64 protein-coding genes, 1 tRNA gene and 1 pseudogene (2 of these 66 cut by a window edge) are annotated in these 55,294 nt (G+C 57.6%); 21 read left to right on the top strand and 45 right to left on the bottom strand.

The window, feature by feature from the left end:
• On the top strand, positions 1-489 hold the 3' portion of the coding sequence (locus tag ACZ5ZS_RS07615) for a GNAT family N-acetyltransferase (protein WP_229657595.1). Its footprint begins 165 nt before the window's first position; the window shows 489 of its 654 coding nt (coding positions 166-654); its start codon lies off the left edge, out of view; its stop codon occupies positions 487-489.
• Between the two features lie 52 nt (positions 490-541).
• Here the strand turns inward: ACZ5ZS_RS07615 and ACZ5ZS_RS07610 are convergent, their stop codons facing one another.
• Positions 542-703 (bottom strand): hypothetical protein, encoded by a 162-nt coding sequence (locus ACZ5ZS_RS07610; protein WP_188595488.1) that lies wholly within the window; start codon positions 701-703, stop codon positions 542-544.
• A 516-nt stretch (positions 704-1,219) separates the two neighbouring features.
• Between ACZ5ZS_RS07610 and ACZ5ZS_RS07605 the strand changes: the two genes are divergently transcribed.
• The 6 genes from ACZ5ZS_RS07605 (at position 1,220) to ACZ5ZS_RS07580 (ending at position 6,286) form a co-directional block, all read left to right on the top strand.
• Positions 1,220-2,362 (top strand): thiolase domain-containing protein, encoded by a 1,143-nt coding sequence (locus tag ACZ5ZS_RS07605; RefSeq protein ID WP_188595487.1) that lies wholly within the window; start codon positions 1,220-1,222, stop codon positions 2,360-2,362.
• 6 nt (positions 2,363-2,368) lie between these two features.
• Positions 2,369-3,556 (top strand): thiolase domain-containing protein, encoded by a 1,188-nt coding sequence (locus ACZ5ZS_RS07600; RefSeq protein ID WP_188595486.1) that lies wholly within the window; start codon positions 2,369-2,371, stop codon positions 3,554-3,556.
• An 11-nt stretch (positions 3,557-3,567) separates the two neighbouring features.
• The gene (locus tag ACZ5ZS_RS07595) at positions 3,568-4,095 is read left to right on the top strand and encodes a Zn-ribbon domain-containing OB-fold protein (RefSeq protein ID WP_188595485.1); all 528 of its coding nucleotides are present in this window, start codon (positions 3,568-3,570) and stop codon (positions 4,093-4,095) included.
• Entirely contained in the window at positions 4,092-4,523 is a 432-nt protein-coding gene (locus ACZ5ZS_RS07590; RefSeq protein WP_188595484.1) for a Zn-ribbon domain-containing OB-fold protein, read from the top strand. The genes ACZ5ZS_RS07595 and ACZ5ZS_RS07590 overlap by 4 nt, the downstream gene beginning before the upstream one ends.
• A gap of 167 nt (positions 4,524-4,690) precedes the next feature.
• A complete protein-coding gene (locus ACZ5ZS_RS07585; protein ID WP_188595483.1) occupies positions 4,691-5,896 on the top strand; it encodes an AAA family ATPase in 1,206 nt (401 codons plus the stop codon).
• Positions 5,897-5,899: 3 nt separating this feature from the next.
• A complete protein-coding gene (locus ACZ5ZS_RS07580; RefSeq protein ID WP_188595482.1) occupies positions 5,900-6,286 on the top strand; it encodes a hypothetical protein in 387 nt (128 codons plus the stop codon).
• On the opposite strand, the gene ACZ5ZS_RS07575 is transcribed toward ACZ5ZS_RS07580, so the two are convergent.
• Positions 6,287-6,754: a bifunctional nuclease family protein gene (locus ACZ5ZS_RS07575; RefSeq protein WP_229657594.1), complete on the bottom strand. Its 468-nt coding sequence runs from the start codon at positions 6,752-6,754 to the stop codon at positions 6,287-6,289.
• A gap of 116 nt (positions 6,755-6,870) precedes the next feature.
• Between ACZ5ZS_RS07575 and ACZ5ZS_RS07570 the strand changes: the two genes are divergently transcribed.
• Together ACZ5ZS_RS07570 and ACZ5ZS_RS07565 are read left to right on the top strand one after the other, a co-directional pair.
• The gene (locus ACZ5ZS_RS07570; protein ID WP_188595481.1) at positions 6,871-7,707 is read left to right on the top strand and encodes an ARMT1-like domain-containing protein; all 837 of its coding nucleotides are present in this window, start codon (positions 6,871-6,873) and stop codon (positions 7,705-7,707) included.
• A gap of 22 nt (positions 7,708-7,729) precedes the next feature.
• Complete coding sequence (locus ACZ5ZS_RS07565; RefSeq protein ID WP_188595480.1) at positions 7,730-8,926, top strand: MFS transporter; 1,197 nt, start codon at positions 7,730-7,732, stop codon at positions 8,924-8,926.
• Between the two features lie 32 nt (positions 8,927-8,958).
• On the opposite strand, the gene ACZ5ZS_RS07560 is transcribed toward ACZ5ZS_RS07565, so the two are convergent.
• From ACZ5ZS_RS07560 to ACZ5ZS_RS07460, 21 genes and pseudogenes are all read right to left on the bottom strand, one after another.
• Entirely contained in the window at positions 8,959-9,192 is a 234-nt protein-coding gene (locus ACZ5ZS_RS07560; protein ID WP_188595479.1) for a hypothetical protein, read from the bottom strand.
• Positions 9,193-9,263: 71 nt separating this feature from the next.
• Positions 9,264-9,953, bottom strand: coding sequence for a class I SAM-dependent methyltransferase (locus ACZ5ZS_RS07555; RefSeq protein WP_229657640.1), 690 nt, complete (start codon positions 9,951-9,953; stop codon positions 9,264-9,266).
• A gap of 31 nt (positions 9,954-9,984) precedes the next feature.
• On the bottom strand, positions 9,985-10,626 hold the full coding sequence (locus ACZ5ZS_RS07550; protein WP_188595477.1) for a type I 3-dehydroquinate dehydratase: 642 nt from the start codon (positions 10,624-10,626) through the stop codon (positions 9,985-9,987).
• The gene (aroA, locus tag ACZ5ZS_RS07545) at positions 10,611-11,852 is read right to left on the bottom strand and encodes a 3-phosphoshikimate 1-carboxyvinyltransferase (protein WP_188595476.1); all 1,242 of its coding nucleotides are present in this window, start codon (positions 11,850-11,852) and stop codon (positions 10,611-10,613) included. The genes ACZ5ZS_RS07550 and aroA overlap by 16 nt, the downstream gene beginning before the upstream one ends.
• The gene (locus ACZ5ZS_RS07540) at positions 11,853-12,653 is read right to left on the bottom strand and encodes a shikimate kinase (RefSeq protein WP_188595475.1); all 801 of its coding nucleotides are present in this window, start codon (positions 12,651-12,653) and stop codon (positions 11,853-11,855) included.
• A complete protein-coding gene (gene aroC, locus ACZ5ZS_RS07535; RefSeq protein ID WP_188595474.1) occupies positions 12,646-13,803 on the bottom strand; it encodes a chorismate synthase in 1,158 nt (385 codons plus the stop codon). Before aroC ends, ACZ5ZS_RS07540 begins: the two co-directional genes overlap by 8 nt.
• Positions 13,790-14,614, bottom strand: a complete 825-nt coding sequence (gene aroE / locus ACZ5ZS_RS07530; RefSeq protein ID WP_188595473.1) for a shikimate dehydrogenase — start codon at positions 14,612-14,614, stop codon at positions 13,790-13,792. The genes aroC and aroE overlap by 14 nt, the downstream gene beginning before the upstream one ends.
• A complete protein-coding gene (gene aroB, locus ACZ5ZS_RS07525) occupies positions 14,596-15,591 on the bottom strand; it encodes a 3-dehydroquinate synthase (RefSeq protein WP_188595472.1) in 996 nt (331 codons plus the stop codon). Before aroB ends, aroE begins: the two co-directional genes overlap by 19 nt.
• A gap of 38 nt (positions 15,592-15,629) precedes the next feature.
• Positions 15,630-16,571, bottom strand: coding sequence for a 3-deoxy-7-phosphoheptulonate synthase (gene aroF, locus ACZ5ZS_RS07520; protein WP_188595471.1), 942 nt, complete (start codon positions 16,569-16,571; stop codon positions 15,630-15,632).
• A gap of 29 nt (positions 16,572-16,600) precedes the next feature.
• Complete coding sequence (locus ACZ5ZS_RS07515; protein ID WP_188595470.1) at positions 16,601-17,584, bottom strand: chorismate mutase; 984 nt, start codon at positions 17,582-17,584, stop codon at positions 16,601-16,603.
• A 5-nt stretch (positions 17,585-17,589) separates the two neighbouring features.
• A complete protein-coding gene (locus tag ACZ5ZS_RS07510) occupies positions 17,590-18,504 on the bottom strand; it encodes a transketolase family protein (RefSeq protein ID WP_342766255.1) in 915 nt (304 codons plus the stop codon).
• 99 nt (positions 18,505-18,603) lie between these two features.
• Positions 18,604-19,200 (bottom strand): annotated as a pseudogene (locus tag ACZ5ZS_RS07505) (1-deoxy-D-xylulose-5-phosphate synthase N-terminal domain-containing protein); the annotation flags it as partial.
• A 121-nt stretch (positions 19,201-19,321) separates the two neighbouring features.
• Positions 19,322-20,068: an indole-3-glycerol-phosphate synthase gene (locus ACZ5ZS_RS07500; protein WP_188595468.1), complete on the bottom strand. Its 747-nt coding sequence runs from the start codon at positions 20,066-20,068 to the stop codon at positions 19,322-19,324.
• A gap of 3 nt (positions 20,069-20,071) precedes the next feature.
• Positions 20,072-20,650 (bottom strand): anthranilate synthase component II, encoded by a 579-nt coding sequence (locus ACZ5ZS_RS07495; protein ID WP_188595467.1) that lies wholly within the window; start codon positions 20,648-20,650, stop codon positions 20,072-20,074.
• The gene (locus tag ACZ5ZS_RS07490) at positions 20,641-21,882 is read right to left on the bottom strand and encodes an anthranilate synthase component I family protein (protein ID WP_188595466.1); all 1,242 of its coding nucleotides are present in this window, start codon (positions 21,880-21,882) and stop codon (positions 20,641-20,643) included. The genes ACZ5ZS_RS07495 and ACZ5ZS_RS07490 overlap by 10 nt, the downstream gene beginning before the upstream one ends.
• On the bottom strand, positions 21,879-22,505 hold the full coding sequence (locus ACZ5ZS_RS07485) for a phosphoribosylanthranilate isomerase (protein WP_188595465.1): 627 nt from the start codon (positions 22,503-22,505) through the stop codon (positions 21,879-21,881). Before ACZ5ZS_RS07485 ends, ACZ5ZS_RS07490 begins: the two co-directional genes overlap by 4 nt.
• Complete coding sequence (gene trpD / locus ACZ5ZS_RS07480) at positions 22,495-23,499, bottom strand: anthranilate phosphoribosyltransferase (protein ID WP_188595464.1); 1,005 nt, start codon at positions 23,497-23,499, stop codon at positions 22,495-22,497. The genes ACZ5ZS_RS07485 and trpD overlap by 11 nt, the downstream gene beginning before the upstream one ends.
• A complete protein-coding gene (locus ACZ5ZS_RS07475) occupies positions 23,496-24,734 on the bottom strand; it encodes a TrpB-like pyridoxal phosphate-dependent enzyme (protein ID WP_188595463.1) in 1,239 nt (412 codons plus the stop codon). The genes trpD and ACZ5ZS_RS07475 overlap by 4 nt, the downstream gene beginning before the upstream one ends.
• Positions 24,731-25,441 carry a tryptophan synthase subunit alpha gene (gene trpA, locus ACZ5ZS_RS07470; RefSeq protein WP_188595462.1) on the bottom strand — a complete coding sequence of 237 codons (711 nt, stop codon included), beginning with the start codon at positions 25,439-25,441 and terminating at the stop codon, positions 24,731-24,733. The genes ACZ5ZS_RS07475 and trpA overlap by 4 nt, the downstream gene beginning before the upstream one ends.
• Before the next feature lie 241 nt (positions 25,442-25,682).
• Positions 25,683-26,507 carry a sulfite exporter TauE/SafE family protein gene (locus ACZ5ZS_RS07465; RefSeq protein ID WP_188595461.1) on the bottom strand — a complete coding sequence of 275 codons (825 nt, stop codon included), beginning with the start codon at positions 26,505-26,507 and terminating at the stop codon, positions 25,683-25,685.
• A 28-nt stretch (positions 26,508-26,535) separates the two neighbouring features.
• Positions 26,536-27,867 (bottom strand): YeeE/YedE thiosulfate transporter family protein, encoded by a 1,332-nt coding sequence (locus ACZ5ZS_RS07460; protein ID WP_188595460.1) that lies wholly within the window; start codon positions 27,865-27,867, stop codon positions 26,536-26,538.
• Positions 27,868-28,013: 146 nt separating this feature from the next.
• Here ACZ5ZS_RS07460 and ACZ5ZS_RS07455 point away from each other — a divergent pair, with 146 nt between their 5' ends.
• The gene (locus tag ACZ5ZS_RS07455; RefSeq protein ID WP_188595459.1) at positions 28,014-28,661 is read left to right on the top strand and encodes a hypothetical protein; all 648 of its coding nucleotides are present in this window, start codon (positions 28,014-28,016) and stop codon (positions 28,659-28,661) included.
• A gap of 163 nt (positions 28,662-28,824) precedes the next feature.
• On the opposite strand, the gene ACZ5ZS_RS07450 is transcribed toward ACZ5ZS_RS07455, so the two are convergent.
• Complete coding sequence (locus ACZ5ZS_RS07450; RefSeq protein WP_188595458.1) at positions 28,825-29,274, bottom strand: chromate resistance protein ChrB domain-containing protein; 450 nt, start codon at positions 29,272-29,274, stop codon at positions 28,825-28,827.
• A 161-nt stretch (positions 29,275-29,435) separates the two neighbouring features.
• On the opposite strand from ACZ5ZS_RS07450, the gene ACZ5ZS_RS07445 reads away from it, so the two are divergent.
• Entirely contained in the window at positions 29,436-30,461 is a 1,026-nt protein-coding gene (locus ACZ5ZS_RS07445; protein ID WP_188595457.1) for an aldo/keto reductase, read from the top strand.
• Positions 30,462-30,555: 94 nt separating this feature from the next.
• Here ACZ5ZS_RS07445 and ACZ5ZS_RS07440 read toward each other — a convergent pair whose 3' ends face one another.
• Positions 30,556-30,801, bottom strand: coding sequence for a FaeA/PapI family transcriptional regulator (locus ACZ5ZS_RS07440; protein ID WP_464858204.1), 246 nt, complete (start codon positions 30,799-30,801; stop codon positions 30,556-30,558).
• Between the two features lie 138 nt (positions 30,802-30,939).
• Here ACZ5ZS_RS07440 and ACZ5ZS_RS07435 point away from each other — a divergent pair, with 138 nt between their 5' ends.
• Complete coding sequence (locus tag ACZ5ZS_RS07435) at positions 30,940-31,368, top strand: phosphate-starvation-inducible PsiE family protein (protein ID WP_188595455.1); 429 nt, start codon at positions 30,940-30,942, stop codon at positions 31,366-31,368.
• Here ACZ5ZS_RS07435 and ACZ5ZS_RS07430 read toward each other — a convergent pair.
• Genes ACZ5ZS_RS07430 through ACZ5ZS_RS07405 form a run of 6 tightly spaced genes read right to left on the bottom strand, consistent with a single transcriptional unit; the run spans position 31,365 to position 37,598 of the window.
• On the bottom strand, positions 31,365-32,066 hold the full coding sequence (locus tag ACZ5ZS_RS07430; protein WP_188595454.1) for a uroporphyrinogen-III synthase: 702 nt from the start codon (positions 32,064-32,066) through the stop codon (positions 31,365-31,367). The genes ACZ5ZS_RS07435 and ACZ5ZS_RS07430 overlap by 4 nt on opposite strands.
• A gap of 45 nt (positions 32,067-32,111) precedes the next feature.
• The gene (locus ACZ5ZS_RS07425; RefSeq protein WP_188595453.1) at positions 32,112-33,410 is read right to left on the bottom strand and encodes a proton-conducting transporter transmembrane domain-containing protein; all 1,299 of its coding nucleotides are present in this window, start codon (positions 33,408-33,410) and stop codon (positions 32,112-32,114) included.
• Positions 33,403-35,361, bottom strand: coding sequence for an NADH-quinone oxidoreductase subunit 5 family protein (locus tag ACZ5ZS_RS07420; protein WP_188595452.1), 1,959 nt, complete (start codon positions 35,359-35,361; stop codon positions 33,403-33,405). The genes ACZ5ZS_RS07425 and ACZ5ZS_RS07420 overlap by 8 nt, the downstream gene beginning before the upstream one ends.
• Positions 35,354-36,820: a complex I subunit 5 family protein gene (locus tag ACZ5ZS_RS07415; protein ID WP_188595451.1), complete on the bottom strand. Its 1,467-nt coding sequence runs from the start codon at positions 36,818-36,820 to the stop codon at positions 35,354-35,356. The genes ACZ5ZS_RS07420 and ACZ5ZS_RS07415 overlap by 8 nt, the downstream gene beginning before the upstream one ends.
• Complete coding sequence (locus ACZ5ZS_RS07410) at positions 36,817-37,122, bottom strand: NADH-quinone oxidoreductase subunit K (RefSeq protein WP_188595450.1); 306 nt, start codon at positions 37,120-37,122, stop codon at positions 36,817-36,819. Before ACZ5ZS_RS07410 ends, ACZ5ZS_RS07415 begins: the two co-directional genes overlap by 4 nt.
• Positions 37,119-37,598, bottom strand: a complete 480-nt coding sequence (locus ACZ5ZS_RS07405) for a hypothetical protein (RefSeq protein ID WP_075060007.1) — start codon at positions 37,596-37,598, stop codon at positions 37,119-37,121. The genes ACZ5ZS_RS07410 and ACZ5ZS_RS07405 overlap by 4 nt, the downstream gene beginning before the upstream one ends.
• Before the next feature lie 311 nt (positions 37,599-37,909).
• On the opposite strand from ACZ5ZS_RS07405, the gene ACZ5ZS_RS07400 reads away from it, so the two are divergent.
• The gene (locus ACZ5ZS_RS07400) at positions 37,910-40,150 is read left to right on the top strand and encodes a sodium-translocating pyrophosphatase (protein ID WP_188595449.1); all 2,241 of its coding nucleotides are present in this window, start codon (positions 37,910-37,912) and stop codon (positions 40,148-40,150) included.
• A 183-nt stretch (positions 40,151-40,333) separates the two neighbouring features.
• Here ACZ5ZS_RS07400 and ACZ5ZS_RS07395 read toward each other — a convergent pair whose 3' ends face one another.
• A complete protein-coding gene (locus tag ACZ5ZS_RS07395; protein WP_188595448.1) occupies positions 40,334-40,666 on the bottom strand; it encodes a hypothetical protein in 333 nt (110 codons plus the stop codon).
• A gap of 213 nt (positions 40,667-40,879) precedes the next feature.
• On the opposite strand from ACZ5ZS_RS07395, the gene ACZ5ZS_RS07390 reads away from it, so the two are divergent.
• Positions 40,880-41,581: a hypothetical protein gene (locus ACZ5ZS_RS07390; RefSeq protein ID WP_188595447.1), complete on the top strand. Its 702-nt coding sequence runs from the start codon at positions 40,880-40,882 to the stop codon at positions 41,579-41,581.
• 67 nt (positions 41,582-41,648) lie between these two features.
• Here the strand turns inward: ACZ5ZS_RS07390 and speD are convergent, their stop codons facing one another.
• From speD to ACZ5ZS_RS07375, 3 genes are all read right to left on the bottom strand, one after another.
• Positions 41,649-42,056, bottom strand: coding sequence for an adenosylmethionine decarboxylase (gene speD / locus ACZ5ZS_RS07385; RefSeq protein WP_188595446.1), 408 nt, complete (start codon positions 42,054-42,056; stop codon positions 41,649-41,651).
• 255 nt (positions 42,057-42,311) lie between these two features.
• Positions 42,312-43,337 carry a pelota family protein gene (locus ACZ5ZS_RS07380; RefSeq protein ID WP_188595445.1) on the bottom strand — a complete coding sequence of 342 codons (1,026 nt, stop codon included), beginning with the start codon at positions 43,335-43,337 and terminating at the stop codon, positions 42,312-42,314.
• The gene (locus tag ACZ5ZS_RS07375; RefSeq protein ID WP_188595444.1) at positions 43,334-44,329 is read right to left on the bottom strand and encodes an agmatinase family protein; all 996 of its coding nucleotides are present in this window, start codon (positions 44,327-44,329) and stop codon (positions 43,334-43,336) included. The genes ACZ5ZS_RS07380 and ACZ5ZS_RS07375 overlap by 4 nt, the downstream gene beginning before the upstream one ends.
• A gap of 159 nt (positions 44,330-44,488) precedes the next feature.
• Here ACZ5ZS_RS07375 and ACZ5ZS_RS07370 point away from each other — a divergent pair, with 159 nt between their 5' ends.
• From ACZ5ZS_RS07370 to ACZ5ZS_RS07360, 3 genes are read left to right on the top strand one after another with little or no spacing between them, the layout of a single operon-like run.
• The gene (locus ACZ5ZS_RS07370) at positions 44,489-45,295 is read left to right on the top strand and encodes a cupredoxin domain-containing protein (protein WP_188595443.1); all 807 of its coding nucleotides are present in this window, start codon (positions 44,489-44,491) and stop codon (positions 45,293-45,295) included.
• 5 nt (positions 45,296-45,300) lie between these two features.
• On the top strand, positions 45,301-45,468 hold the full coding sequence (locus ACZ5ZS_RS07365) for a hypothetical protein (protein WP_188595442.1): 168 nt from the start codon (positions 45,301-45,303) through the stop codon (positions 45,466-45,468).
• Positions 45,458-45,661 carry a hypothetical protein gene (locus ACZ5ZS_RS07360; protein WP_188595441.1) on the top strand — a complete coding sequence of 68 codons (204 nt, stop codon included), beginning with the start codon at positions 45,458-45,460 and terminating at the stop codon, positions 45,659-45,661. The genes ACZ5ZS_RS07365 and ACZ5ZS_RS07360 overlap by 11 nt, the downstream gene beginning before the upstream one ends.
• Positions 45,662-45,696: 35 nt before the next feature.
• Here ACZ5ZS_RS07360 and ACZ5ZS_RS07355 read toward each other — a convergent pair whose 3' ends face one another.
• On the bottom strand, positions 45,697-46,197 hold the full coding sequence (locus ACZ5ZS_RS07355) for a helix-turn-helix transcriptional regulator (RefSeq protein WP_188595440.1): 501 nt from the start codon (positions 46,195-46,197) through the stop codon (positions 45,697-45,699).
• A 161-nt stretch (positions 46,198-46,358) separates the two neighbouring features.
• Here ACZ5ZS_RS07355 and ACZ5ZS_RS07350 point away from each other — a divergent pair, with 161 nt between their 5' ends.
• Positions 46,359-46,772 (top strand): metal-dependent transcriptional regulator, encoded by a 414-nt coding sequence (locus tag ACZ5ZS_RS07350; RefSeq protein ID WP_188595439.1) that lies wholly within the window; start codon positions 46,359-46,361, stop codon positions 46,770-46,772.
• Between the two features lie 13 nt (positions 46,773-46,785).
• Here the strand turns inward: ACZ5ZS_RS07350 and ACZ5ZS_RS07345 are convergent, their stop codons facing one another.
• A complete protein-coding gene (locus ACZ5ZS_RS07345) occupies positions 46,786-47,136 on the bottom strand; it encodes a DNA-binding protein (protein WP_188595438.1) in 351 nt (116 codons plus the stop codon).
• Positions 47,137-47,381: 245 nt separating this feature from the next.
• On the opposite strand from ACZ5ZS_RS07345, the gene ACZ5ZS_RS07340 reads away from it, so the two are divergent.
• The 3 genes from ACZ5ZS_RS07340 to ACZ5ZS_RS07330 all read left to right on the top strand — a co-directional run bounded on the left by ACZ5ZS_RS07340 (position 47,382) and on the right by ACZ5ZS_RS07330 (position 50,459).
• On the top strand, positions 47,382-48,797 hold the full coding sequence (locus ACZ5ZS_RS07340) for a hypothetical protein (RefSeq protein ID WP_229657592.1): 1,416 nt from the start codon (positions 47,382-47,384) through the stop codon (positions 48,795-48,797).
• Between the two features lie 204 nt (positions 48,798-49,001).
• The gene (locus ACZ5ZS_RS07335) at positions 49,002-49,817 is read left to right on the top strand and encodes a hypothetical protein (protein ID WP_188595437.1); all 816 of its coding nucleotides are present in this window, start codon (positions 49,002-49,004) and stop codon (positions 49,815-49,817) included.
• 6 nt (positions 49,818-49,823) lie between these two features.
• Positions 49,824-50,459: a hypothetical protein gene (locus ACZ5ZS_RS07330; RefSeq protein WP_188595436.1), complete on the top strand. Its 636-nt coding sequence runs from the start codon at positions 49,824-49,826 to the stop codon at positions 50,457-50,459.
• Positions 50,460-50,730: 271 nt separating this feature from the next.
• Here the strand turns inward: ACZ5ZS_RS07330 and ACZ5ZS_RS07325 are convergent, their stop codons facing one another.
• From ACZ5ZS_RS07325 to ACZ5ZS_RS07290, 8 genes are all read right to left on the bottom strand, one after another.
• Positions 50,731-51,183: a hypothetical protein gene (locus tag ACZ5ZS_RS07325; RefSeq protein ID WP_464858196.1), complete on the bottom strand. Its 453-nt coding sequence runs from the start codon at positions 51,181-51,183 to the stop codon at positions 50,731-50,733.
• A complete protein-coding gene (locus tag ACZ5ZS_RS07320) occupies positions 51,152-51,682 on the bottom strand; it encodes a hypothetical protein (protein ID WP_464858194.1) in 531 nt (176 codons plus the stop codon). Before ACZ5ZS_RS07320 ends, ACZ5ZS_RS07325 begins: the two co-directional genes overlap by 32 nt.
• Before the next feature lie 335 nt (positions 51,683-52,017).
• A tRNA-Leu gene (locus ACZ5ZS_RS07315) sits at positions 52,018-52,105 on the bottom strand.
• Between the two features lie 56 nt (positions 52,106-52,161).
• On the bottom strand, positions 52,162-52,788 hold the full coding sequence (gene rnhB, locus ACZ5ZS_RS07310) for a ribonuclease HII (protein ID WP_229657742.1): 627 nt from the start codon (positions 52,786-52,788) through the stop codon (positions 52,162-52,164).
• Positions 52,749-53,495, bottom strand: a complete 747-nt coding sequence (locus ACZ5ZS_RS07305) for a DUF4129 domain-containing protein (RefSeq protein ID WP_188596916.1) — start codon at positions 53,493-53,495, stop codon at positions 52,749-52,751. Before ACZ5ZS_RS07305 ends, rnhB begins: the two co-directional genes overlap by 40 nt.
• Positions 53,496-53,625: 130 nt before the next feature.
• Positions 53,626-53,832, bottom strand: coding sequence for a DNA-directed RNA polymerase subunit N (locus ACZ5ZS_RS07300; RefSeq protein WP_075059828.1), 207 nt, complete (start codon positions 53,830-53,832; stop codon positions 53,626-53,628).
• A gap of 46 nt (positions 53,833-53,878) precedes the next feature.
• A complete protein-coding gene (locus tag ACZ5ZS_RS07295) occupies positions 53,879-54,499 on the bottom strand; it encodes a DUF1641 domain-containing protein (RefSeq protein ID WP_188596915.1) in 621 nt (206 codons plus the stop codon).
• A gap of 5 nt (positions 54,500-54,504) precedes the next feature.
• Positions 54,505-55,294: the 3' portion of an NAD(P)/FAD-dependent oxidoreductase gene (locus ACZ5ZS_RS07290; RefSeq protein WP_188596914.1), read on the bottom strand. Its footprint extends 392 nt past the window's final position; 790 of the gene's 1,182 nt are visible here — the last part of the coding sequence; its start codon lies off the right edge, out of view; it ends in the stop codon at positions 54,505-54,507.

Raw genomic sequence — 55,294 nt, 5'->3', positions numbered from 1 at the left:
GGCTATATAATATCCTGCGTGGACGCGCCGGGGCAGGGGCACGTGGTGGCCGTCGGCCTCCTGAGGGAGTATAGGGGGAGGGGGTTGGGGCGGCAACTCATGTGCGCATCCATGTGCAGCCTGAGCAACGTGGAGAGGCTTGTGCTGGAGGTTAGGGTGAGCAACGAGGTGGCTCAATCCCTTTACAGGAGCCTGGGGTTCCACGTGGCGGATCAGTTGAAGTCCTACTACAGCGACGGGGAGGACGCGTATTACATGGTTATGGAGGACGAGGCGCGGCGGAGGGCGTTGAAGGCGTGCGGGTGCGGGGAGGAGGGGGGATTGGAGGGGTTGGGCAAAGGTAAGGATGGGGGTAAGGAGGGCAGTCGAGTAGGCAGTAAAGAGGGGAGGAGCTGGTGGAGGAGGGGAGCGAGGGAGGAAAGGGGAGGGGAAGATGAATGGGAGGGAGAAGGAGATGAGGGGGAGGGAGGGGTTGGGCGTAATATTTAAGTGAGGGAGTTAATGGGTTTCCGCGTGATTAGGGCTGATGGTGCTGCTGAATCTACGTGATGAATTGAACCCGGTATGATAATAGCTCCCTCAACTCATCCTCAAGCACCTTATTTACGCATTCATCCAGGTCCGGGACGCCCATCTCGCCGCACCTAGCCACCAGCGCGGCGAACTCCTGAGGGGTCAGCCTCACCTTAATGGTTCTCCGCATGGATTACCCGTTCAATTAAACTATATAAGGATACCTGATAAAATAGATACGAAAAAACCATGCCGAGCACCGGGACGCGGGTCAAGTGGACGGCGGGTGGATCACGGGGATTGAAGCCGGCGACGAAAAGATAATGAGGGGGAGGGAGTCCTCGACTCAACCCACGCGGCTATGAACCCGCTCACGCTGTTTCCGGGGGCGCGTAGGGCGGTGAATCCAGGTAACCACCCCATGGCGTCAACGATTGTCGCGGCTATGCCGGCTCCAGCCTAAGGGATGCGGCTTTCCATGCATTCACGTTTTATCTGTAATGTCTTGAGGGGGAGTTGGTTTTTTCATGGTTATGAACTGCGTGTCCAATTATTGGTAACGCATATATAAATATTTCTACAGTGATCACAGACTTATTTTTCAGTCAACGTATTTGTCTAATTAATCATTATTATTTGTCTTACATCAACGGTAGAATTATTAATGATACGAAATGCTTTAAAATAAATATGGATGCAGGAGGTTATGCCTAGAGTAGGTATTGTGGGCGTGGGTTGGTTCGGCTTCCAGCCCGAGACGCCCGCTCACTCCTTTAGGGAAATGGTGTATAAAGCCGCAAATAGAGCGTACGTGGACGCGGGGGGACTGGATCCTCGACGGGACGTCGATGCATTCGTGAGCTGCCAGGAGGATTTCTGGGAGGGGATCTCAATATCCGACGAGTTCGCCCCGGATCAATTGGGGGGAGCCATGAGACCCGTCTACACGGTGGCCGGGGATGGATTGCAGGGACTGGCGTCGGCGTTCATGATGATAAGGAGCGGCCAGTTCGACGTTGTGGTGGTTGAGTCCCACGCCAAGCCCAGCGACGTGGAGACTCTCGGGGACATAGTTAATATGGCCATGGACCCCATAACCATGGCCCCCCTACGGCTTGAGAACCCCCACGCCCTGGCCGCCCTGGAGGCGAGGCTCTACATGCATAGGACCGGCGCCACGGAGGAGGACTTAGCGGCCGTGGTGGTGAGGGCGAAGAGGAACGCCATGAGGAATCCAAGGGCATCGTTCGCAATGAACGTGGGGGTGGATGATTACCTGGCCGCCGGGAAGGTCCTGGACCCGCTTAGGAGGCTCGACGTGGCCCCGCTGGTGGACGCCGCCGTGGTGGTCGTGCTGGCCAGCGAGGAGGAGGCGCGGAGGCTCACGGACTCCCCGGTGTGGGTGAGGGGGGTTGGGTGGTCAACGGAGACATCGCAGTGGGAGCTGCACGACATGGAGTACCCCAGGCACGCCGCGGAGGCGGCCCGCATGGCTTACAGGATGGCCGGGATAGATGATCCGGGAAAGGCCATTCAGTTCGCGGAGGTGGATAATAGGTACTCCTTCAAGGAGCTTCAATTCATTGAAGCCCTCGGCCTGGCGGGGAGGGGCGAGGCCGTGAAGATGCTGAGGGAGGGCGCGTTCGAGCCCGGGGGGAGGCTCCCCGTCAACGCCAGCGGCGGCGCCCTGGGGGAGGGCGTGCCGTTCGAGGCCCACGGCCTTGCCAGGCTGTTATACGCCGTGGAGGCGTTGAGGGGGATGCATGGGCCTGACGGCGAGACGGCCCTCGTCCACGGGTGGAGGGGCGTGCCCACCACGACGAGCGCCGCGGTGGTGCTGGGGAGGTGATGGGGGATGAAGATGAATATAGAGTTGAAGCAGAGGGTCGCGGTTGTCGGCGCCGGCCTCACACTCTTCAGGCGCAGGATGCTGGACACGCCCAAGGAGTTGGCGTGGGCGGCCGCGAGGCAGGCCCTGGACGACGCTGGGTTGACGTTGAGGGACGTGGATGCCGTCGTGATCGGCTCGGCGCCCGATGCCTTCGACGGGGTTCACCTGAAGGGGGAGTACTTGAGCGAGGGGGCGGGGGGCATCGATAAGCCAACCATGAGGGTGTACGTGGGCGGCGCCACCGGCGTCTTCACCCCCATAGCTGGGTGGTGGCACGTGGCCAGCGGGTTGTTCGACACGGTCCTCGTCGTGGCGGAGGAGAAGATGAGCAGCGCGGCGAGGCCCCACCCGCAGTACGTGTTCCGCTACATATGGGACCCCATAGTGGAGAAGCCCCTCGACCCCAACCTCATCTGGATATTCGCCATGGAGATGCACAGATACATGAATAAGTACGGCGTGAAGAAGGAGGACATAGCCCTCGTCTCCGTCAAGAACAAGAGGAACGCCGTGGATCACCCCGCCGCCCAATTGCCTGACCCCGACATAACCGTGGAGAAGGTGCTGAGCAGCGAGACGCTTGTGTGGCCAGTGCAGCAGCTCGATATAAGCCCAGTGAGCGACGGCGCGGCCGCGTTGGTGTTGGCGAGCGAGAAGGTGGCGAGGCGCGTCACGGATAACCCGGTCTGGATAGACGGCGTCGGCTTCACGCTGGACACGACTCACTGGACCAACAGGGAGCTGGCGTTCCCCGCCTACGTGAGGAGGGCTGGGGAGATGGCGTACAAGATGGCGGGGGTGAACAACCCGAGGAGGGAGATAGACGTGGCGGAGGTGTACGATCCATTCGACTACAAGGAGCTGCACCACATGGAGGGGCTGGGCCTGGCGGGGAGGGGCGAGGCGCCAAGGCTCACCAGGGAGGGGGTCACTCAGAGGGATGGGGACCTGCCCGTAAACCCATCCGGCGGGCTCCTGGGGGTGGGGAACCCAATAGCCGCGGCCGGCCTCATGAAGGTGGCGGAGATATATTACCAACTCTCCGGTAAGGCCGGTAAGAGGCAAGTAAAGAAGCCGGTATACACGGGGCTCGCCCAGGCGTGGGGGGACTTAATGCAGGCGGGCACGGTGGTGGTGATGAGGAACACGTGAGGTGATGGGCTATGGGTAAGTACCTAGGCACTTCCCTGTCCGAGAGGGACTTCGAGGCGGTCGTGAAGGAGTCGGCGAGGCCCAACGCCAAGTACAGGTACACCACGGGCATCGCCCTGGGCAGGTTCCTGGAGGAGTTGAGGAACGGGAGGATAATAGGGACCGTGTGCCCCCACTGCCGCAGGGTGTACGTGCCGCCCAGGATATACTGCAGCCACTGCTTCCGCGAGTTGAACGAGTGGGTCTACGTTAGGGATGAGGGGACCGTCCAGACGGCCGTCCTCACCTACATATCGACCACCAGGGAGAAGATGGAGAAGCCCCTCGTGGTGGGCGTGATAAGGCTCGACCTCCCCCAGGGACTCGAGGATTACGCCGTGGACGAGACGTTCTACCCAGGCATTATGCACTACATATGCGGGGCGACGGAGGACGACGTGAAGAGCCGCAGGGTGTTCGGGAGGAGGGTTAAGGCGCGGTGGAGAAGCGAGAGGACGGGCTCGGTAAGGGACATCGAGTGCTTCGAGGTGATTCCATGAGCGACACGAAGTACTTCCGCGAGGTAATGGAGATAGAGGAGTACGAGTACACGGCGGGCCCCATCGGCACGAAGTTCCTGGAGGGGCTCAGGAACGGCAAGCTAGTGGCGGGCAGGTGCGGCAAGTGCGGCGCAATCCACATCCCGCCCAAGGGCTTCTGCCCGGTCGATTTCCAGCAGGTGACTGAGACCGTGGAGATAGAGCCCATGGGGATAGTCAAGACGTTCGCCGTGATTAGGGAGGACTTCAACGGCAACTCGCTGAGGGAACCCGTCGTCCTAGCATTCATAGAGTTCCCAGGCGTGTCGGGCGGGTTGCTTCACTACCTGAAAGCGGAGAGGCCGAGCATTGGGATGAAGGTTAAGCCCAAGTGGAGGGCGGAGAGGCGGGGCAGCATAAACGACATTGAGTACTTCGAGCCCCTCTGATTAATTTAAGGGAGGAATTGCCCTTCCTGCAATTCATCGCCTATTTCCAGCGAAATAATCATTGCCTCTCCATCAACGTGGCAACACATGGCTCATTTCGGTCGATAAACCGCTTCACTGGATTCCAACGCAGGAAAAGATTTTAAACTTTGATGCATATCTTGATTGTGAATTTATTTGCCGTTGAGAACATAGGCCCCATAGGTAATGCCGTTATCGAGTTCGGCGACAAGGTAGTTATAGTGGGGAGTAACTCCTCGGGCAAGACTATCTTGTCCACCGCGTTTTATATAATGCTGACCCTGGGCAGGGCAGTGATTGCGCCCACCATGAAATTAGGCAGCGAATTGACCGACGAGATTAGACGGTTGGAGGAGAAGGGAGAGATACGCATGGACTTAGAAATAGATGCCGCCAAATTAATTAATGATAATAAACAGGCAATAGAGGAGAGCTTGCGTAATTACATTGCGTCGGTATTCGGTGTGAATAGTGTTGGGGAATTAATAAGGTTTGGGAATGGCGCTGGCAGAATTAAGTTGAATGGGGTCTCGCTCTATCTTGATGGCGACCATGTATCTATGACTGTGGACAATAAATCGTTAAAGGTACTCATTCCGTTGGAATTCATAAAGGTGAAAGATATGCCTGGCTGTACGTCATCATATACAAATGGAAAGATTGTGGCGGTTGGAAGGGATACGAACTGCTTGGGTGGGTTAATCGCGGCCATCGCCGTATCCAACGCCGTGAACGCGCCGGAGGGGTGGAGGAACACGGCCTTCATAAGCACGGAGAGGGTTGCCATGGGAAGCCTATTGCCAACTATATCGGATTTATTCGTGCCTCCCAGAGCTCCGAGGGTATTGAAGCCACTGGCATTGGATTATCTTAGATACATAATGCCAATCAAGTATAAGGTGGAAGCAATACAGGGAGAGAACATAAGGGATCTTCAAATAGAGATCAATTATTCATCAGCCACTATGCTCAAGGCATATTTGATGGGTAGGGAAGTGAGCCCAGCAATGATATCGACAGGGGTCTATCAAGCAGCGGTTATAGATGCCGTGTCCAAGAATCCAGCCATCGATTCCATGATAGTAGAGGAACCCGAGATAAATCTTCACATCGATATGCAACTGCAGATCGCCAACTACCTAGCCAAACTAAGCAAGAGACTGCTAATAACCACCCACAGCGAGTGGATTGCAATGGCCATGGCCCACCTACTCAAGAGAGAACTAAAGATATACGAGATATACAATGGCGAGTTGAGGGAGGTTAACATAAATGAGGATGGCACCATAGCACAGCTGAAAACAGTGGCGCCGCACGAGAGGAAATTCATCGAGGAAACCCTCGGCGATTAAACCATGTCATGCATGTCTAGGCTATGCTGCACCAACGATCATTACTGCTGCATAAAATTAGATGAAATAATAAAAATGGATAAATCAGTCGACGCGTTATGCATTGATAAAAGCAACAACAAATACTTGGTGGAGATAAAGAGGGGCAAGGCTAATCAGAAAAATATATCCAAATCGCTCAAGCAAATATCATCCTCAATGCAAATCGTCAAAGTCAAGGTTAAGGAAGCCGTTATATTTTTTGAGGATGATCCTGATCCTTATACCCAGAACTTATCTAGTTACGAGAATCAAATAGCTAAGGAATTCAATATTAAAATCGAAAAGGAGGTGATTCCTCCCTCAAGCAAATTCAAGGAGTTGTACGACGCCGCGAACTCGCTGTTTTGATCACTCCATGTCCAGGTCGATGTTGGATGCATCCATCTCGGCGATTATGGCGTCCTTGGGCTTGGTGTATTGGTACAGGTGGGAGGCGACGTATATTGGGGCGTCGGCCCTCACCGCTATCGCCACCGCGTCGCTTGGCCTCGCGTCTATGTAGTGCACCTTGCCGTTCCTGTCCCTCAGGTAGATCGTGGCCGTGTAGGTGTGCCCAAGCAGCGCGTCTATGGTTATCCTCTCCACCGAGCCGCTCAACGCCTCTATCACCTCCACCACCAAGTCCTGCGTCAACGGCCTGGGGAACTGGGCCTGGCCCAGCGCCTTCTTTATGCTGAACGCCTCCATTATCCCTATCCAGATGGGCAGCACGTTGCTTCCCCACTCATCGCTTCCTATGAGCATTATGGCGTCCTCATTGCTGGCAAGCAAGTCATCCAGCTCCGCCTTAACGTACTTCACGTCCTTGCTATCCACGCGCAAGCCGGGCCTCCCCCGTATTAATCTCTTTCCTCGAAGCAGCGTCGAGGGGCACGGTAGCCCGGGGTCAGTGCGCCAATAATCTTTATAATTCAACCGGGGAAGGGCGCGGCGTGTGGTACTTGGATCGCCACGAGTGCGCCCTATGCGCGCTCTCCTCTAGGTTGATGGAGCTTAGGAAGTTCGGCGACAATGAGCCGGCCCACATAACCGCAATTATAAGGGCGGTTCAGGAGAACTACGGCATGGGCAGGTCCAGGCTCTTCGCCGCCACTTTCGAGGAGGAGACCAAGCTGCTTGGCTCTGGGGATCCGTACAGCAAGTTGAAGGCGGAGGTGGAGGAGGCAATGGAGAGGGCCATCGCTGAGGCGAACCCATCCCTGCCCCAGCTCATCAAGATGGCCGCTGCGGCGAACTCGGTGGACGCCCCCATGAAGGACTACGCCTTCGACGTTAGGGGGATGATTGAGAGGCTGGGGGAGGAGCCGCTGCTCCTAGGCGTGGAGCCGCGGGACTTGGAGGCCGTGCCGAGGGCCCGCAGCATAGCCTACGTGACGGATAACGCGGGGGAGTTCGCCGTGGACGCAGCGCTCATAAGGGCGCTGTCCAAGTCGTCCAGGGTCACTGTGATCAGCAGGAGCCTGCCCTACGAGACCGACGTCGTGGCGAGCTACGTTAGGGGGAAGGTGCCTGGAGTGGAGGTGCTGGAGACGGGGGGGAGGCTGCCGGCTTTCCTCAGCGATGGGGTCAGGGAGGCCTTGGTGGGCAGCGAGCTGGTGATCTCCAAGGGGGTGGGCAATCTTGAGGCGTACATGGAGTCCGGCATGAAGCTGGGGAACGCTCTCTTCCTGCTCAGGGTGAAGTGCAAGCCCTTCGTGAGGCTGTTGGGGGTACCCATGGGCAGGCCCATCATAATCTCCTCCCGAAAAATTAACGAGTTAAGTTTTTAAAACAAGAAGACTGGGCCCGGCCATGAATAATGCCAGGAAGCTGGCGCTCACGTCGCTGGGCCACTTCATAAACGACGGCAACATGGCCATACTTCCCTACCTCATATTCCCAATAATAAGCAAGCCCCCCTACCAAGTCTCCCCCATACAGCTCGGCGTAATGTACTCCCTAATGGGGCTGCTGGGGGCGCTGGCGAGCCCGCTGGTCCCCATAACGATAAGAGCGCTCGGCGGCGCGATGAGGAGCATGGCGCTGGGCATGATGCTGTGGACCACAGGCCTCGCAACGCTCGCCGCCTCCTTCGCTGCGGGCCCCTACTTCCTCCCCACCATCTACCTATCCGTGGTGTTGATGGGCATCTCCAGCACCTTCTACCACCCCACCGGCGCGGCCGTGCTATCCGAGGCCTACGGAGGCAACGCGGGGGCCGCTCTAGGCATAAACGGAGCGTTTGGAAGCGTGGGGAGGGCGGCGTACCCATACCTGGCCTCGCTGGCGATATTCGCCGGCGCGGCGATACGCCCCAGCAACATCTGGGTATTCGCCGCCGTCTCCCTCGCGGTGGGCGCGGCCGCGTTCGCCGCCAGCGGGGGAAGGAGGGGGGAGGGAGGGGGAGGGCAGGGAAGGAGGGGGGAGCCCATGGGCGGGAAGCTGTTGGCGCTCGTGGCGATCCTCACGGCGATAACCATGATGAGGAACGCGTTCGTGCAGGGAACCAACGGCTTCATATCCATATACCTCAACCAGTACCTCAACGTGGGGCTGGGCAGCATTGGCGCCACGATGGCCGTGGTGCTGTCCTCCGCCATAATAGGCCAACCCCTCCTGGGCTGGCTCAGCGATAGGGCGGGGAGGAGGCTAATGGCCGCGATCACGTCGGTGGGGGCCTCCCTCTCATTCATTGGCCTGGTCTACACCAAGAACCTGGGCCTGGCCTTCCTCTTCGAGTTCTTCGCCCTCAGCAACTTCCCCGTGATCCTATCCATAGTGGGCGACCTATTCCCCCAGAACCAGGTCGGCAGCGCGAACAGCATCGTGTGGAACGTGGGGATCACGGGCGGCAACGTGATAGGGCCGGCCCTGGCTGGCCTCCTCTCAACGTACGTTGGCCTGGTGAGCGGGCTGGAGATGATGGCGGCGCTGGGCCTCGCCTCCGGGGTAATGTGGGTGGCCGTGCCGAGGCCCCCCAAGAGGAGGAGAGTTCCCCTCTTCATGTGACCCCCTTCCCCCCCTCCCCGCGCCGGGAACAGTCAACCCGACCCCAGCGTCTCGGCCACGTCAGCCATTAGGGAGGACACGTGCTCGTAATCCCTCAACCGCCTAGCCTTGGCGAACCTGGCCTTCAAGGATGGATTCAGCGCCAACACGCTCCTCGCTATTACCTTGAGCAGCGTCATGCCCTCGCTATTCAACAATCCATTCGAGTAGTACGGGGAGTATGGATCCATCAATTCCCGGACGTACCTCGACACCGCATCATCCATTGAATCCCCAGGAAGGCGCGGGGTAAAATCCTTTCCCACCGGTTAAGCGAGGAGCCATCACGGGAGGCGGGTCACGCCTTGATCCCCACGTACTCGAACACCGTGCCGAGCCCCCTCGACGTCCACCTAACCGTCCTGAACCTGGACTCCATCAACTCCCTCAACTTTGAGTTGGGGGGCATCGAGTCGTATATGGTGTTTATCTCCCTGAAGTACGACGCATTGCGCCTCCCCGCCACCAGGAAGGCGAGGAAGGGGATCACGTACAGGGTGTACAAGTGGCCCAGCCAACCCATCACAGCGCCGTCGGGGTGGCCTATGTTTATGCTGCCCAGAACTCCTCCCGGCCTCAACACCCTCCACAATGCATTCACGGCCGTGGCCAGGTCGTGGGAGGCGTGGAGGGAGAAGCCCATGATGACCGCGTCCACCGATGAGTCCCTCAGCGGGGGCTCCTCGAACGAAGCCACGACCCTATCCAAGTCGCGGGGGGCCATCCTTATCATGTCGATGGATTGATCGATCAAGAGCAAGTCAACGTCCCTCCTCATGGAGAGGAGGAGAACGCTCATGGTGCCGGGCCCCGCCCCCGCGTCGAGCACCCTGGACCCGGGGGGCACCATCCTGGCCACCTCCCTGGCCATCGACCTGCGCCAACCATCTATTAAGAACAGCGTCACCACCCTGCTCGTCCTATCATAGACGCCGGCTATCTTCCCGTAAATGGGGTAGAGACGGCGCCACCTATAGCCAATGCCCATCACGAAGCCCCGCCCACCGATCCTTTATATTTTACCTCAAGCCCCGCATGAATTCGACGAGCCCCAAGCACTCCCCCAGCGATAATTGCCCAGCGGCCGTGGGCTCCCCAACGCTGCAGTACAGCAACGCGGAGCCAAGCATGGCCAGGGCCGCGCGGGCCGCCTTGCTTCCCAGCACCATTGCAGCCACGCGAGTCCCACCTACCCGGCCCCCGCCGGCCATTAGGAGGAGGCGGGAGAGGAGGGGCACGTCGCCCTCCCCAGCCGCCGCCTTATATATGGGGTAGCCGAGCGACGAGGCTCGAGCGTAATCCCCGCCCAGGACGCGCCAGGAGGCGCGGCGACCCAGCACGTGCCTGGACGCTATGACTCCCCCGGGCCCCAGGGGGTGCCTGGAGAGGAACTCCATCTCCGCGTCAACCATGAAGCCCAGCCCCAGGGCCCTCTCCAGCAACGCCGCCTTCTCCTCCTCAGCCAGGGGGTGGACGCCGCCCTCGCGGGGGTCCCTTATGGTGACCACGGCGGGGAGCCCCCTGCTCTCCATTATGGCCTCCAAATGCCCGCTCCTCAAGTAATCCAGCCTCAACTCCATTAAGTCGCACCCATCCACCGCCTCCACGGGGTGGGAGGGGCTCCTCACCGGCACTGGGCAGACTATTAACGGTGCATCCACACCCCAACACCCAGGGAAGCCAAGTCCCTCCAATAGCTCGGGTTGCTCTTGGCGACGCACTCCGCCCCATCCACGTCGGCCCCCCACGCTGCCCCCAGCATCCCGCCCAGCATGGCTATCCTGTGATCCCCGCCGCACGCCACGAAGCCCCTGCGAGGCGGGGCCGGCCTCACCTCCAGGTAATCCGCGCCGCTCGAGACCACGGCGCCGAACGCGCGGAGGGCCTCGGCCACGGTCACCAACCTATTGCTCTCCTTGAAGGCCAAGTGGCCCAGCCCCGTCAACCTAGCCCCTCCCCCAACCGCGGCCACCCCGGCCAGGACGGGGGCCAGGTCCGGGGCGTCGTCCAGCCTAAGCTCAACGAAGCCGCTGGGCCTCCCCTCGACCACCCACCCAGCCCCAGTGATCCTGCTGCTCACCCCCATGGAGCCCATGTGCTCCACCACCACCGAGTCGCCGCGCCAAGGCGGTGGGGGCGGGAGGCGGGTCACGGTCACGGAGCCGCCCGACGCTGCCGCCGCGCCGCCGTAGAAGGCAGCCAAGGCGTAGTCCCCCGGCACGTCGAGGCGGGAGGGGCGTGGATTACATGGTGGGGACTCTATGAAGTCGCCCTCCACGGTGGGCCTGCACCCGAAGGCCGTCAAGGCGTCCGCCGTCATGTGTATGTAGGGGCGGGAGACGAGGGGGCCGGCCACCTCCACCTCGACGCCCTCCTCGGAGGCCGCGCCGGCAATCATGAGGGAGGAGATGAATTGGCTGGATATGTCCCCCCTAATCCTCACCCTGCCTCCCCTCAACCCACCCCTCACCCTCACGGGCAGGGAGTCGCCCTCTATCTCCGCGCCCAGGGACCTCAATGCATCGATCAACTCCTTCAGGGGGCGCGCCCTCAGCGTGGGGTCCCCATCCAAGACGAGGCCGCCGCGGATCGATGCGAGGGCGAGGCCCATCCTGAGCGTCGAGCCGCTGCCCCCCAGGTCCACCACGGCGCCGCCGCCATGCCTCAACGGGCCCCTCACCACGGCGGAGCCGCCTCTCCGCTCCGCGAACGCCATGGCCCCCACCAACCGCAGCGCTGCCAACGCGTCCCCCGACTCCGGGTAATTGCCTATCACTGACTCGCCCGCCGCCATGGAGGCAATCAAGGCGAACCGAATCGCCCAACTCTTTGACGGCGGGGCCTCCACGGAGCCCGAGGCGCGGGACGGGTGAACGGAGACCCTCACTCAACCCACCTCGTTAACTGGCCTCACCAGCATCGCCGATCCATCGAACTCGCCCAGCCAGTTCAAGTACTCCCTCGGGGAGTCCCTGAACACCGCGGCCAGGGCAGGCCCGTTCCCCGTTATGCCGGCGGCCACCGCGCCCATGGAGAGGGCCGCCCAAGCAATGGGAGCCAGGCCGTAGCCCAGCGCGGCGTCTATCGCCAAGCCATTCATCAACATGGCCGTCCAGTACATCCCACGCATGGCCAGCTCGAACAATGACTCGTGGTAGGCCCTCAACAGCCTGAGCCGATTCACGTCGACCCTCTTTGGGATCCTCGGCACGTATATGACCACGGCCACGCTGGGCGCCTCGTCCCGCCTCACCAACCTCATGCTTAGGTTATCCGTGAAGGTAATGCCCCCCAGGGCCGCGGCGGTCGCGTCGTCCAAGGCGCCCGTTATGGATCGACCCAGCGCCAGCGTCGCCCGCGCCGCCGCCACCGCGGCCTCCAGCCTCCCCCAGCGATTGCCGGCGAGGCGAGACGCCTCCAGCATCAACGCGGTCGCCACGGCGCTGTTGCTCTTCAACCCGCTGCCGGGCGGTATTGAGCTCCTCACCTCCACGCAGAGGGGGCCGAGCCCCAGCGCTTTCCTGGCCTCCTCGGCGAGCGCGAGCACGTACTCATCATCCATGCTCCTCGCCTCGCTCCTGGGGCACTCCCACGCCCTCACGTCGACCGCCAGGTCGACCGCCATGACGGAGCCCACCCCCGCCGGCACCGCGTTAACGATGCTGACCCCCCCGTATGCCCTAGCCACTGCACATCGCCCTGTACCTGGACCACCCCTCCTCTATGGCCCCCGCCTCCCCCGGCTCCAGCCTCACGGGGCTGACCGCGCCGCTCCTAAGCATGTGGTCCGCCACCACCAAGGCCACCATCGACTCCGCCACGGCCACCCCCCTCACCGCGACGGCGGGGTCGTGCCTGCCCAACACGCTGATCTCCGCGGGCTCCCCCGTCCTCAAGTCCACGGTCCTGGATGGTTTTCGTATGGAGCTCGTCGGCTTGAACGCGACCCTAACCACTATGGGCTCCCCAACGCTTATCCCCCCAAGCATTCCCCCGGCCCTATTGGTCTCCAGCCCCGGCCTTCCTCCCCTCATCACTATGTTATCCTTATGCTCGCTGCCCCTAACCCTGGCCGCGGCGAATCCCTGCCCCACCTCGAACCCCATGGCCGCCGGGATGCTCATCAATGCCTTCGCGAGGTCGGCCTTCAACTTATCGAACACGGGCTCCCCGAGGCCGGGGGGCGGGTTCATCACTATGACCTCCGCGACTCCCCCCCAACTATCCCCCTCCTGGAGCGCCTCCTTGATTAGCTCGGCGTACCTCGCCTCCGTGGCTGGGTCCGGCGCCTTGAGGGGGGAGTACTTGGCGCACGCAGCCTCCTCCCAACTCGGCCTGCGGGAGTCCACGGGGCCGAGGGACGCGAGGTACCCCGCCACCATGGTTCCACGGGCCAGCATGAGCTTCTTAGCGATGGCCCCCGCCGCGACCCGCGCCACGGTCTCCCGCGCGCTCGCCCTCCCCCCGCCCCTGTAGTCCCAATTATCCAGGCCGTACTTCAATACGTAGCTCAAATCCGCGTGGCCCGGGCGGGGCTTGTACCTGAACTCCTCGTAGGGAGCTGATTGAACATCCACGTTCCTGACAAGAATAGCCACGGGGGACCCAGTGGTCCTCCCGGAGAACACGCCGCTCAGTATCTCCGGCTCATCGGGTTCCCGCCTGGATGACACGAACCTCCCCCCAGGCCTCCTGAACTGCAGCTCGAACCTCACGTCGTCCTCCGAGAGCGGTAGGCCCGCCGGCACCCCATCCACCACGGCGCCCACTGCCTTCCCGTGCGACTCGCCGAAGGTCGTGACCCTAAGCGCTTTACCGATGGAGTTACCTCCCCCCACCGCCCACCACCGCCCTCCTAATGTCCTCGTCCGCCACGCCGACCAATCCCCGCCCCAGCCACAGCTCCTCTGACTTTATGGCCTGCCTTATCAACACGTCCAGTCCATCCACGACGGGTAGGCCCGCGGCCCTCGCCGCCCTGCTCAGCCTAGTCCCCTCCCTGGCGTACGCCAAGTCAATCACCGCGGGGCCCCCCACGGCCAGGGCGCTGGGGTCCAGGGGATCCTCGTCCACGTACATGCCGAGCGGGGTCGCGTTTATGACTAGATCCACGCGGGCCGCCGCGGACCCCCTCTCAGCGAACCCAATCGCCTCGACGGCAATGCCCAGGGACCGAGCGAGCGCCTCCATCGCCTCCCCCCTCTCCCTGCTCCTATCCGCCACCACGACGGAGGAGCACCTGCCCCTCAACGCGAAGAGGGCCGCCCGCGCGGCGCCGCCCGCGCCGATTATCAACGCGGAGCCGCACTTGATGCCGCGCTCATCGATTAGCTCGGCTATGGCTGGCGCGTCAGTGTTGTGCCCCACCGCCTCCCCGTTCCTCACCGCCACGGCGTTGACGGCCCCTATTAGCTTGGCCTCCTCATCCACCGAGTCCAGGTAATCAATTACGGCGGCCTTGTACGGTATGGTCACGTTAAACCCATTCAGGGCCTCCCTGGCCACCTCCACGGCGTGCATCAACCTCTTGGGGCTGACCTGCAGGGGGACGTAGAACGCCTCCAGCCCCAGCCTTGAGTATATGAAGTTATGAATGGCCGGGGACAAGCTCGAGGACACGGGGTTCCCCATCAACGCGTGGACAAGCACCTAATCACCTCCCTCCTCACCTCATCCACGCCCAGCTCGGCGAGCTCCCATGACCCCACGGACTTGACGAGTGGGATGGATATGAACCCGCCCCTCCTCTTCTTGTCGGCGAACACCAGCTCCGCCGCCGCTGAGGGATTCACCCGCGGCTCACCGCAAAGCCCCAGCGATCGGCACAGGGCCAGGTATCTCTCCAGCGCGGCTGGGTCCGTTACGCCCAGCTTCACCCCCATCTCCAGCTCGCACTTCATGCCCACGGCGACCGCCTCCCCGTGAGTCAACGAGAAGTTGGACGCCCCCTCCACCGCGTGCCCCACAGTGTGCCCGAAGTTAAGCACGACGCGCCTACCCGCCTCCTCCCTCTCGTCCTCCTCCACCACCCTCGCCTTCAGCTCCGCGGACCTAGCCACCACGCGCCACAACGCCTCGCGGGACCGGGAGAGGAGGAGGGGGGCGGAGGACTCCAGGAAGCTGAACAGGCCCGCGTCCAGCGTGATGCCGTACTTAACCACCTCGGCGAGCCCCGACGCGTAGTTCCTGGCATCCAGAGCCTCGGCCAGCGATGGATCGATCAACACGAGGCGGGGCTGGTGGAAGGAGCCTATCACGTTCTTGACCCGCCCGTGATCCACGCCCGTCTTCCCCCCTATCGATGCATCAACCATGGCGAGCAGCGTGGTGGGCACGTTCACGTAATCCACGCCCCTCTTGTATATGGAGGCGGCGAAGCCGGCCGTGTCGAGGAGGGAGCCGCCGCCTATGGCTATCAAGGCATCCCACCTATCCGCGCCCAGCCTCAACAGTTCCTCCACTATGAAGAGCGCCGTCTCCAGCTTCTTGGCGTTCTCCCCGTCATCGACGAGCGTGGCCGAGCCGCGGAAAACCCCGGAGAGGCTCCTCGCCATGAAGGGGAACCGCCTATCCCCAACGCCCAGCCTCCCCGCCGCGTCGACCACGGCATCAACGCTCCTCTCCAAGCGCCCTATCACTATCCTGGAGGAGCCGCACCGCCCCCTCAGGTCGATCTCGATGCCCTGAATACCGCGGTCACCTTCCGCATGAAGTCGAGGAACATGGATGGAGTCAATTGCTGCTCCGAGTCCGACAGGGCGCGGCCCGGGTCCGGGTGCACCTCCACCAGCAGCATGTCCGCGCCGGCGGCCACCCCCGCCAACGCGAGCGGCTCCACGTACTCCCGCCGCCCCGCGGGGTGGCTTGGATCGACGCAGACGGGCAGGTGGGAGAGCCTCTTGACGGCCGCCACGGCACCCACGTCAAGCGTGAAGCGAAGCGTGTGGTCGAAGGTGCGTATCCCCCTCTCGCAAAGTATGACGTTCTCGTTCCCCCCCAGCAGCACGTAGTCAGCCGCGGACAGCCACTCCTCCACCGTCTCCCCGAAGCCCCTCTTCAGTATGACGGGCTTATCCGTCTCCCCCAACGCCCTCAACAACTCGAAGTTCTGGGCGTTCCTGGCCCCCACCTGAAACGCGTCCACGTACTTGTAAGCCGCCTCCACCTGCCTCGGATCCGTCACCTCGCTCACGACGGGGAGCCCAAGCTCGCCTCCCACCTTCCTAAGCAGCTCCAGCCCCCTCTCCCCCAGTCCCTGGAAGGAGTAGGGACTGGTCCTCGGCTTGAATGCGCCGCCCCTCAACAGCTTCGCGCCGGCAGCCTTAACGGCGGCAGCCGCCGCCCTCAACTGATCCTCCCCCTCCACGGCGCACGGCCCCGCCGCCACGACAAGATCGCCGCCCCCCACCTCCACTCCCCCCACCCTCACCACGCTGGACCTGCGCCACTTGGAGCTGCTCAACTGGTAGTGGCCGCCGGGGATAACCACGTCCCCGCTCCCCAGCCCCAGCGACGATGGATCCACGTCGGGCCAGGCCACCACCAAGTCAACGCCGTAGAGCCTCAACCTCTTGTGCTGAACCCCCAGCTCCTCCAGCCGACTCATTAAGGGCTCGGGATTCCTGGGAATTATTATCAAGACGCACCACCCAGCTCCTCGGCCGCCTCCTTCATCGCCTCCACCCCCAACCTCCTCGCGATCGCCGCGTAGCGATTTGTGGACTGTATCTCCCTCACCACCTCCGGTTGACGCATGATTCTCTCCGCTACGGCCAGGGTTGATTTAAGGCTGTGGGTCACGAAGCGGGTGTAATCAACGCCCAACTCCCTGGACGCCCTCTCCAGCGCACGCATTAGCGCCGCCAGGTATAGGTGGTGAATGACTTGGGCCACGGCCATGGCCCTATCGTGGTAATCGGCGTCGCTCGTGACCACCCTGAACCCCAATCCCTCCCACAGCCTCACCACCCTGCCCAACGCGTCGCCGCTGGTGGCGGAGGGCACCACCACCATCACCTCCTCCCACGGGTCGACCGCGCCCGAGAAGAGGGGGTGGAGGCTCACGTAATTGAAGCCCACGGATTGGGAGAGGGACTCCAACTCCTTGAAGGCGCTGCCCTTAGCGGAGAACACGTCGCTGACCACCTTGCCGGAGGCGCAGCGAAGGGACTCGCGGAACGCCGCGCTGCCCAGCACTGAGGGGCGAGTCGCTATTATTATGTACTCGCTGGAAGAGAACGCGTCGCACGGCTTCAGCCCGGGCTCCCCGAAGAAGTCAGTCGACACTGCGCTGCTGCCCAGCACTGAGAGGAGGGCGGCGGCCATCCTGCCGCTCCCCACGACCGCTATGGACTCCCTCGGCGGCCTCAGCTGTGACCTAATGGATTCCCTCAACACCAGGGACAGCAATCCCTCCGCCAAGGAGGCTGGAACGCCGAGGCGGGCGGCTGACTCCAGCCACTTGCCCCTCACAACCGCCTCCCTAGCCTCGTCGCGGAGAGGGGCCTCCCCCCGGGCCTTTGCCTCCCCTATTCTCCTGGCCACCTCCATCCGCTTGGAGAGCAGCAGGAGCAGCTGCTCGTCGAGCCTATCTATCTCGGTCCTCAACTCGTCAAGCACTTGCATCACCTCGCCCTCAGCAACTCCATGGCCTCGCTCATTATAGTCCTGTAATTGATCCCGGAGTGCATCAGCAGGTCCCTCACCGCCCTCGCGGATCGACCGAAGGAGCGGGCTCCTATCATCCTCACCGGAACGGAGTACTTGGCGGAGAGCAGCTCGGACACGCTTGATCCCAGCCCGCCGGCCACCATGTGCTCCTCAACCGTTATTATGGCCCCGGTCCTCTTGGCGTACTTCAGCACCAAGTCCTCATCCATGGGCTTCACGCTGGCCATGTCTATCACGGAGACGGAGACCCCCCTCTTTCCAAGCTCCTTCGCAGCCATGACCGCGTCCCACAACACGGGGCCCGCGCCTATCACGGCAACGTCGCTGCCGTCCTGAAGCACCACGCCGCGGCCCAGCTTGAACTCGTACTCCAAGTCATCGGTTATGGAGGGGGAGTAATCCCGCCCCACCCTGTAGTACAGCGGCCCCTCGTGCCTCAACGCCTCGGGCAGGCTGCGCTTCACCTCGGCCGCGTCGGCTGGAACCACCACGGAGAAGTTGGGGAGGACCCTCATCAATGCAATGTCCTCCAGCGATTGGTGTGAGGAGCCGTCGGATATGTCGGAGAAGCCAGCGTGGGTGCCCACCAGCTTCACGTTCAGGTTCATCCTGGCCACGGTATTCCTGGCCTGCTCCCAAGCCCTCATCAAAAACATGGCGAACGCCACGGCCACGGGCCTCAGCCCCGCGGCGGCCAGCCCGGCGGCCGCGCTCACCAGCTCCTGCTCGGATATGCCGACGTCTATGTACCTGCCGCTCCTCCTCGCCATCGACGCCCTGGTGGGTCCCCCCACGTCGGCGGTCAGCACCACCAGGTCCTCCATCTCGTCCACGGCGGCCGCCAACGCCTCGCCCAGGGAGTCCCTCATGGAGGAGAGCGGGCGGGGAGGCGGGTCCAGCCTCTGCAGGTGGGTGTTCTCTATTGATGGCGCTCCGCGGCCGTGGATCGTGCGGGCTATCAATGCCTTGGGCCTCCCCCTCACATTGATCAACCTGATCACCTCGCTCACCAATTGATCCACGTCGTGGCCGTCGACGTACGATACCTCCATTCCGAGGGCCTCCATCGCCTTGAAGACGCGCTCCTTCACTGGCCTCACTGCCCCGTCCAGCTGGAAGCCGTTGGCGTCCACCACCATTAACAAGTTATCCAAGCCCCTGTTGACGGCGTCCATGAACGCCTCCCACACCTGCCCCTCGTCCAGCTCCCCATCGCCGAGCACGACGAAGACGTTGCCCTCCCTGCCTCTCAGCTTCAGGGCGGTTGCCAGCCCCACGGCGAAGCCCAGGCCCTGGCCCAGGCTGCCCGTGCTGGCGTCCACCCCCGGCAGGATGACCTCGGGGTGGCCCTGGAGCCTGCTGTGTATGTCCTGTATGGTGGGAAGCTCGCCCCGCTCGATCATTCCCAGCTCCGCCAGCACGGCGTATAGGGCGGGCGCGGCGTGGCCCTTGGAGAGGATGACCCAATCCCCCCCGTTGACCACCTTCCCGATGTAGTAGAGGGCCGCTATTATTTCGACGCTGCTGAGGGAGGAGCCGAGGTGGATGGAGTCGTGCCGGCTCATCTCCATCAACAGCTCGCGGGATTCTTGGGAGATCTTTTTGATGTCCCCCGATATTATAGATATTCCAGTTGCATCTCGACCCTTCTCTATATCATATTTATAAGCATTGCCCCGAGCCGCATCACCCATGAATCCTCACCCCCAACTCCCCCGCCAGGGATGGATTCCTCATCAACGCCGTCCCCACCAGCACCGCGTTGGCGCCGGCCGAGGCAAGCCTCTCGGCGTCCCCCCTGCCCGACACTCCGCTCTCCGCGATTATCAAGTCTGCCCGCCCCCTCACTTGCCTGATGGCATCGACGACGCCGTCCAGCGACACGGATAAGTCATCCAAGTTCCTGGAGTTGATGCCAAGCAATGCATTGGGGAACTCGTCCACCGCCGCCAAGGCATCGGCCGCATTATCGACCTCGAGCAGCACTTGGAGGCCCTTCTTCCCGGCGTAATCCACCAAGTCGCCCCGCTCCGCAGGGCCCAGGGCCTTGTATATTATCAAGACGGCCGACGCCCCCAGCTCCCCCGCGGCGTCCACCTGTCTCCTGTCCACCACGAAGTCCTTGAACAGGACGGGGCGGCCTGTGGCGGCGGCGATCTTGACGAACAGGTAATTCCCCGCGAAGAAGATGGGCTCCGTCAACACGCTGAACCCAACCACCCTGTCCCGGAGGGAGTTGAAGTAACTCCATGGATCCACGCCGAGATTCACCGCGCCAGTGGGGCTCATCCTCTTGTACTCCGCTATGACGCCGAGCCTCCCATCGGAGTTGGCCCTAATTATCTCCCCCCTCAAGTCCCCCGCGCAGGCCTTGGAGGACTCCGCCTCGACCCTCATCCTCGTCAACCTCACTATGTCTTCCAGGAACCCCATGCCCTACACCCCGTTCAAGAAATTGGATAAAATCCTCATCCCCACCCGAGTCCCCACGCTCTCCGGGTGGAACTGCACGCCGAATATTGGGTGCTCAACGTGGTGAATGCCCATCACCTCGTTATCATCCATGGAAACGGCGTCCACCACCAAATCCTCGGGCACGTCATCTATCGCCAAGCTGTGGTACCTCATGGCCTTGAACTCCCCGGGCAGCCCCAAGTAGAGCGGCGAGTCCATTCTCCTGATCAGGCTGGCCTTGCCGTGCCTAACCGTCCTCGCGCGCCTAATCCTGGCCCCAAACACCACCCCAATCAATTGATGGCCGAGGCAGATGCCGAGCACAGGTATGCGGCCGCCGAAGCGGAGCACGGCCTCCCGCGACACGCCCACGTCCCTCTCGTTGAGGGGGGAGCCGGGGCCTGGGGATATTATCAATCTATCCGGCCTCATCCTCTCCAGCGCCTTGACGGATACCTCGTCGTTCCTAACCACCACGGGGCGGCTTCCCAGCTCCCCCACGTACTGAGCCACGTTGTATACGAACGAGTCGTAATTATCTATTATTATTGTTAGGTCCACGACTTCATCACCCTCCTCAAGCTTCCCAACTTGTGCTCCGTCTCCTCATACTCCAGGCGAGGCACTGAATCGAACACCACCCCCGCGCCCGCCTGCAGCCGCGCGACGCCGCCCGAGGCGAAGAGGCTCCTTATGGTTATTGCGAACTCACCCCCATTCCCATGGAGGAAGCCCACCGCCCCGGCATACGGCCCGCGGGGCTCTCCCTCGTACTTGGCTATCAACTCCATGGCGCGCGGCTTAGGCGCGCCGCTGACGGTGCCGGCGGGGAAGGTGGCGAACAAGGCATCAACGACGTCGCTCCCCCTCTCCAGCACGCCCTCCACCGTCGACACTATGTGCTGAACGCTCTCGTACTTCTCCACCGAGTACATCTCCCTAACCCTCACCGTGCCGAACCTGCACACCCTACCCAAGTCATTGCGGGCCAGGTCGACCAGCATTGTGTGCTCCGCCAGCTCCTTCTCGCTGCTCAACAAGTCCTCCTCCAGCCTCAAGTCCTCCCTTGGATCCAAGCCCCTGGGCCTGGTGCCCGCTATGGGCTTGGTAACTGCCCTGCCGCCGTCCACCTCTATCAGCATCTCGGGGCTGGAGCCCAGTAGGACGCGGGGCCCCATCCTCAAGTAGAACATGTATGGGGAGGGGTTAAGGTCCGCGAGCGCGCTGTAGAGGGGGAATAGGTTGCCGCTGAAGCCGTACTCCTCGAACCTGGACAGCACTATCTGGAACGCCTCGCCGCTCCTTATGTCCTCTATCGCCTCGCCGACCCACCTCTCATAATCCTCCCTCCTGGTTCCCCTAACCATCTCGCCCAGCCTCAGCGAGTGATCCCCGTGGCCCAGGTCCTCCAGCTTCGCGTTTACGTAGGCCCTCCTCAGCGCGTTGTCGTACACCACCACGTTGCTGGGCACCACGAACTCGCCGAGGGGCCACCCGGGGAGGGGCTTCATGAAGCTCCGCGCGTAGTCCTCCATTAAAAGCACGGCCTCGTAGGATAGGTAGCCTATGGCGATCCTCCCATCCTCCAACCCCCCCAACCTCCTAACCATTCGCTTCAAGTCATCGTATAGGGAATCCGTCGCCTCCAATCTATCATCCATCCCCCAAGCCACCACGGAGAACCTGGACTTCTCCCCGCTTCCCTCCAACAGCATCACGGGATCCTCCCCAGCATCCACGAGCTTGTCCGCCAACTCCCTGGGGGGCGGGAGCTCGTTGAGGGGCACCTTCATCCCTTCACCACCCTCAACACCTCATCTATCTTGCCTGGATCCTTCACGCCGGGGCTGGACTCGACTCCAGAGCTAATGTCGATCAGGAACGGGCCGCGCGACGCCACGGCACCCACGTTGCCAGGCCCTATGCCGCCCGCCACCCCAGCCCTCAAGCCCCTCAACTCATCCACCAAGGAGAGGGGGAACTTGAGGCCCAGCTCGTACGTGGAGAAGCCGCGCTTCGGCGCGTCTATCAGGACGTACTCCAGGAGACTCCCGAAGAGCTTCAACAGCCTAGCCGCCCTGACCGCTGCATCGCTGGATACGTAAACCACGGGCGCCAACTTCACCCCGGGAACCGCGGCGGCCACGCGATTAATGGCCTCCTCGCCGGCCAGGGCGGGGTGTTGAAGCACGGCTCCCAGCTCGCTTGCCATGCGAGCGGCGGCTAGGAGATCCATCCCAGCGAACACGGCCACGGGCTTGGATCTCGAGAGCGAGGCGGCTATTGCTCGGGCGGTGGCTGGATCCACGCTCCTCGCCCCGGCGGAGGGATCCGGTATGAAGCCCACGTAATCCGCCTTGCCGTCAAGGTACTCGGCGTCCTCCCTCCTAGTGACCCCGCATATCTTAAGCAGCATTCCTGCTCGCCTCCGCCGCCCTCGCTATGAAGTCGACCACCCCGCCTCCCTCTATTGCCTGAATTGCCTGCTCCACGCCGTCCCTCACGTCCCGCGCCCGACCGCCCACGATTAGGGCTAGGGCGGTGTTCAAGGCTATGAAGTCCCTCACAGCCTCGTTCCTATTGGTTAATCCATCCATGACCTTCCTAACGCTATCGCTCGGGCCGGCGGCGAGCAGCTCCTCCAGCCTCCTCGTCGGCAGGCCAGCGTCGCTTGGGCTTATCTCGTACCTCTCCACGCTGCCTCCCCTCACCTCCACTATGGTCGTCCTGCCCACCACGGACGCCTCATCCATGCCCGGCTCGCCGTGGACCAGTAGGAGGCGATCGTATCCGAGCAGCACTGCGGCGCCTGCTATCTCATCCAGCAGGCCGGGGGACGCCACGCCCATCACTTGCCGCCTCACCATTCCGGGATTGGAGAGGGGACCCACCAAGTTGAATATCGTCCTGACCCCCAGCTTCTTCCGTATGGGCGCGACCGCCTTCATGGCTGGATGAAAGAGCTGGGCGAAGGCGAACCCGAAGTTGATCTTGTTCACCATGTCCGCCACGGCCCCCGGCGATAGGCTTATCTTGAATCCAAGCCCCTCAAGGAAGTCCGCGCTGCCCGAGGAGGATGAGACGCTTCTGTTGCCGTGCTTCAACACCTTAACCCCCATGTAGGCGGCCAGTAGGGCGGAGGCTGTGGATACGTTGACGGTGCCCATGCCATCCCCGCCCGTGCCCGCAGTGTCTATGGCGTCCACGTCGAGGGGCACCTTGACGCACATGTGCCTCAAGGCCTTCGAGAACCCCGCTATCTCCTCCGACTTCTCCCCCCTCACCCTCATGCCCATGAGCAGGGCGGCCGTCTCCGCCTCCCCTGGGTTGACCAGCATCTCCATTGCCGCCTCGAATGCCTCGTCCTGGTTGAGCGGGCGGCCGTCCGCTATCTTCTCGAGCAGCTTCATGGCATCAACACCCTCTCATACGCATCGGCGTCCAACAGTCCGTGGCCCGATAAATTGAACAATATGGTGCCGCCGTTCATGCGCTTGGCCTCGTCTATGACTGCCCGTATGGCGTGAGCTGACTCCGGCGCCGGCAGTATGGCCTCGGACTTGGCGAATAGGCGAGCCGCCTCCATTACCTCCCCCTGGCCGTAGGACCTGGTCTCCACGTATCCATCCTTGACCAGCAGCGAGAGGCTGGGGGCCGCGCCGTGGTACCTAAGCCCGGCGGCGTGTATGGGCGGCGGGACGTAGTCGTGCCCCAACGTGTACATGCGTATCATGGGAAGAGTGCCGGCGGTGTCTGGGTAATCATACATGTACGAGCCGCGGGTCAGCTTGGGGGCGGCGTTCGACTCCACGGCCAGGAACCTGGTTCTCTCAAACCCCTTGCCCATCAGCTTGGCCCCTATGAATGGAAAAGAAAGCCCGCTGAAGTTGCTTCCCCCGCCCACGCATCCCACTACTAAGTCGGGCTCCTCCGGCATCTGCTGCATGGCTTCCTGCCCTATCACCGTCTGATGCAGCAACACGAACTCCAACACGCTGCCGGGTATGTACTTCCTGCCCTCGCCGCCGACAGCGTACTCTATGGCCTCCGATATGGCCACCCCGAGGCTGCCGGGGTGGTTCGGGTCCTTGGCCAGGGTCTTCTTGCCGAACTCAGTCAAATCGCTCGGGCTTGGGCTCACGTCGGCCCCGAACACCCTCATGAAGAGCACCCTCTGCTTCTTGTTCATGTACGAGTTCTTGGTCATGAACACCTTGGCGTTTATTCCGATCAGGGCAGAGGCTATGGCGACGGCCAAGCCCCACTGACCCGCCCCTGTCTCCGTGACAACCTCCCTAGCCCCGTCCATCGACGCGTAGTATACCTGGGCCACGGCCGTGTTCAATTTATGGCTGCCGCCCGGCAAGGCGCCCTCGAACTTATAGTATATCTTAGCCTTAGTCCCAATAGCCCTCTCCAGCCCGCGCGCCCTGCGGAGCGGCGTGGGCCTTCCTATCCTCTCGTATAGTTCCTGCACCTTCTCCGGTATGGGGACGTATCTCTCCGCCGTGAATTCCTGGTCTATCAAGTCGCTGGGCAGTATCCTGGTCAGCAGCGCTATCCTAGAGTCGCCCTCGTAGGGATCCATGGGGGGCGGCAATGGCCGCGGAAGGTCCGCCGATATGTTGTACCAACTGGTTATCATAGTCCCTCCCTCAACCCCCTCAGGAACTCCATCGCGTCGTCCAGATTTCCCATTCTCTCTATGAATGCTGTTCCCACCACAACTCCGTTGGCTCCCGCCTCTATCAGCGCCCTAACCATGCCGGCATCCCTCACCGCGAAGCCCGTGACCAGGTATGTGTCACCCACCAACTTCCTCACTATCGACACGTTCCTCTCTATGTAGACGGGCAGCTTCGTCCCCGTGGACGCATACAGCCCCAGATATATGAAGAGGGGCTCCAGGGACGCCACCCTCTCAATTATCTTGTGGGGGGTCTTGCTGGAAACGAAGAAGGCCGTGTCCAATCCATGGCTGCGCATAGCCTTTACATAATCATCCAGCCTATCGAAGTGATCGAACAATAGGTCCGGGAACAGTATTGCAGATGCGCCGACCTGGGCGGCTATCTCGGCAACCGCGTCCAGGGAGTTCACGTAATCATCTATGTATCCCATCAAGATGGATTTCTCGTAGTTGGCGACCTTAACGGCCTCAAGCCCCTTCAACTGCGACTTGAAGTGAGTCATTCTTATTATCGGGCCGTCATATTTTGGGTTATTGGTGGGTATTCCGATCTCGTAGAAGTCCACGATGCCCCGCGTCCTATTGAGGACGTTCTTGAACGTCGTTGAGTCGGGGTACGTGGCGGTTATATATAGGCCCAACGAGGGCCTACTTATCTCCATTGGAGTTTCGTCGTCACCATCATACCCTCCCAGCCACGGCTCAGTTTTAAGCTTTATGCAGAAGATCGCGGATTCAAATCAGCGGGCGCGGCCAACATAATATAATATATAGTTATAAAACCCTCGCCGCCTCTCGGCATCGTGGGCGAAGCCCAACCTCCTGTAATGATTAGCCGTACCGCTGAATTGAGCAAAGAATGAAAAATGAAAAAGGGAGTTATTCTGGAAAACTCAGCCTCGTTTAAAGTACTCCCAGCTTGAACAGCATGTATATTCCCACAAGGACTATTATAGCTCCGTAGGCCACCCTAAGTATGTTCCTAGGCGCCTTGACCGCCAAGCTCGTGCCCGCGTACCCGCCCAGGGCACCGCCCACCACGTATAGCAGGGATACCAGTATCAAGACGTCGCCGTACGCTGCGTACTCCGCCCCGCTGGCCACGCCGAACGTGCCCACGCTGAGGAGGCTAGTCCCTATCGCCCTCGTTATGCATAGGCCGGCGGAGAACATCAATGACGGCACTATTAGGAAACCGCCTCCAATGCCGAAGTAACCGCTGATCAATCCAACGACGAACCCCGCGCCGCCCACCTTGGCGATCGTCGATGGAGTTAGCTTGGGGCACTTCTTGAGGGACTCCATTAGCCTGGGAACCTCATCGCTCGTGCCCGGCTTCGTGGACTCCCTCCTGACCGCCATGTACACCCCCAGCACTATCATGGCTATCGAGAAATATATCAACAAACTCGTCCCAGGCGTTATATGCCCCAAGTAGGCCCCCAGCAGCGACCCTATCAATCCAACGCCCGCGAACACCGAGCCAACCCTAGCCGATACGTTGTGCTTCTTTAGATGCATGTATGAGTTGATGTAGGCGTTGAGGCCCACCGCGAGCGCCGTGGAGCCTATGGCCACGTGAGCCGCGTCGGGCAGCGAGTCGAGTCCGACGAAGTAGAGGAATAAGGGGACGGCCAGTATGGATCCCCCACCCCCTATCAACCCCAGCGAGAAGCCGACCAGTACTCCCGACACCACCGCCAAGATGTATTGGATAAGCGTTATCATTTTAACGCGCACCCACACCGAGATTTAATTAGTTAGCGGTCCACGGCCTCAAGCCGTACACCAGGTACGCGGTCACTATAGCGCCGGCCAGCACCGCCATGAAGAATGCGAAGCTGCTGACAGCCATCTGAAGGTTACCGCTCAGTATGTGGCCGCTCGCGCAGCCATTCGCCATCCTGGCCCCGAACAACACAAGGAAGGCTCCCACAAATGAGGCGAGGGGCCTCAGCTTTCCAGTGCCGAACCTATTGGTCCATATGTGCGGCGTCCACTGCCTGAACCCCATGAACCTCCTCGTGATGAACACCGAGGATATCAAGCCGCCCAGGAAGGTGCCCAAGTCGGAGAGGGGCTCCCAGCCTATCTCGCTGAACGGCTTGTCTATGGGAATCCCATTTACTATCTTGAGCCCGCCGAATAGCTGGAAGTACGGTAGGCTGGCGGCGAAGTGCGGATTCGCGGCGAAGAGCAGTTGAGCCCATATCCATGAGTAGGTGGTCGACTCCCCGAATATCTGCCTCAGAACTATGACTGCGACCGCAACTAGCGCGAAGTCGAACGCCAAGGCGAATATCACCCTAGAGGAGGAGGGCTGCTGGACGGATACCGCCTCTATCACGTAGTCAGGTATCTTCTTGTAGTCCTGCTTGAATTCCTTTATCTCATCGTCGAGGGCCATTGACTCGTTGGACCTGCCCGTCAAGTGCAGCACGCATGCCTTCCCGCCCTGCCTCCTCGGCACGAAGAGCCACATGCTTATCATCAATAACCCGAACACTATGGCTACCATGAATTCATCGAATTTACTGGTCAATCCGAACAAGGTCGGCCAAGTTATGGGGCCGAAGTTCAGGGTCTCCCAGAAGAACGGCTTGGCTGGTCCGAAGATCAGCGACCAAGCCAAGGCGCCCAGCAATCCCCCTATCACGGCATACACGGCATCGCGCCTCCCCTGGCCGAGGGCTATCCATATAGTGCCTGGGAAGTAGCCCGCCACAGCCACTCCAACGCCGAATATGAGCCCGCCTATCACGACTCCGGGCACGAAGAAAGCCTTTATTCCCCAGTGAAGCATTGGGACGAATAGGTTCAATCCATAGAGCAGGATTGCTCCGACACCTATGACTAGGCCGAAGCAGACCATGAGCAGCCTATCCTTTAACGTTATTGCCCTTATTATCACGTCGGGGTTGGGGAAGTCCCATATCTCCAGCGGTATTGAGAGCAGAATGCCAGCGAACACCCCCACCCATAGCGGCGCCGTGTATATATGGAGGAGGGCCTGCATTGCGACGCCGCCCACGAGCATTATCAGTGCCCCCACCAACAAGATGGAGGCCACGATCCACATCGGCCTCATGTTTGGATTTTTCACCTCTATCTGAATTTTTGATTTATCTGCCGTAGTGGTCGGAAACCTCTGTCAGTAATTAGTATATAAATCTTATTATGTCCAAAATTTGACTAAAGAGGAAAGTATTTGAACAGATACCGGAATACATATCAATGCAGGAGCAACCCATAAGCAGGCTGGTGGAGACAATAGTGTCCGAGAACCCCCTATACATGATGATGATAAGCACGGGAATAGCCAACCTATCCGCGTTAGCCAAGGAAGTGCTGCCCCTGATAATGTCCACCACGGACCGCCCAGTGAAGCTCGGCACAATAATCAAGGCGCTGGAGCGAATGGAGGCCAAGAATAAAGTTACCATGCCCAATATGTTTCAATTAATGAGTGAGGCGGAAATAATGGTGCACAGCGGAATAGGGGAGGCGGAAATAATGGTAGGAGACGTCAAGCCGGAACTGCTCAACGAGCTGGGCCACGACGCGGCCATAATAATAAGCGACGGAACTAGACTCAAGCTAATAGCCCCCCTAAAGATATTCAGCAGGCTCGGCCTCTCCCTAACCGCCGAGTACAGCCTGATCAGAATAGTGCTGGCAGAGAAGGCGCCGGTTGGCTTCGTGACCACCTTGATTCAATTAATGAGATCCAACAAAATCTCCGTGAAGCACGTCCTCAGGTACGATAATGACGTCTACATAGTGGTGGATCGCCAAGACGCGGCCAAGCTCATGGAGATGCTGGAACGATTAAGAAGCCAAGCAAGGAATAATGAAACGCAATCCAAAGCAAGCCCCACTTAAGAAACGACCCCATCTCACCATGTAGGACTCAAGGATGCAGCGCCCAAGCCGGACCAATACAGTTCAGGTCATGCATACCCAATCCAGCGAAAAAGCAGGTAATCGGGGGCCTGAAACCAAGCTTTGAGGCTCCATCTGCGAAACCACAGTGCTCTGGCGGAAACTATCTATTTTCAGCGCCAACCTTCATCTTACAGTAAGCATAGAGAGCATCGTATACGGGGAATTGCAGCCGCATGTTCTCGAAATCATCTCTAGAAATGGCCCTGAACCCCTGCGCCACTGCCTTCAGGCCATAGCTTTCCGGCGGCGGGTTTGGTATCTTGGCATCAGCTCCCCTAACTATCTTAGCTAGCTCCAGCAACGCTGGATCCTTCAAGTTATATTTCTTTATTATTGCATCGAAGCTCACGTATTCATTGCCTCCCTCGCGGTAATGCGTTAACTCGACACCCTCTACGTCGAAGGGTATCGCGTTTAATTCCCTTGCCTTTGTAAGGACGTCCTGAGCCGGAACGAATATGAATTCTGCGTTCGGGTCAATGAATTTCTTTATTAGCCATGGACAAGCAATCCTATCCACCATGGCCTTCTCCCGAGTAATCCATTTCACGAAGTACGTGCGATGCTTAGATTTATATAATCTTTGTTTATCCTTTCAGGGATACCCGGAACAAAACGATTTTGAGAGGAAGGAAATAGTTACAAGACCCCCGTTAAGCCCGAAGACGCTGCGCGAAACCCCTAAAATAGACAGACTCGCCGCGGGATCGCGTGAGGTATAGGAAGGCGGGAAGCAGTGGAATGGAGGTCTCCGAGGTCGGCGTGGGCGTTTGGTCCTTGGTGACGGATTGGTGGGGAAGACCGGAGAAGGCGGAGGATGTCCTAATGCACGCGATTGAGGCCGGCGTAAATTTCTTCGACACGGCTGATAGCTACGGTAATGGAAAGGGAGAGGAGTTACTGGGGAAAGTGCTGGGGCAGAGGCGGGAGGCAGTCATCCTAACCAAGATAGGCTACGACATGTATCACCACGAGGCGGGGCAGAGGGAGATACCCCAGGACTTCAGCCGGGATTACTTGGATAAAGCATTGAGGAATAGCCTGCGGAGACTCAATAGGGACTACGTTGACATACTGATGCTCCACAATCCAAGGATGCACGTCATAATTGATGAGGAGGTCATGGACTGGATGAGGGGGGTCAAGCGGGATGGGTACGCGAAGTCCATAGGCGTATCCCTGGGGCCCACGCTTGGTTGGGGAGAGGAGGGGTTGGCCGCAATGGCCAAGGGGTACGAGGCGTTGGAGTACATATACAACATAATAGAGCAAATGCCGGGAAGGGAGTTCCTATCCGCTCCCGGCGCGGAGAGGGTGGGGCACTTCATACGCGTCCCCCACGCATCCGATGCATTGGATGAGGATAAGTGGCCCATAAGGAGCTCCGGGCACTTGCATAGATCGTTCAAGGATCAATCCTGGATAGAGAGGGCGGTGCGTGGAGGGGAGAAGCTGATCCCTATAGCCAACGCGGCGGGGATGAAGCTGTCCCAGCTGGCCGTGGCATTCGTGCTGAGCTCCCCCAACGTGTCATCCGTGATTCCAAACATCACCACCAAGAACGACGTGGATAAGTACGCCGCGGTGACGGAGAGGGAGGGGCTGAGCCGCGGGTTTTTGGACGCAATAAATGAGGTGTATGAGTCCTATTTCAAGGAGTTAAACGATGAGAGCATAGCGGAGACTGCCAGGTTCAAGGAAGCCATCGATGGGCCTCGATCGAAAGGTTTTAATTAATTGCATTTGATGGGGGCCTCCGTGATGAAGCGAGGCAGCCACTGAGGGATGAGGACCTCAATCTCACACTGAACTCCATTTGCTTCTTCCCCAATTAATCGGTATCATCGGGGGAATCCACTTCCTGCTTCTTAGTGGATTTCCAGTAAGCCACCTTTCCCCTGCGCACCTCCTTCATCGCGCCGTCCTTGCTCAATAGCTTAAGTATGTAGAATACTTGGCTATGGCTTAGCTTGGTGATGCGAACCACGTCATTTGTGGAGACCTCTCCACGGGACTCCACCAGGCTGAGGATCTCCTTCTTTCTCTCGTCTATCCTCTCCGTCTGCTTCCTGGGCATCGAGTTATTTTAACTCTATTATTTTTAAGCTTTAGGCGGTAAGACTGACGATAATATCGCTCAGATCTACCGCGGGCCCCGTCCTGGAATGGCTGAGCGCCCATAAAAGTTAAATTGCGGCATTTTTGGGTTACCCTAATGCCCAGGAACAAGCTCACCGCTCCCTTCAGGGCAATAAACCTAATCCTATACGTTATAGCCATGATCATGATAATAGCGGTGGCGGCGTTCTCCATATGGAGCGCCTTCATGACCCTATACGAGAGCATACACAACGTGACTGAGAGCTCCATAATAGAGGCGCTGTCCAGCATATTCATAGTGCTCATATCGATAGAGATAATAGAGATGTTCATGGACTACGTGGAGAAGGAGGTGATAGCCGTGAATAAGGTGCTTCAGATAGTTCTCACCGCGCTCTCCAGGGAGTTGTTGATAGCAACGACGCAGTTCACCATGATGCCCACGCCCACAGAAGTCGACGTCTGGAAGGAGGTGGTCATAATAGTGGGAGTCGCCGTGGTGGCTGGAGCATATGCTCTCCTCAAATCAAGGACTGACGGCTAGGAACCGCCACTGCTGCGCGCCGCCAGCTCCACCGCGTCCTTAACCGTGTAGCGAGCCGGGATAAGGGGCTCGAAGCCGTTTCTCCTCATGGTAGATCCAGTGGTGGGCCCTATCGCCACCAATCTCTTGCCCTCCAAGGCCTTTCCCCCCACTGCCTCCAAAAACGTCGTGAAAACCTTGGGGCTCGTGAATACCACGGCCCCGGCGGAGGGCAAATACGACGCGGCCCGCCTTATTGCCTCATCATCCCTGGCCAATTCATATAAACCGATCTCCACAACGCTGCACATACCCGCGCGTATCTCAGCGTCATCGACGTAATCCTTGGATCTAATAACTAACACCTCCTCCCCAGGCCCGCACCTCTCCTCCAGCATCTTGGACACCGCGCCGCTGAAGTACTCGCTTGGCACCTCGCATTTAACCGTGGGAAAAGCAGCATGAACCGCGCCGCAAGTTGATGGGCCCACGGCTATCACGGTCTCGATGCAATTGGATATATCTACCCTGCCCGCCACTGCCGCAATGGCCTCCGAGCTCATCACTACCCCCAGCCTCCGCTTGGAGCCGCAGAGCGCCCTTAACCTATCCACCGCCGATTCATCTATTATTGGCTTCAATATGGGAATGATCAAGACATCATCCTCCTCCAATTGATCCATCGATGAACCTCCCTTACCTCTCAGGACCAGTATCATTAGAGAATAAATGGGAAGAAGGTAAAATATGTTTTGTGCCGGGCACTAAGGCAGTAAGTAGGCCAGCAGCGAGTGAACCGAGCCTATCATTGCCAGCGGTACTGGGATGATGAGGCCGGCCAGCATTATTATGGACGCCAGCACCACGACCAGCAGACCAACCCCGCCTGAACCGGAGCCACTCAACGACTTGCTCAGCCTCACGTAATATGGAACCGATATCACCGAGTTTATCACCAACAGCACGGCCAGCCACCAAAGTGACGGGCCGGCATATATCAGCCCCAGTATTATGAATAGCTTGGACCAAAAGCCCAGCAGAGGCGGCACGCCTATGAATGAGTAGGCCAGTATGTAGCTCCACCTAGATCCCCTCTCGTTGCCTATTATGGAGAAGAGGCCTATCTTGCCTGCGCCGTTCACCAACAGCTGCGCCAGTAGGCCCAGCAACGCGTAGGCCAGCGCGGCCTCGCCCGCCCCGTGCACGAAGAAAATGGTCAAAGCAGCCATGGCGTAACCCATGTTGGCCACAGTGGAGTAGGCCAGCACCTTGGCCGGTTCCCTCGACGTTATTGCCCCTATGTTGCCCAGCGTCATGCTGAACGCGGCCAGCAGGGCGGTCTCCCACACTATCACGTCAGCATAGAGCGGGGCCATGTTGGCAACCAACGGGTAAACTATCTTCAGCGTGACAATGAAGGGCACGAACTTGGCTATGGAGGCTATTATGGAGACGGCGTATGGATTGCCAGCCGAGAACGCGTCGGGCACCCAGTAATGCATGGGGGCGGCGCCCACCTCCAGCATCATTCCCAGTATCAAGAACGTGTACCCCAGCAGCGCCAGCCCGCCCACTTGATTTATCAGGGCGAAGAATAGGATTGAGGCGCCAGTGAAGTATAGCACTGTAGCTATGACTAGGGCGGTTATGGCCTTGACGGCGGCGGATAAGTTCTCCCTAGTCCCGCCCAGCTGTATAATGAAGTAGACGGGAACGCTGACCAGCATGAATATGCCCAGCAAGAGCACGAAGTACGCATCTCCAATTCCGAGGGGTACGTACATGGCGTAGGACGTCATCAATCCCATGAAAGACACAAGAGCGTAATCCATTCCCTTATACTGCGACCCCCTCACCAGCATGAGGGTCAACACGTTGATGGCGGCCACGGCATCTATCAATGCGGGGTACATCAAGTAGCTGGCCGGCACCACGAGATCCGGCAGCAGGAGGAGAAGAGCTGGGATCCAGGAATACCTCTCCCTGCGGGCGGCCGCTAAGGCAGCGGTGACCAGAAGCAGCCCTATGGAGGAGTACTCAATTATGGTTGTGTAATCATACATAGATCATCACCATCATTATTATGAAGAGCATAATCGTCATCACTATCAACATGGCCTTCACGTAGTTCCTAACCAAGCCATTCTGCATGCCGCGTATCGCATTGGACGTCGCCTTGAACAAGCGGGGCACGGCATTATTGAACAACCAATCAAAGCCCCTGCTGAACAGCATTGCGAACTCCGTCAATGCCCTGCCGAATCCAGCCAGCACCACGTCCATGAATGCCTGTATGTAGTATCTCCTCTCGAACACTGGGGACGCCAAGGCAAAGGACGCGGAGCGGGGCTTATAAGCAACAGCCAGGAATGTGACCGTTATTGCAAGCGATATCAGGAACACCACGGGATCAAATCCCGATATCAACATCACGTTGGGCGACGACATCATCAACACAGGTATCGCGACAAGCAGCGCGGCGGTGGCCGTGGCGGTGTACGCCCCAGCCATCACGGAGCCGCCGTGGCCCTCCACCTCCCCAGGATCATCTCCCTTGATGAAGTTAAGCGACATGAACCTGGCCAGGAACATGACGTAAACAAAGCTCGTGAGCAGCAGCAAGGCATAGGCTCCCCAGCCCACCACCGGGCCCACCTCCGTCATCAATTCATCCATGGCTGAGTGAACCCAGTAAGCGGCGAAGGGCGGTATCCCGCCCAGGGCCAGGGCGGCGGCTAGAGTGGAGTAGAAGCCCGCGGGCAGCTTCTCGGCGAGCCGCCAGTTCCCCAAGTTGAAGCGCGTGTGGGTCTCGTGAATCAAGTGGCCGCTGACCAGGAACAGAGATGCCTTGGAGAGCGCGTGCACTATTAAGTAGGAGAAGCCCACCAATACCCCAATGGGCAGCATGTACCCCAGAGCATCCACGCTGATGGGTATGAACTTAGATGCCGCGGTCAACGCCATCATCAAGCCGAGACTGCTCATGGTTGATCCGGCCAGTATCACCTTCCTCTCGTTAACCGAGGTGGCGAACATGGCGCCCAATATAGCGGTCACCAGCCCCAAGTAAAGCACGAAGAGGTACACCATGTTTATAGCAACGTAGTTGATGCCGACGAGGTATAGGGTGAGCCTCATGAATATGTACACGCCCGCGGCAACCATAGTCGCTGAGTGAAGCAGCGCGGAAACCGACGTGGGGCCCGTCATGGCGGTCAGCAACCAATCATTGAACGGGAATTGGGCCGACTTGGTGAAGGGACCCAGCAGGAACGCTATTAGGACCACCGCCGTCCCCACGGCCCCAAGCGAGCTGGTCAGGTGGGCCCAGTTTATTGAGTTGAAGTCAAGGCTCCCCCCGAATATGCCTATCGCAGCCAAGGCGCCCAGCATGGGCATGTCGCCGAACCTTATGGTGATTATAGCGCGGTAAGCAGCATAGGAGGGCGTGGTCCACGCGGGCTTGCCCATCACAGTGTCCCCCACCTTCCCCACGAATGAGGTCTCATCGTCGTCCCTGAACCAATTGCCTATCAAGGCCCACGAGCTCAAGCCGAGGCCCTCCCAGCCTATGAACATTAGGAGCAAGTTGTTGGAGTAAACCAGCAGCAGCATAGATGCCGCGAACGTATTGTAGAAGAACCAGAACCAGCCCAGCCTATAGTCGTCAGCCATGTACTCCAGGCTGTAAACGCCTATTGCGAACGCGAGCCACGCGGTCAGCAATCCCATGTACCTGCTCAGGAAGTCCACCACGAACGACACGTACGTTGTGAATATGCCGGGCACTGATATCCAGGGATACGAGTATATCAGCGTCTTCATGGGGTAGCCCAATGCTATGTAAGTGGAGACAACCGCGGCCACGCCCAGCCCAGTCACCGCCAAGTACTCCAGGGGACGGGCCTTCCTATTGTCCTGCTCCACCGCCCAGTACACGGATATGGGCGCGGCCAGCAGCGTGGGCAGCACCGTCATCAAAGCAATGAGAATGGGAAGGAGCGACTCATACATGCATTATCACCCCTATCGCGCTCAGTATCGTGTGTATTAGCGTGGTAGATATGGGCGGAAACAGAAGAATCACGCTGGTCAATCCAAGCACGTAGAGGGGAACCACCAGCTTATTGCTGGGCTTTGTCTTGGTGTAGGGCCACCTCGGCTGCCCGTAGAACACCTCCTTCAAGGCCCAGAAGCCGTACGTGCCCGTCAACAAGAAGAGGAACGCCAAGCCCACGAACGCCCAAAGCGTGTTGAGGCTGAGACCCAACGTGGTTAGCAGGCCCAGGAAGAGGAAGAACTCCCCCAGCAATCCAACGGTGAATATGCCGGCCAAGCTCATCCAGCCAAGAAGCGCCGCGCCGCCTATGGAGGGGATGTACCTCTGCAGGCCGCCCATCTTCGACATATCCAGCATATCGTACTGAACTATTATGGCGCCCGCCGTCATGAAGAGCACGGCCTTGCCCAGTTGATGCGCTATGAAGTGAAGAGTCAAGCCCACTATGCCGTAGGTGCCCAGCGTGAGGCCGGCGAGCAGGTAAGCCATGTTGGCCACGGTGGAGTATGCCAATAACCACTTATAGCTGTGCCTCTGCCTGAAGACCGCGAAGCTAACCAGTATCCCGCCGAATATGGCGTACGCCAGCAGCGGGGTTCTTATGGATATTATGAAGTAAGGCGATATCAAGTATAGCCTAGCCAGTATATAGGAGGCGAGGCCAACCACGGATATTATGAGGGCCGCGACCGGGGTGGGGTGCATGCCGTGGGCCCACGGCAGCCAGACGTGGGGTCCAAAGCTGGGCAGCTTTATCAGCATGCCTATCAATATTAACGTCCAAGCCACCGGCGGCACGTACCTTATTGCTGCGAGATCCATGGTTCCCGTGGTCAGTGCAACTATGACGGAGCCTATCAGGAAGAGCACGCTCGCGACGTGGGTGTATACGAAGTATAGGGTGCCTATCCACTGCCTGGTCTTGCCGTAGCCATCATAGCCGTAGAAGTATATCAACAAGAATGAGGATATCAAGGAAACCTCCAGTCCTATGTACATGAGCAGCAGGTTGTAGGCATAGACTATCCATTCCATGGATATGCCGCATAGGATGAATAAGGGGTAGTATATCTTGAATTCCTCCCCAATGCCCAACGCGCGGAACCTGTGCTCCATGTATGGCTCCGACACTATGGCTATCATGGCGGTCACCAACGCTATCGTGAAGCCGAAGGAATTGCTTAACCCATCGTTTATCAAGTACATCCCACCGATGGGGCTCGGCAACGCGCCTATTGGAACCAAGTAATCCAGGTCGGCGAATATGCCGTAGAGGGAGTAGCCTATCAATGGAAGGAACGATATTACAGCCACGTAGAGCGACGCCCGCTTGTTCAGCACAGCCGTCAATCCGGCGGCGGCTATCGGCAGCGCCAACGAGAATATTAGGATGGGGTCCATTTGGGTAATCACGCCTCCTCACCCCCTGCCCTCAAGACGTCCAGCGATATGTTCTTGGTGATCCTGTCTATTGAAAGTATGGCCACTATCAATGCTATGAATTCCGTGGCTGACGTCAGGACTGAGATTATGGTTATGCCGAAGGCCACCAGGGGATCCACCATGTAAAGCCCCACCAGCGCCAGGAAAATGGAGTTGAACATTAATTCAAGCCCTATCAATAGCCTCACCAAGTCCAGCGAGTTGGCCACAACCACGTACCCTATTCCCAGCACCGTAATGGAGGAGACGAACAACATTACCGCATCTATCATGACTGGGTCACCCTCAGGTAGCGGGATGCTATTATCATTATGAACGAGAACAAGACCACCAATGCTATCAGCAGGAAGTCCAGGTACCCATTGCCCAGCACCTCGGACGCCAGCTCCGTTGGGGTTGCGTAGGAGTAGGCGGTGGGCAGCATTGAGTACTTGCTGAGGACCAGCATGGATAATAGGAATAGGAGGACCACGAAGCCAAGCCACGAGCCCTCCACCTTGTGGGGAACGGGCCTCCTATACGTGGCCGCCAGCACCACGGTGATCGTTATGGTTGCCCCAACATATATCAATACTATTAGCGTGAAGGATAATATTCCATAAACCACCGCGAACGCCGTGGCGGACAGCGATGATGCTATCGCCAAGAACAACGCCGCATAGAAATTATCCTTGGATAGCAGCACGCCTACCGACGAAAGAACTATTAATACCTCGAGCACCGCCAAGGAAAACGTTGTTAGGAGCACGCGGAATCACCTCTTAGGAGTAGGCATATTATTTTACACATGAGTAGCCCATCTTCATGAATATTTTTTAAGGATTGCGTGGCTTGAATCATAAGCTTCAAATGAATTGGCCACAATCAAATTGAAAATATATGGCGGCCGCGCGGTCTCCGCGGTATTGCTCTCTCCAAGCCCTTGCTTCCATAGTAGTTGAGAAAAAGAGGTCGAATTGCACGGGCTACTTTAAGTGAGTCCCGCGTGCTGGATTGAAGCACGTGCTCTAGGGCAAAGCTTTAATATCTGACCAATCCATCATAATAGGTGTTTTAGGTATGACCAGTCTAACCCTAGTGGCGGAGATACTTCCGGTTATAATCTCAATACTGGGCATAATATATGGGGCTTGGGCTGCATCGTGGGTGCTCAGGCAGGACGCGGGAACGGATAAAATGAAGGAGATAAGCAACCTAATAGCCGAGGGCGCCAAGACTTTTCTGCTGAGGGAGTACAAGACCATACTGCCCATAGGAGTCGTGCTTGCAGTGCTCATACTGTTGGCCTACTACCTGGGCTTCAGCGGGAACATCTTAGTGGCAGCGCTGGCGATGATATCCTTCGCGTTAGGAGCTCTGGGGAGCGGCATGGCGGGCTATATAGGGATGTACGTGACGACTAGGAGCGCCTCCAGGACTGCCCAGGCCGCCAGCAAGGCCGGGCTCGGCGGTGCATTGATGGTGTCCTACAGGGCGGGCAGCGTCATGGGAACCATGCTGGCCAGCACGGCCTTGCTCGTGGTGTCGGTGCTCTTCGCTGCCTATAGGGCTGTCACCGGGCTTTGGGGCGAGGCATTGATAGCGACGGCGTTTGGCGCCAGCCTCATGAGCCTATTCATAAGGGTGGCGGGCGGAATCTACACTAAGGCCGCCGACTGGGGGGCCGACATTGTGGGCAAGGTGGAGGCGGGAATACCGGAGGACGATCCGAGGAACCCAGCCACAATAGCGGATAACGTGGGGGATAATGTGGGGGACGTGGCCGGCATGGCCAGCGACGTCTATGAGAGCCTCGTAGTTGTCTTGACGGGCACCCTCCTACTGACCGCTGTCTTCCACATGCCGCTGAGGTTCACCGTGTTCCCGCTCTTGGTAACTGCCGCCGCGCTGATCAGCACGTTGATAGGAATGCAAGTTGTAAGGGGAAAGATAGAGGGAGGGGCGGCGGGAGCAATGAGGAGGCTCAACTTATCGTTGTATACCACAGTGACGGTTACCGCCGTGCTAGTCATAATAGGAGCCGCAGTGATCTTCCACAGCGCTTCAGTGATGGCTGCAGTGATGATCAGCGATATCCTCGGCATGTTGACCGCCATAGCGGTGCTTCACATAACTGAGAACTACACCCACTACACCCATGAGCCGGTGAAGAACATAGCCAGGCAGGCCACCATAAGCGCATCCAACGTGGTGGTGACGGGCTACTCGTATGGATTGATGAGCGCCGTACCCGTCCTATTGGTGGTTGCGCTAGTGCTGGGAGCCAGCTTCGCGTTGGGCTATTACTTGATAGGCGCCCCGAATCCCTTCATGGCTGGGATATACGGAACCGCCATGGCCTCCACGGGTCTATTGTCGATAGCCGGCATAGTGATAACAATAGATTCCTTCGGTCCCGTCTCCGATAACGCGTCCGGATTAGCTGAGATGAGCGGGTTGCCGGAGCAGGTCAGGGAGGCCACCGATGCCCTGGATGCGATAGGCAACACCACCAAGGCCACTACCAAGGGCTATGCCATAGCATCCGCTGGCCTTGCAGCCCTTGTGCTTTTCATAGGCTTCGTGTACGAGATAATAGAGAGAATAATGCCGGGGTACCCAGTGGCGTCCAGCGAGGTTCTCCACACCATACTGCTTAACACATCCGTGCTGAGGCCGGACTTATTGGTTGGCGCGTTCATAGGAGCAGCCTTGGTATACACGTTCTCGAGCAGGACGTTGATGTCCGTGAGCAGGACCGCCATGGAGCTAGTGGAGGAGATAAGGAGGCAGTTCAAGGAGATACCGGGCATATTGGAGGGCAAGAACAAGCCCGATTACGCTAGGGCCGTGGACATAGTTACGGGCCATGCATTGAGGGAGTTCATGGTTCCTGGCTTAATGGCCGTCATAGTTCCAGTGCTGGTCGGGCTGCTCCTGGGATGGGTAGCCCTCGTGGGCTTAATACTCGGCACCATACTGCTGGGATTCCCAAGGGCTCTTCTCATGGCTAACGCAGGAGGCGCTTGGGACAATGCGAAGAAATACATAGAGGCGAAAATGGATCCATCCCTGGGAGGAAAGGGTGGGCCAGCTCATAAGAACGCCGTGATAGGAGACGTGGTCGGCGATCCCTTTAAGGATACCACCGGACCATCCCTGAACCCACTCATCAAGGTAGTCAACACGGTATCCGTGGTCTTCGCAGCAGCGGTGGTCAGCACCAACGCGGCGTTGGGCATAAAAATGGGCCTATTCAGCTACGCGGTGTTGGCAGCCATCGCGAAACCACTGATCGCGTTGCTTCTCCTCCTACTATAATTCCCCTCCCTCAATTCATAGCGCATTTTCATATTTCCCACACCAAATCGCCACCAATCACGCCCTTCCTTTACAATTCGACCGCGGCCAGAACCGATCAACGCAAAGCGAGGCGGAATAATTGAGCGGACCCGTGGGAATAAAGTAGATCCAGAGTATAGGAGGGGGGGGGGGTGCACTTATTTAGAACGTGACCACTTGATAGCCATTATTCAGGTAATAGGAAAGTCTATCTCCGGCCGGCATCAGCTTTACGTTGAGCTTGGCTATGGCATCCTTAATCCCCTTATTGTTGGCATAATTGACGCAGCTGGAGTCTATCGCTCCCCCGCTCAATAACTTCTCGAAATTATCCTTGGCGGGGCCCTCCAGCTTCAATAGCCTCTCCTCGCTTGGGCCGAAGAAGATCACCTTCAAGTCCTCGTATAGTTTCTTGGTAACTGCGTTGGCCGCCATGGTTAACGCCAAGTCCATTTTCTCATCCCCACTCACCACTAGGAATAGTACCTTGGTCATGGTTAACTCGGAGGGCGGCTGCCTTTTTATGTTTTCGCGGCAGTTTGGCATGGGTAAATCGTCGAGGAACGAATTTCAAAGGCCTTGCCAGCCCTAGATGGGAAGAAATGCACGGTAATTCATGCAGGGGAGGCCGGTTGAGTCTCGGCCAGCGTCGTAACCGAGCTCTGCTATAAGTTTATTAATTTGTTATTCCATGCGTTTCCGATAAACGTGAACAAGAACATAGCAATAGGGGTGGCCGTCATAATTGTGGTAGCCATAGTCGTCGTGGCCGCCATATTCGTGCTTCACCTTAATAAGGTGGGCGGGGTTGCGGCGGGTAAGCCCAAGTACGTGGATCTGCTAAGCAAATTCAACTCAACATCATTTGGAGCGGACTATACCTTCCACATAAGGACCCTGTTGGTGGAGAACAATACGATAGTGGCCAATCAATCCAATATAATGTACGTCGCCTACAATCAATCCAGCGGTTCCTTCTCCATATCAATAACCCAGAATGGAAACACCACCACGGAATCCGCCAGCCCAATAAATTCCAGCTATTATAAGGTATGCATAACCTTCACCAACGGAACACAGACCTGCAAGCCTGAACCGGCATCCAGCGTCTCGTCCCCAATATACGGCATATTGGCGGTGCTAAACATAACTCAATACAACTACACCCGCACAATAAACGTGCTTGGCAACAATGCTTATTGCTACATAAATGGATTAAACACTACGGCGCCCAGCGTGTACGGCGTGGAGGCAGTGGACGCGAGTAATATGAATTGCCTATACGATAGTGGGGTGCCTGCCTATGCTTCCTTTAATTTAACGGAGGCCATTTACCCCCAGGGATCGGTGACTCCATTCGCGGTTCAATCGAGCTCCGTCACCGCCGTTATAAATGAATTGCATGGATGATTAATTAAAATCAATTGAAATTGAATTTAATAAAAATAATTGATTATTGTTTAGAATTAATGTCCCATTACTGGCTGGATCTATTTATTATCGTCTTGGTGAATCTCTCCGGCCTTAATTTTCCTATTAAGTGATCGAATGCCCTCCATGGAAGGGAGTGACCACCGCATGTATATACATCTATGGTGGCATACGAGTGGTCCGGCCAAGTGTGGATTGCTATGTGGCTCTCCAGCACCAGGGCGATCACGGAGACACCGCCCTTATCGCCGCCCCCGAATCGCCAAGACCGTACCTCGGCCAAGTGCATGTTTGCTACCTCAGCCGCCTCTATGACAAGGGATCGAAGGTATCCCTCGTCTTGCAGCACCTTAGGATCTACTCCCCATATCTCGCCGAACACATGCCACCCTATTACGCCTTCATTGGTTGCACTTCGCGTTCTCGGTTCCAGATACGTTTCTTGTTGGGACATCTCTGCTTATGCCCATTTAGACTCCTTCCGGATTGGTTTATAAGCCTAACCCCAATTTGTCCAGCCGATATAGAGGGGAATAATATTTTTTATCTTTGCTTTATTTCCAGTAAATATTGAACGCATTATTTGATATATATTATATAATTCATGATCTATATTAAATAATTCTTTTGTTTGTTTAATACAAGCTGAATCAGAACATTCCAGCGACCATGCCGGAAGCGACGGCTCCCATGCCAACACGATTATTATTCAATTTCCTTTAAGGAAGAACTCAAACCTCAGGAGAGCAGCCACACCTCCCAGACCCCTCAACCGCTGCCCGGCCTCGGAGCCCTTGGGTATTATGGAAACAGTGCCGCCGGCCCTTATGCAGGATAAAATAATGCCCTGAAGAGACTTGGCATTCTCCTTAAAGAACAATTCCTCCACCAATAACCTCTCTATGGCTCCTTGCTCGGCGGCTGTCCTCACCTCATCCATGCCTATCGCCACATCCCCAGAGCCCCGCGATAAACGCCTCATTACTTCATCCATGGAATTGCTTCCAAGCTCTATTCCCATCTCCTCCAACACGCCGAGCCGCTGCACCTCCCCTATGCCTGTAATGCCCCCCTCATGGATCGCCACGTACTTGACGGGAACCGCAAGCGATGCAATGCTCTTCTTCACCGAGTCGAGGAGCATGGATGGAGCCGCCAACATGACCAGCGATGGCTTCGTCTGGCCAATGTACCGGGACAGATTCACCCCCACGTCGCGGAGGTACGCCGTCAACTCGTAAGAGCCCGCCCTCTTTGATGGGGGTGATTTATTGGGCATTGTTCCCAGCATCCTTATGCCTATCCTCGACATCAAGGCAAACGCGGTCTCCTCGACCGATATGGAGGCCACCAACACCCTCAGGTTACCGCTGAATGCCTTGATGAGGGATTCCAGGAAGTCCCTGTCTATCTGCTTGACGAATCTAAGCGTCTGCCCCCTCACGACGTCCACGCTATGATGGCTACCCCCAGCTCCCTCCAACCACTCCGGGTAATTCACTATAACCCCCCTTATCCTCATTCCTTCCCTGAATTCATGGTACTCCACATCTATCACCCTCAAGCCTAGGTAAACCTTCTCTCGCTCCCCTCTCTCCCCCTCCTTTCCACGGATCTCCCTGACGGTCCAGGAATAAATCACGTCCCCCTCATTTATTATTAAGTAAAGAATGAACAGGTCCTCATCGAACTCCGGCGTCAAGTCGACGTAGTCCCTCCCATACTCAATTCTCATTTGCTCCCACAAGTCCTGCGCCAAGCGGTTAAGTTAAATATATCCAGCATTAGCTTTAGCACCAACACCGCAGTCATATTGCTCACGTCATTGGGAGGCGAGTACTCCATTATATCCACGGCCACCAACTTATCGCCGGCCGCATCTATGACCGCCCTGACCACGGAGTAAACGTCGGCGTAGCTCAGCCCGCCGGACTCCGGATTGCCTACCCCAGGCGCTATGGATGGATCGAACGCGTCCACGTCTATGGATAGATGAACGGGGCCATCGACCTTGCCCAACCTCTCCTCTATCGCATTCACTATTGCGCGGTTCGGGAGCTTCGCCACGTCGAACGACGTGAAGCCCAATCCATTTATTGATTCCAGGAAATCCCTCTCATCATCGTCAAACCCACGAAAGCCCACATTCACGTAGCTGGGCCTCAACTCCTCATTTATTATCCGCGCGAACGTGGCGTGGGAGAGGGATTGGCCGGCCCACTCCTTCCTTAAATCCAAGTGCGCATCCACTTGCACGAATGCGCCGAGCCTGCCATATACCTTGCCTATGGCTCGGGCAACGCCGAGGGAGACCGTGTGCTCCCCCCCTATGGTGGCTATGAATCCCCACCGCCTCAATGCGTCCTCCGCCGATCTCTCTATAATAGAGAGATTGAACTCGGGAGCTCCCTGGGACAGGGCGAGATCGCCCACGTCGCACACTATCTTGGGGACCCGAATGCCTAGGTACTGGGTGGGCGTGGTCTCTATGTACTTGCTGACCCGACGGAGCTCCTCCGGCGCGAATCGAGTGCCCGGCCTGTACGACAGCGTATCCTCCATAGGCGCGCCCATAACGTGAAGAGAGCCGGGGCCGCAGCTTCCTCCGAAGAGGGACGAATTCTTGTAGGCATATAGATCCAAAGCCATGCAGAGCGGCTCTATGGTCGATTTATAAATTATTGTCCCAAGCCCATTGAGCGACTCTCCCCTCAAATAATCAATCACGTAAAGCCAGCTCCAGCCATAACCTTCACGCCGGGTCCTTTTAGGCTAGGTTTCATCAACGCGAAACCAAATCGCAACCAATCAATAGAATCAGGAGGATGAAGTGGGTTTCACTTATCCCTTTTATCAATGAAACTCGGAAGCTAGCGCGGTGGCAATATGAAGACAAAGACCATGTTGGTGGTGGCCCTCGCGGGCGCGATCGTCTTGGCGACGATCGCATATTTAGTCCTTGGCTGGTACTGGTACGGCTCCTACGGCCACGGGTACCCCTTAAATTCAAATTACGTCAATAATCCATATGGTTATGGGCCCGGCATGATGGGGTATATGTGGGGATACGGGTACCCGGGCGTGGTAGGGGGTGCACCTACTCCATACGGCAATCAGTACGGGTACCCCAGCTACTACTCGTTCGGCGAGTACTCCATAAATGAAGCCTTAACTCTAGCGATGAGTGCGCCGAGGAGCGCGCTGGAGTTTCGGAGCAACGATACAATAGTGTTCCGCTCCAGCAACGTTACCTTGGTCGTAGCAGCCATGATGGGAGGAGATGCCGAGAACATGACCGGCTCGCCCCCTCCCAGCTACTCCAGGGGGGATGTATTCGTGATCTATGGACTAATCAATCCGACGATAGTCGTGCCGGAGGGCGCGGTCATTCATGTAATTTTCATAAACCTGGACGACGATATGTATCATAATTTCATTGTGACCACAGCCCCGCCTCCCTACCCGTACTACTCCATGCCCTACGTTGCCAGGGGGACGGAGATGGGGCCCGGCATGATGGTGAATATGGAATGGCTGCCCCCGGCCAACTATGGTGAGGGATACGCCGCCTCTTACTCCTACTCGCTCGTGATGGAATACCCAGGCATTTATTGGTACGTGTGCACGTATCCGGGGCACGCGGAGGAGGGAATGTATGGCGAGATAATCGTAGAGCCGGTTGGGGGGAGATGATCCGCATGTGCATGCCCCATATGATGGATCACGGCTCCAGCCATGGATCCGACGATGAGTTAAGGCACCAAGTCGAGACTCTAAGGTTGAGGGTGGAGAAGCTGGAGGCCGAGGTGGAATTGTTGAGGCAATTACTTATGGAGAAGTCGAGAGGTGATGGGCATGATCATTGAGCTGGCGCTGATCGCATCCCTGCTCATTCAATGGTTTGGCATGATGTGGTGGGGGCCCTGGGGATGGGGTTATTGGGGGCCCGGTCCGATGATGCTTCTGGGAGTGCTGTGGTTCTTCCTGTTTCTACTGGTCTTAGCATTCATATTGATATTCATAGCCTGGGCCTTGAAGCGAATGGGCGTGTTGAGGTAGGGCCATTGCTTGATCAAGCCATGGCCAGCGCGGGCCTAAGCGGGGTGCTTGCGTAATCTAATCAGGTTCCTGCCCTTTACTTTATCAACCTCAACCAACCCCTTCTCCTCCAGCCTCCTTATTATCCTCCAAGACTTGACCTTATCCAGGGATAGGTCTCGAGCCATTTTGTATTGGAAAGCCTCTCCCCCTGCCTCCATTAAGTACTCCACCACTCTCCTCTCCTGTTCAGGCAGCAGCTTAAGCACTTGATCGTCTGGGAAGGAGGGGGGTGATGCCGTCTCGACAAGAGAGGTCGCGGGCCTTGACCGCATAGACGTGAGGGAGTATGCCACTATCGCGATCCCAATTATTAAGAATGGAATGGGAACTACGAATGCATAGAATGACATGCCGCGCATCATGCCCATGTACTCGAAGTTCGAGTATCTATACATATATAAAGCGCCGATCATCGCAATGATGGAGACCGTTATGAACAATGCACCTATCAATAGCACTGCCGCGGCCAACGAGTTGGAGTGGTTACTCGACATTACAATCGATTGCGGAGGCTATGCTTATAGGCGTTTCGCAGCGGGGCCGGTAGTTTTTCAACCCCCACGTCAAGCGCAAAGCCATTAACCAGACAATGGAAGAGGGGGGAGAGGGAGAGAACATAGGTTAGGTTTTTATATAGCACATCCGTAGTTTGCATATGCTTCCCTCAATAAGCAGGAGAGAACTCTCATACCTCTTAGTAATAATGAATTTAAGCGAGGAGAGCGGCAAGGCATCCATAAGCAAGATAGCCAAGAGCATAGGAGTATCGCCGCCCAGCGCCTACGAGGAGGTCAATCACTTGGAGAAGAAGAGCTTGGTGGAGAAGGACGTCGATGGGGTCACCGTGACCAATGAGGGAAGGAAGGCAGTATCGCTTCTGCTCAGCTCCCACAGGATAATAGAGACGTGGCTGAAGAACCTGGGATTCACGGATGAGGAGGCGTGCAATCTGGCATCCCAGTTCGACGAGTACGTTCCCATACAGGTAGTGGAGCGGTTGTTCGATAGCTTGGGAAAGCCCAGCAAGTGCCCCCACGGCCTCCCAATAGAGTCGCCGAGCCAAAGCTGATTGGGCTAGTGCATTAATCGCCCAGCTTCTCCTCCCTCCCATGCCTAACTATTCTTATCCTGGTGTCCAGCGGGATGTGGAATCCCATGTTGTCCAGCAGGGCATAGAGCTCGTCGTCCCTAATGCTTTGAATGCCGCCCGACATCTTCTTCTCGGCCAAGTACTTGAAAAGGGGAAGGACCGAGCCGTCGTATAGGCTAATCGCCTTATCTATTATCTCCGCGCCCCTATCTCCCACTACCATCCCCCTCACTATATTCACAGCATCACTATCGCTTAACTCCTTCCCCGACCCGCCGGGCTTTGCGGCCTTCATTAGCTCCATCATTTTCTTCAACTTAAGCAACCTCAATTCATCATCCATGCCAGTAAGGAAGCCGGAAATAATTATAAGGCTTTCGCATCGTGGCTCCGTTATAGGTATGTTCAATTATAATATATCCCCATAAATAGACCCCGAACCGATCGCTGCTTTGGATGGCCTCCCGACAAAGCATTAAACTTAATATATGAATAATGTTTATCTACTTGTAAAATATCAAGCCTTAGGCTAATAGATAAATATCTGAGTCACAAAGAATAAAAATGCTATAGCATCTATGCATTACTATGATGCAAATACATAAAATCGCATGGATGGCCGGCATAATAATCCTCTCCATTGCATTAGCATCAATTCATGCCACTCCACGCGGAAGCCCTATTCACGTGCCCAGGCTCGCTCCTGCGGCATCGCTTCAGGGGGCTTTCACCTACGTTGCCGACTTCGAGTACGTGGGCAAGCCGTTGAGCTATTACGGCGTGGAGCCCATAACGGGCGCAGCGCCCGCAATAGTTCAAGAACCTAGTTACTGGGGCGAGCCATCCCTTGAATCAATTGCATCCTCCACGCCTCAGATCGACATAATTAAGCCGGGCCTAGTGGTCGCTGGGGACCAATTCATATCGTTCCAGGTGGCCATAAATTACGGCTCCGGCAGCGGGTTCTTCGGATTAGTGAATAGAAGCTATGCGCCTGTGGCCGTGGTGGGGGTCTCCAATGGATACGTATGGGCCGGTCCCAACCTAACGGATTTAAGGCCAATAGAATCGCTCTCCAACCTAACGGACTCCCTATACCCGCCGGGCTGGGTCCTACTCATGGTTAACGTGTACGACGCCGCCTCGCCCAGCAATAAGTCGGCGGGCTGGGTAATGCAGGTATTCGTCGACGGCACATACATGCCCCCAGCCGAGGTGGCCGTGCCCCAGGCAGGGAATTACTACACAGCCGCCATCATCACGACCAACGGCACCGCCTACTACAGCAACGTTGTGGTGACCAGCCTGGAGATACCTACTTACTTGCAGAAGTACAACAACATGGAGGGTTACGGGCAAGGCTCCGGGCTATTGGCGTCCCTATTGCCGCCCTTCTATAACTTGACGACGCTAGTCTTGTTAAGGCATTGGGAGTCGCCCCAAGCCGGCATCCTCAGCTTCCAGATAAACGCCATGAATTACTATGGAGCCACCAGGTCATCCTGCGTCGGCTTCTTCCAAATAGGAGTGGACCTGGACCCCAACGGCACCATAGCGCCGTGGTACGTGCCCGGCAAGAACTGCTTCGCGCATTACTTCTTCAATGAATCCACGATGAATCCAGCCGTACTATCGGGAATACCCACCCCCAACAATACCCTGCTCAAGCTGACTATATTCTACAACGCGAGCGCCAAGGAAATCATGTTCGAGATATACGATTACAACACGGATCAAGCATGGATTCATTTCATACCTTATAACGGAACGCCGTTCTACGCCACGTATAGTCAGCTGGAGTTCCAATATGCCTACACGAATTACCCCATAGAGGATTATGTGTTTAATGGAACCATGTTCAACATACGGATTACCTTGATAAACGGCACCGTATCGACGCCGCCGCCCAGCTACATGATACCGTTCGAGCTGGATGCGCCGCCCACGTGGGACTTGACGTATTACAACGTGAACTCATCGGGCTATTACGAACTGGCCAAATAATTAACTGCCCACCTCACTCACATAGTCAACAAATAATCGATCCTTCTTGAATGCCGCGGCAGTAAATAATTGAACCAGACCAATCACTCATCCGTTTCCAGCATAGACTACGACCGACTCAAATGGGGGAGGGGGGTCATTGCAGTTTGGTCTGTTTCACAGACTTGCTATAATATTTATAAAGTAATTCTATATTTAATTTTAATGAAGATAAAAATACATAATATTAGATTATTACGAATAGCTGTTATAATAATTGCAATGCTCACATCTATACATGCAATCCCGGCCGTGGCATCCTCCTCACCCGCCCTCGGCGGTTATGAATGTGGATTGGGATCCATGGTGGCTGAGGGGGTATACTGGACGCCGGTAATATTACTGAACTCACCGTATCCAGGCAGTGCAAGTGCGGCGCAGAGCGTATCCTACACAGCTACTTACACCTTTAGTTCGGGACCCCTCACCTTAACTAGCCAAGCCTCAACTACATTATCGCAGACGATTTACGCGAATAATGGAGAAGCAATCGGTCTCTTCAGGCTTGATAAGTGGGGCATTTACAACACGAAGCTTATCCCAATAATTGCAGGTTATTACCCATGTAGCCAGCCATATGTTGCCAAGGATCTAGGCAGCGCCACCAACCCACCGACTTTTAGATCCATTCCAATATTGCCCAATGGCACGGCCTCCGATATCAATGAACCAAATCAAATATATTATAACGGCTACTACTCTATTCAATTCAACAATGGCTTCAGCAACAATCTATTGGCGAACTACGGCACATGCGCTAGCCCTGCGATCCTCGCCGTATCGCAATCATCTTCCACGTTATTGATTGCGGGCGTCGGTGTTTCCATAAATGGTTATGATAGCAGCGGGTCCATCGAGATACAGGGATCGACGACGAACTCATGGACCTATTATCTGCCGCAAGGCTATATATGGGATATATCATATGCCGGTGGTCAAGGACCAGCATATGCGTTTGAATACCTAGGACAGTGCCAGTGAACCATTATGGCTCACATAATTAAGATCGAGCTGGGCCTTTTCCTGGCAATTCTATTTGGCGTTTTAACTGTCATTGGATTGACCGTCTATGGATTAAGCGCTTACTACGCGGGCGGGATCGCGCGAGTCCTAGGCTTGGTGCTCTGCAAAACACCGATGCTGCCCAAGCACATTGGTTTCACGCCGTTCGCCCCGCAAGGTAACGAGGTGCCCCTCGGCGGTGGGTCTGGCAGCGTTATGACTGAGTTCGCGATCAACGGCACCTACTACATAACCAGCGAGTACTACTTAAGGCCCTCCACCTACGTATGCATAGCCCCCATCACTACAGGCGATTCGCTCCTCTTCGGGGCTATGAATAGAGACTTCATCCCAAAGGATAATTACGGGTACATAACGTGCGTGACCGGCAATGGCCCGACTTGGCTGAACACAACCCTTGGGCCAGGCGCCTACGCATTGGTCGCCGCCATTTATGGCACCAACTCATCAGGCACTGCAATCAACATAACCATCCTTAGACCAGTCACGGGCACGCTGCTTAACAACTTAGCGTACTACCCGCAGTGCGGCTACCCAACGCTGGGCGAGGTACCGCCCCACACGACGGAGGAAAAGCCACTGTTCTTCCACAATTCATGACCAGCCGACCGCCCAACAGACGGGCATATCACCTCATCTAAGGACGCCGGCGGCGAAATCCAATGATAAATGAATAGCTCGTAAGGGCGTGAAAATTATGGGTACGGAAGCTTCGCTTCTGGATTAGGGCTGTCCTCGATGATCTGGAGCGGTGAATTATTGAATGCATTGAAGCTCCCAAGAAGGAAAACAGGGACTCTATTAAGGAATGAAAAAAGATTTTTTGAAGACACTAAAACTGAACTTCAATTAGCTTCATCAAAGAGAACTGTCAACGGCAGATAACCACATCTACGTTGACTGTAGTGGATGCAGAGGATGAATCGTAGTATATTGTGCCATGGGGAGTGAAGTACGGTTCATAGGAGGCAGTTATGGTGTATGACCCCGCCATGCGCGGCAGGGGGGTGCTTATCGAGAGGGGCTCGTGGGGCTTCATGGGGAAGGAGTAGGAGGCGGAGTAGTTGTTCGGGCCGGTGACGCTGACCGTGACGGGCCCGCCCGGCACAGTGAGGGGGGAGGAGCCTATGAACGCGGAGACGGAGCCTGTCCAACTATTCGGCGGCGCGCATGTGTAATCGACCACCGTGCCCCCCGGCCCCACGGACGTGGCCGTGCTGGAATAGCAATAATATCCAAATTGAGGCGGCTCCACGTATACTCCAGTGAGCGGCGGGTAGAAGGAGTGCCCATCATGCGCGTACGCGATGGGCAGCTGCGCCATCAACACGTCGCCAAGGATGCCCGCGGGGCTCTATGGTTATGCTGTCGTTTGCTTGGGTGACCATCCTCCACCCTCCCCCCACGGCGGCCGCCACCGCGTTCACCGGGTTCTCCTCCTCGCCTATCACTGCGTTGGGCTCGTAGGTGGTGAAGTGCATGCCGTACCACGCCGTGGACCCGTTGGTGTACGTTATGATGACCTCGATCCCCACCCGCGTGTCCCCGAAGCCCTCAGCGGCCCACCGCCTCGCCACGCCGTATAGGGCGGATAGGGGCACCTCCGCGGCCCCGTTGCTTGACGTGCCGTTCCACGCCTCCACGATGGGGTCAGGGGAGCCGGGCGGGAGAAGGGCGAGCACCTGCACCTCCGCGTTTACGGGCTTGCCGTGCACATACGTCTCCACTGTTAGGCTGGGCGCAAGGGCGCCCGACGCTAGCAGCGCCACAGCCAGCGTCGCTATCGCCGCCGCTAGCGCGTACAGCAAGTAGCCCCTGCGCATGGGGTGAGGTCTCGTGATTGCTTATAAGCGTTGATGGAGGTCTGCGGTGCAGACTCGCCTATGGCGTGGAGGCGTTACCTTGGGTGCAGTGAAGGTCTGGCCCTAGCTCATTCGAGGAGACGGGATCCTCGCTTCCCGGTGGGGAGGCGTGGCTTGGCGATGAATTGATCGACGGCTTCCTCATTAACGGCGCCCATCTCTTAAAATGGGTCGATTAAGGTAATGCTCACCATTATAGAGGCTGCGGCTGACCGCTGCTGTCATTTATGCAGTCCAATATATTAACCTACTGTGATGAGGTGCACTGTGGATCATGACATGTTCCATTCCTAGGATGGTGCGGGGGGTGGGACTTGAACCCACGCAGGCCTTCGCCAACGGATCTTGAGTCCGCCCCCTTTGACCATGCTCGGGCACCCCCGCCCATATTGGCTTTGCCTGGAGGCGTTTTTAAAGGATTCCCCGTCCCCAGATGGGCCTCAGGTCAGATATTTATCCATTCCCCCAAGCAGTCTATCCACAGTCTTCCAAGTCCTCCGCACTATTGGAGGTAGGGTGCCGTGCTCCTTCACCCACGACGCTAAAAAGGACGTGGTCCTGGGATCGCTTGGGTAGCCGCTGCCGAAGTCGCCGTACTGCTTCTTTAACTTGTCTATCTCTCCATCCCTGATTACCTTGGCCACTATGCTGGCCGCCGAGACTACGGGTATCAATGCGTCGGCCTCGTTCATGGCGATCACTCGCCTCCCCGTCGCCGCCTCCAGCCTATTCCCAAACCTCTCGGGCTTTGGATCGGGCGAGTCCACGTAAACGACGTCGGCATTACATGATTGGATGAGCTCTATCATTTTCTCCATCTCCAACTCATTCAATTGATTAGCGACAACGTACCTATCTATCTCCCCCGGGGGGACCAGCACGTGTTTCGCGCAGCTGGCCAGCCTAATTACCTCGCCGAACAAGTACCTCCTTCTGCCCGGCGAGAGCTTCTTGGAATCCCTCACCCCCAGTGCCCGCAGCTTGCCTTGATCGTCCACGGCCACGATGGCTATAACCATGGGCCCAATCACAGGTCCGCGGCCCGCCTCATCGATACCGGCCTCCACCTCATAGCCTCCGAAACCGCCCTCTTAAACTCCGCGCACTCAATGGGCACGCCTCCATAAACGTAGGCCTCGTACACGTCGACGACCCGCGACACGGCCTCCACGGCCCACGGCGGCGCCTCCCCCACCAATTCCCGGGGAGTCAACGATGGGCGACGCGCGCCTAACCAATCCACTAACCGCCTCATCTCCTGATCAATGCATCTACGCCTCCCCTCCCTCCAAACCAACAGCGAAACCACCGCGGTGGCCGAGATCAGCGGAGAAAGGGATAGGTAGGATATCATCAGCGGAGAAAGCCGTGGAGCGGGCGAGGCGGGGGGATTGGAGGATGAGGGCCTAACACCGCCGGTGGGGGACGGCGGGGGATTAAGCGGGGCAGGAGTCCTTCCCCGGCCGGCTTGACTGACCGCGCGGTGGGGGACCGGGGCGGGAGCGGCGCTGGGCTGGGGAGCGGTTTGCTGGGAGGGACCGCCGTATATCAATAATCCCCCCGGTTCCTTATACGCCGTGACCAAGTACATAGAGCCGTTGGCGATCAATACGCCGCTCGAGCCGTACACCATAACGGTCCCGCCGTTTACTCTGTAAATCGTGACGCCGTTAACCTCGGCGGTGCCGTTAACCGGAAGCAGTTCCTGGGCTGAGGCGATGCAGGCCAAGGCAATCACCGCTATCACAATCAAGGGCAGAGGCGGGCGGTGCATTGCCGGCTAGGAGGCTTGCAGCGTTAATATACCTAAGCCCATTAAGCATTCCGGTAGGGGCAAGCCCATCAATCCCAAGGAGGCAGGGTCGACCCTACTTCAGCTCAATCTTAATTATTCACGTATCAAGTCATGGATTTTCCATTCTATTGTAAGGCAAGATGGAGTCTATTAACTCCACGTGGCCCAGCATTGTTCTCCTACAGCAGTATCTGGTGAGCCCAAGGTCGTCGAGGACCTTGCCTGGATCCTCTCCAGCCGCCACTCTCTTGCGGAAGGGCTCCCATAAATGGCCCAACGGCTTGCCGCACGTCCAACACCTAACAGGAGTTATCATTTGCGTGAGAATAGGACCTAGCTTTTTTAAACTTTTTGAGATGAATTCATTGAGGCGGGGCGATTGTTGCTCCCAGCTTGGAGAGAACGTTTATGGCCACGGCTAATCCTCTCTTGGCATCGTCATTGGATAGGACCGCCTTGATTAGCCCCAGCGAGTCCTGTGGCCCTGCTCCCGCCTTCAGTCCCCTCATTAAGGCATCCATCAAGCTTGCGAGGGCCTTGAAGTCGATGGCCGTCAAGGCCTTGTTGAGCTCGTCCAAGTTGTTGAGCAAGTGTATGAACCCCGTGCCCAACAATGCCTTGGATGCGTCCACCAACAACTCGGGGTTACCAGCCAAGTCCTCCAGGGAGTCCAGCACTCCCAATCTATTCAACGCCTTGGCCAGGCCCAGCAGCTTCTCTATGGAATCCACAGCCTCTCCATCGGATAACTCCCCCGCCAGCCTGAGCAGGTTATCGATGCCGTTGAGGAGCCTCACCAGGTCCGTGGTGAGGAGAACCTTGGCGAGCTCCCCCACTACGTCGCTGGCTGCCAGGCTGGAGATCGCGTCTAGGATGCCGGCCTCGTCCAGCTTTCTCAAGAGGTCAACCATCTTGCCCAGCAGCCCCACTGTGCGGGGCGATAGGAGCCTCTCCATCTCTTCGTCTATATCGATTGATGCCACGGGGGTCACCCGTATATCCCCTTCAACGTTGATGGATTGGTGGCCTCGAAGAACGCGTCGAATATGGGGTCCCACAGCTCCGGGTGCCTTATCATGTCCCAGTAAATGGATGCGAAGGCCATCTTCATCAAGTGATTCACCTTGTTCGGGGGGTACTTGACCACGGGGCTGTAGTAATCCCCTATCACGAACGTGCCCAGCCCATACCCCAAGTCGAATGGGCAATTGGTCCTGCCCGTGTTCTTAGCGTCCTCCCCCATCAATATCCTAGCCACCACTCCTGCCTGGAGGTGAGCCGTCACTCCCGTCTTTGCCACGGGCAACGCCGAGGCATCGCCTATCACGAACGCGTCGTCGAACCCCTTCACCTTATTCGTGAATTTATCGGCCAGCACGAATCCATCTTCATCAACGACGTCCTCCGGGCCGTACTTTATGCCAACCCCCACGTGGGGAGGCACGATTATGGCCGCATCGTACTTCAACTCATCCCCCTCCAGCGAGCGTATCACTTGCTTGTCCGGCTCCACGTAATCCACTGTGAAGAAATCGATTATATCGATCCCCCTCTCCCTCATTATGGGCTCCACCACCTCATTCATGGGCTCGGCCGGGTAGGGACGGGGGTACGGGGTCGCGAAGACTATCTTCACCTTATCCCTAAGCCCCCGGGTTCTAATGAACTCCTCCGCCAGGAATGCCCCCTCCATTGGGGATGGCGGACAGCGGTGCTTTGGATCCGCCACGACTATGGCTATTGTGCCTTCCTTGATGGAGTTGAGCGTTCTCCAAACC

This window comes from Thermocladium modestius, from assembly GCF_055398215.1.
Note: the sequence above shows the minus strand (reverse complement) of the source record. Positions and strands in the feature narration are given on the sequence as shown.

Bases quoted from the DNA above. Each gene is read 5' to 3' on its own strand.
- ACZ5ZS_RS07455 (WP_188595459.1), top strand. From the start codon at position 28,014: ATGCAGGAGCAACCCATAAGCAGGCTGGTGGAGACAATAGTGTCCGAG.
- ACZ5ZS_RS07430 (WP_188595454.1), bottom strand. From the start codon at position 32,066: ATGATACTGGTCCTGAGAGGTAAGGGAGGTTCATCGATGGATCAATTG.
- ACZ5ZS_RS07370 (WP_188595443.1), top strand. From the start codon at position 44,489: ATGAAGACAAAGACCATGTTGGTGGTGGCCCTCGCGGGCGCGATCGTC.
- ACZ5ZS_RS07425 (WP_188595453.1), bottom strand. From the start codon at position 33,410: ATGTATGATTACACAACCATAATTGAGTACTCCTCCATAGGGCTGCTT.
- ACZ5ZS_RS07325 (WP_464858196.1), bottom strand. From the start codon at position 51,183: ATGGCGCAGCTGCCCATCGCGTACGCGCATGATGGGCACTCCTTCTAC.
- ACZ5ZS_RS07595 (WP_188595485.1), top strand. From the start codon at position 3,568: ATGGGTAAGTACCTAGGCACTTCCCTGTCCGAGAGGGACTTCGAGGCG.
- ACZ5ZS_RS07395 (WP_188595448.1), bottom strand. From the start codon at position 40,666: ATGACCAAGGTACTATTCCTAGTGGTGAGTGGGGATGAGAAAATGGAC.
- ACZ5ZS_RS07590 (WP_188595484.1), top strand. From the start codon at position 4,092: ATGAGCGACACGAAGTACTTCCGCGAGGTAATGGAGATAGAGGAGTAC.
- ACZ5ZS_RS07380 (WP_188595445.1), bottom strand. From the start codon at position 43,337: ATGAGAATTGAGTATGGGAGGGACTACGTCGACTTGACGCCGGAGTTC.
- ACZ5ZS_RS07465 (WP_188595461.1), bottom strand. From the start codon at position 26,507: ATGATAACGCTTATCCAATACATCTTGGCGGTGGTGTCGGGAGTACTG.
- ACZ5ZS_RS07320 (WP_464858194.1), bottom strand. From the start codon at position 51,682: ATGCGCAGGGGCTACTTGCTGTACGCGCTAGCGGCGGCGATAGCGACG.
- ACZ5ZS_RS07350 (WP_188595439.1), top strand. From the start codon at position 46,359: ATGCTTCCCTCAATAAGCAGGAGAGAACTCTCATACCTCTTAGTAATA.
- ACZ5ZS_RS07490 (WP_188595466.1), bottom strand. From the start codon at position 21,882: ATGAAGGTGCCCCTCAACGAGCTCCCGCCCCCCAGGGAGTTGGCGGAC.
- ACZ5ZS_RS07460 (WP_188595460.1), bottom strand. From the start codon at position 27,867: ATGAGGCCGATGTGGATCGTGGCCTCCATCTTGTTGGTGGGGGCACTG.
- ACZ5ZS_RS07335 (WP_188595437.1), top strand. From the start codon at position 49,002: ATGAAGATAAAAATACATAATATTAGATTATTACGAATAGCTGTTATA.
- ACZ5ZS_RS07500 (WP_188595468.1), bottom strand. From the start codon at position 20,068: ATGGGGTTCCTGGAAGACATAGTGAGGTTGACGAGGATGAGGGTCGAG.
- ACZ5ZS_RS07565 (WP_188595480.1), top strand. From the start codon at position 7,730: ATGAATAATGCCAGGAAGCTGGCGCTCACGTCGCTGGGCCACTTCATA.
- ACZ5ZS_RS07560 (WP_188595479.1), bottom strand. From the start codon at position 9,192: ATGGATGATGCGGTGTCGAGGTACGTCCGGGAATTGATGGATCCATAC.
- ACZ5ZS_RS07355 (WP_188595440.1), bottom strand. From the start codon at position 46,197: ATGTCGAGTAACCACTCCAACTCGTTGGCCGCGGCAGTGCTATTGATA.
- ACZ5ZS_RS07420 (WP_188595452.1), bottom strand. From the start codon at position 35,361: ATGTATGAGTCGCTCCTTCCCATTCTCATTGCTTTGATGACGGTGCTG.
- ACZ5ZS_RS07300 (WP_075059828.1), bottom strand. From the start codon at position 53,832: ATGATAACTCCTGTTAGGTGTTGGACGTGCGGCAAGCCGTTGGGCCAT.
- ACZ5ZS_RS07580 (WP_188595482.1), top strand. From the start codon at position 5,900: ATGTCATGCATGTCTAGGCTATGCTGCACCAACGATCATTACTGCTGC.
- aroF (WP_188595471.1), bottom strand. From the start codon at position 16,571: ATGAGTCGGCTGGAGGAGCTGGGGGTTCAGCACAAGAGGTTGAGGCTC.
- trpA (WP_188595462.1), bottom strand. From the start codon at position 25,441: ATGGAGATAAGTAGGCCCTCGTTGGGCCTATATATAACCGCCACGTAC.
- ACZ5ZS_RS07600 (WP_188595486.1), top strand. From the start codon at position 2,369: ATGAAGATGAATATAGAGTTGAAGCAGAGGGTCGCGGTTGTCGGCGCC.
- ACZ5ZS_RS07360 (WP_188595441.1), top strand. From the start codon at position 45,458: ATGATCATTGAGCTGGCGCTGATCGCATCCCTGCTCATTCAATGGTTT.
- ACZ5ZS_RS07605 (WP_188595487.1), top strand. From the start codon at position 1,220: ATGCCTAGAGTAGGTATTGTGGGCGTGGGTTGGTTCGGCTTCCAGCCC.
- ACZ5ZS_RS07400 (WP_188595449.1), top strand. From the start codon at position 37,910: ATGACCAGTCTAACCCTAGTGGCGGAGATACTTCCGGTTATAATCTCA.
- ACZ5ZS_RS07305 (WP_188596916.1), bottom strand. From the start codon at position 53,495: ATGCACCGCCCGCCTCTGCCCTTGATTGTGATAGCGGTGATTGCCTTG.
- ACZ5ZS_RS07475 (WP_188595463.1), bottom strand. From the start codon at position 24,734: ATGATAACCAGTTGGTACAACATATCGGCGGACCTTCCGCGGCCATTG.
- ACZ5ZS_RS07510 (WP_342766255.1), bottom strand. From the start codon at position 18,504: ATGAGGGACTCCCTGGGCGAGGCGTTGGCGGCCGCCGTGGACGAGATG.
- ACZ5ZS_RS07330 (WP_188595436.1), top strand. From the start codon at position 49,824: ATGGCTCACATAATTAAGATCGAGCTGGGCCTTTTCCTGGCAATTCTA.
- ACZ5ZS_RS07365 (WP_188595442.1), top strand. From the start codon at position 45,301: ATGTGCATGCCCCATATGATGGATCACGGCTCCAGCCATGGATCCGAC.
- ACZ5ZS_RS07440 (WP_464858204.1), bottom strand. From the start codon at position 30,801: ATGCCCAGGAAGCAGACGGAGAGGATAGACGAGAGAAAGAAGGAGATC.
- speD (WP_188595446.1), bottom strand. From the start codon at position 42,056: ATGTCCCAACAAGAAACGTATCTGGAACCGAGAACGCGAAGTGCAACC.
- ACZ5ZS_RS07345 (WP_188595438.1), bottom strand. From the start codon at position 47,136: ATGGATGATGAATTGAGGTTGCTTAAGTTGAAGAAAATGATGGAGCTA.
- ACZ5ZS_RS07610 (WP_188595488.1), bottom strand. From the start codon at position 703: ATGCGGAGAACCATTAAGGTGAGGCTGACCCCTCAGGAGTTCGCCGCG.
- ACZ5ZS_RS07340 (WP_229657592.1), top strand. From the start codon at position 47,382: ATGATGCAAATACATAAAATCGCATGGATGGCCGGCATAATAATCCTC.
- ACZ5ZS_RS07555 (WP_229657640.1), bottom strand. From the start codon at position 9,953: ATGGGCATTGGCTATAGGTGGCGCCGTCTCTACCCCATTTACGGGAAG.
- ACZ5ZS_RS07435 (WP_188595455.1), top strand. From the start codon at position 30,940: ATGCCCAGGAACAAGCTCACCGCTCCCTTCAGGGCAATAAACCTAATC.
- ACZ5ZS_RS07485 (WP_188595465.1), bottom strand. From the start codon at position 22,505: ATGCTGCTTAAGATATGCGGGGTCACTAGGAGGGAGGACGCCGAGTAC.
- ACZ5ZS_RS07410 (WP_188595450.1), bottom strand. From the start codon at position 37,122: ATGATAGATGCGGTAATGTTGTTCGTCTCCTCCATTACGGTGCTGGGA.
- trpD (WP_188595464.1), bottom strand. From the start codon at position 23,499: ATGAAGCTGCTCGAGAAGATAGCGGACGGCCGCCCGCTCAACCAGGAC.